47 protein-coding genes, 5 tRNA genes and 1 pseudogene (2 of these 53 cut by a window edge) are annotated in these 56,315 nt (G+C 65.6%); 35 read left to right on the forward strand and 18 right to left on the reverse strand.

The genetic code is table 11. From position 1 onward, the window contains the following. Positions 1 to 1,332, reverse strand: the 5' portion of a protein-coding gene (ppsA, locus tag ACCQ01_RS12025; protein ID WP_011037312.1) for a phosphoenolpyruvate synthase. 1,047 nt of this gene lie to the left of the window's left edge; the window shows 1,332 of its 2,379 coding nt (coding positions 1–1,332); the start codon lies at positions 1,330 to 1,332; the stop codon falls past the left edge of the window. Between the two features lie 142 nt (positions 1,333 to 1,474). On the opposite strand from ppsA, the gene ppsR reads away from it, so the two are divergent. The 3 genes from ppsR (at position 1,475) to ACCQ01_RS12040 (ending at position 3,558) form a co-directional block, all read left to right on the forward strand. Next, positions 1,475 to 2,296, forward strand: coding sequence for a posphoenolpyruvate synthetase regulatory kinase/phosphorylase PpsR (gene ppsR, locus ACCQ01_RS12030; protein WP_011269676.1), 822 nt, complete (start codon positions 1,475 to 1,477; stop codon positions 2,294 to 2,296). A 205-nt stretch (positions 2,297 to 2,501) separates the two neighbouring features. Next, positions 2,502 to 3,011: a DUF1249 domain-containing protein gene (locus tag ACCQ01_RS12035; protein WP_115530534.1), complete on the forward strand. Its 510-nt coding sequence runs from the start codon at positions 2,502 to 2,504 to the stop codon at positions 3,009 to 3,011. Positions 3,012 to 3,069: 58 nt separating this feature from the next. Next, complete coding sequence (locus ACCQ01_RS12040; protein WP_228432716.1) at positions 3,070 to 3,558, forward strand: NUDIX hydrolase; 489 nt, start codon at positions 3,070 to 3,072, stop codon at positions 3,556 to 3,558. A gap of 208 nt (positions 3,559 to 3,766) precedes the next feature. Here the strand turns inward: ACCQ01_RS12040 and ACCQ01_RS12045 are convergent, their stop codons facing one another. Next, positions 3,767 to 4,525 carry a 3-hydroxybutyrate dehydrogenase gene (locus tag ACCQ01_RS12045; protein WP_228432717.1) on the reverse strand — a complete coding sequence of 253 codons (759 nt, stop codon included), beginning with the start codon at positions 4,523 to 4,525 and terminating at the stop codon, positions 3,767 to 3,769. Between the two features lie 128 nt (positions 4,526 to 4,653). Between ACCQ01_RS12045 and ACCQ01_RS12050 the strand changes: the two genes are divergently transcribed. The 5 genes from ACCQ01_RS12050 to ACCQ01_RS12070 all read left to right on the forward strand — a co-directional run bounded on the left by ACCQ01_RS12050 (position 4,654) and on the right by ACCQ01_RS12070 (position 8,369). Continuing rightward, the gene (locus ACCQ01_RS12050; protein WP_014507867.1) at positions 4,654 to 5,268 is read left to right on the forward strand and encodes a CDP-alcohol phosphatidyltransferase family protein; all 615 of its coding nucleotides are present in this window, start codon (positions 4,654 to 4,656) and stop codon (positions 5,266 to 5,268) included. Positions 5,269 to 5,327: 59 nt separating this feature from the next. After that, positions 5,328 to 6,509, forward strand: coding sequence for a class III poly(R)-hydroxyalkanoic acid synthase subunit PhaE (gene phaE, locus ACCQ01_RS12055; RefSeq protein ID WP_228432718.1), 1,182 nt, complete (start codon positions 5,328 to 5,330; stop codon positions 6,507 to 6,509). Continuing rightward, positions 6,506 to 7,582 (forward strand): class III poly(R)-hydroxyalkanoic acid synthase subunit PhaC, encoded by a 1,077-nt coding sequence (locus ACCQ01_RS12060; RefSeq protein WP_228432719.1) that lies wholly within the window; start codon positions 6,506 to 6,508, stop codon positions 7,580 to 7,582. The genes phaE and ACCQ01_RS12060 overlap by 4 nt, the downstream gene beginning before the upstream one ends. Positions 7,583 to 7,683: 101 nt before the next feature. Next, positions 7,684 to 7,884, forward strand: a complete 201-nt coding sequence (locus ACCQ01_RS12065; protein ID WP_011037304.1) for a PspC domain-containing protein — start codon at positions 7,684 to 7,686, stop codon at positions 7,882 to 7,884. Then, positions 7,854 to 8,369, forward strand: coding sequence for a hypothetical protein (locus ACCQ01_RS12070; protein WP_228432720.1), 516 nt, complete (start codon positions 7,854 to 7,856; stop codon positions 8,367 to 8,369). The genes ACCQ01_RS12065 and ACCQ01_RS12070 overlap by 31 nt, the downstream gene beginning before the upstream one ends. Here the strand turns inward: ACCQ01_RS12070 and ACCQ01_RS12075 are convergent. After that, positions 8,327 to 9,538: an NAD(P)/FAD-dependent oxidoreductase gene (locus ACCQ01_RS12075; RefSeq protein ID WP_228432721.1), complete on the reverse strand. Its 1,212-nt coding sequence runs from the start codon at positions 9,536 to 9,538 to the stop codon at positions 8,327 to 8,329. The genes ACCQ01_RS12070 and ACCQ01_RS12075 overlap by 43 nt on opposite strands. A 192-nt stretch (positions 9,539 to 9,730) precedes the next feature. On the opposite strand from ACCQ01_RS12075, the gene ACCQ01_RS12080 reads away from it, so the two are divergent. Continuing rightward, the gene (locus tag ACCQ01_RS12080; RefSeq protein WP_042599220.1) at positions 9,731 to 9,958 is read left to right on the forward strand and encodes a hypothetical protein; all 228 of its coding nucleotides are present in this window, start codon (positions 9,731 to 9,733) and stop codon (positions 9,956 to 9,958) included. Between the two features lie 104 nt (positions 9,959 to 10,062). Beyond that, complete coding sequence (locus tag ACCQ01_RS12085) at positions 10,063 to 12,426, forward strand: Tex family protein (RefSeq protein ID WP_228432722.1); 2,364 nt, start codon at positions 10,063 to 10,065, stop codon at positions 12,424 to 12,426. A 36-nt stretch (positions 12,427 to 12,462) separates the two neighbouring features. Here ACCQ01_RS12085 and ACCQ01_RS12090 read toward each other — a convergent pair. Both ACCQ01_RS12090 and ACCQ01_RS12095 read right to left on the reverse strand, forming a co-directional pair. Then, positions 12,463 to 15,432, reverse strand: a pseudogene (locus tag ACCQ01_RS12090) (PAS domain S-box protein); the annotation flags it as partial. Between the two features lie 536 nt (positions 15,433 to 15,968). Further along, positions 15,969 to 16,349 carry a response regulator gene (locus tag ACCQ01_RS12095; RefSeq protein ID WP_029216977.1) on the reverse strand — a complete coding sequence of 127 codons (381 nt, stop codon included), beginning with the start codon at positions 16,347 to 16,349 and terminating at the stop codon, positions 15,969 to 15,971. A 139-nt stretch (positions 16,350 to 16,488) separates the two neighbouring features. Between ACCQ01_RS12095 and ACCQ01_RS12100 the strand changes: the two genes are divergently transcribed. Both ACCQ01_RS12100 and ACCQ01_RS12105 read left to right on the forward strand, forming a co-directional pair. Then, positions 16,489 to 16,575, forward strand: a tRNA-Leu gene (locus ACCQ01_RS12100). A gap of 268 nt (positions 16,576 to 16,843) precedes the next feature. Continuing rightward, positions 16,844 to 17,020 carry a hypothetical protein gene (locus ACCQ01_RS12105; protein WP_011037297.1) on the forward strand — a complete coding sequence of 59 codons (177 nt, stop codon included), beginning with the start codon at positions 16,844 to 16,846 and terminating at the stop codon, positions 17,018 to 17,020. A 286-nt stretch (positions 17,021 to 17,306) separates the two neighbouring features. Here the strand turns inward: ACCQ01_RS12105 and ACCQ01_RS12110 are convergent. The 6 genes from ACCQ01_RS12110 to ACCQ01_RS12135 form a co-directional block, all read right to left on the reverse strand. Beyond that, positions 17,307 to 17,382, reverse strand: a tRNA-Glu gene (locus ACCQ01_RS12110). 53 nt (positions 17,383 to 17,435) lie between these two features. Beyond that, positions 17,436 to 17,511 (reverse strand) — tRNA-Ala (locus tag ACCQ01_RS12115). Positions 17,512 to 18,254: 743 nt separating this feature from the next. Continuing rightward, positions 18,255 to 18,330: transfer RNA gene (locus ACCQ01_RS12120), tRNA-Glu, on the reverse strand. A gap of 47 nt (positions 18,331 to 18,377) precedes the next feature. Beyond that, positions 18,378 to 18,453: transfer RNA gene (locus tag ACCQ01_RS12125), tRNA-Ala, on the reverse strand. An 86-nt stretch (positions 18,454 to 18,539) separates the two neighbouring features. Next, complete coding sequence (locus ACCQ01_RS12130) at positions 18,540 to 19,001, reverse strand: c-type cytochrome (protein WP_043877747.1); 462 nt, start codon at positions 18,999 to 19,001, stop codon at positions 18,540 to 18,542. 8 nt (positions 19,002 to 19,009) lie between these two features. Next, positions 19,010 to 19,396, reverse strand: a complete 387-nt coding sequence (locus ACCQ01_RS12135; protein WP_011037295.1) for a c-type cytochrome — start codon at positions 19,394 to 19,396, stop codon at positions 19,010 to 19,012. A gap of 204 nt (positions 19,397 to 19,600) precedes the next feature. On the opposite strand from ACCQ01_RS12135, the gene ACCQ01_RS12140 reads away from it, so the two are divergent. From ACCQ01_RS12140 to ACCQ01_RS12150, 3 genes are read left to right on the forward strand one after another with little or no spacing between them, the layout of a single operon-like run. Further along, positions 19,601 to 20,734, forward strand: a complete 1,134-nt coding sequence (locus tag ACCQ01_RS12140; protein WP_161961950.1) for an efflux RND transporter periplasmic adaptor subunit — start codon at positions 19,601 to 19,603, stop codon at positions 20,732 to 20,734. Beyond that, on the forward strand, positions 20,731 to 24,231 hold the full coding sequence (locus tag ACCQ01_RS12145; protein ID WP_228432724.1) for an efflux RND transporter permease subunit: 3,501 nt from the start codon (positions 20,731 to 20,733) through the stop codon (positions 24,229 to 24,231). Before ACCQ01_RS12140 ends, ACCQ01_RS12145 begins: the two co-directional genes overlap by 4 nt. After that, positions 24,228 to 27,314, forward strand: coding sequence for an efflux RND transporter permease subunit (locus tag ACCQ01_RS12150; protein WP_228432725.1), 3,087 nt, complete (start codon positions 24,228 to 24,230; stop codon positions 27,312 to 27,314). Before ACCQ01_RS12145 ends, ACCQ01_RS12150 begins: the two co-directional genes overlap by 4 nt. Positions 27,315 to 28,650: 1,336 nt before the next feature. On the opposite strand, the gene ACCQ01_RS12155 is transcribed toward ACCQ01_RS12150, so the two are convergent. The 5 genes from ACCQ01_RS12155 to zwf all read right to left on the reverse strand — a co-directional run bounded on the left by ACCQ01_RS12155 (position 28,651) and on the right by zwf (position 34,575). After that, the gene (locus ACCQ01_RS12155; protein ID WP_228432726.1) at positions 28,651 to 29,310 is read right to left on the reverse strand and encodes a bifunctional 4-hydroxy-2-oxoglutarate aldolase/2-dehydro-3-deoxy-phosphogluconate aldolase; all 660 of its coding nucleotides are present in this window, start codon (positions 29,308 to 29,310) and stop codon (positions 28,651 to 28,653) included. 52 nt (positions 29,311 to 29,362) lie between these two features. Continuing rightward, positions 29,363 to 31,279 (reverse strand): phosphogluconate dehydratase, encoded by a 1,917-nt coding sequence (gene edd, locus ACCQ01_RS12160; protein ID WP_228432727.1) that lies wholly within the window; start codon positions 31,277 to 31,279, stop codon positions 29,363 to 29,365. 145 nt (positions 31,280 to 31,424) lie between these two features. Beyond that, positions 31,425 to 32,144 carry a 6-phosphogluconolactonase gene (pgl, locus tag ACCQ01_RS12165; RefSeq protein ID WP_011037289.1) on the reverse strand — a complete coding sequence of 240 codons (720 nt, stop codon included), beginning with the start codon at positions 32,142 to 32,144 and terminating at the stop codon, positions 31,425 to 31,427. Beyond that, a complete protein-coding gene (gene glk / locus ACCQ01_RS12170; RefSeq protein WP_014507850.1) occupies positions 32,141 to 33,148 on the reverse strand; it encodes a glucokinase in 1,008 nt (335 codons plus the stop codon). The genes pgl and glk overlap by 4 nt, the downstream gene beginning before the upstream one ends. Next, a complete protein-coding gene (gene zwf, locus ACCQ01_RS12175; RefSeq protein ID WP_228432728.1) occupies positions 33,145 to 34,575 on the reverse strand; it encodes a glucose-6-phosphate dehydrogenase in 1,431 nt (476 codons plus the stop codon). Before zwf ends, glk begins: the two co-directional genes overlap by 4 nt. A gap of 421 nt (positions 34,576 to 34,996) precedes the next feature. On the opposite strand from zwf, the gene ACCQ01_RS12180 reads away from it, so the two are divergent. Next, positions 34,997 to 36,091 (forward strand): ABC transporter ATP-binding protein, encoded by a 1,095-nt coding sequence (locus ACCQ01_RS12180; protein ID WP_103702368.1) that lies wholly within the window; start codon positions 34,997 to 34,999, stop codon positions 36,089 to 36,091. 153 nt (positions 36,092 to 36,244) lie between these two features. Here ACCQ01_RS12180 and ygfZ read toward each other — a convergent pair whose 3' ends face one another. Further along, on the reverse strand, positions 36,245 to 37,117 hold the full coding sequence (gene ygfZ, locus ACCQ01_RS12185; protein ID WP_115540374.1) for a CAF17-like 4Fe-4S cluster assembly/insertion protein YgfZ: 873 nt from the start codon (positions 37,115 to 37,117) through the stop codon (positions 36,245 to 36,247). Positions 37,118 to 37,156: 39 nt separating this feature from the next. Here ygfZ and ACCQ01_RS12190 point away from each other — a divergent pair, with 39 nt between their 5' ends. The 10 genes from ACCQ01_RS12190 (at position 37,157) to lolD (ending at position 43,757) form a co-directional block, all read left to right on the forward strand. Then, positions 37,157 to 37,327 carry a DUF1674 domain-containing protein gene (locus ACCQ01_RS12190; protein ID WP_228432729.1) on the forward strand — a complete coding sequence of 57 codons (171 nt, stop codon included), beginning with the start codon at positions 37,157 to 37,159 and terminating at the stop codon, positions 37,325 to 37,327. A 56-nt stretch (positions 37,328 to 37,383) separates the two neighbouring features. Beyond that, positions 37,384 to 37,779, forward strand: coding sequence for a succinate dehydrogenase, cytochrome b556 subunit (gene sdhC / locus ACCQ01_RS12195; RefSeq protein WP_011037283.1), 396 nt, complete (start codon positions 37,384 to 37,386; stop codon positions 37,777 to 37,779). Then, on the forward strand, positions 37,776 to 38,162 hold the full coding sequence (gene sdhD / locus ACCQ01_RS12200) for a succinate dehydrogenase, hydrophobic membrane anchor protein (protein WP_014507844.1): 387 nt from the start codon (positions 37,776 to 37,778) through the stop codon (positions 38,160 to 38,162). The genes sdhC and sdhD overlap by 4 nt, the downstream gene beginning before the upstream one ends. A 30-nt stretch (positions 38,163 to 38,192) precedes the next feature. After that, complete coding sequence (sdhA, locus tag ACCQ01_RS12205; RefSeq protein ID WP_012438231.1) at positions 38,193 to 39,983, forward strand: succinate dehydrogenase flavoprotein subunit; 1,791 nt, start codon at positions 38,193 to 38,195, stop codon at positions 39,981 to 39,983. Between the two features lie 6 nt (positions 39,984 to 39,989). Continuing rightward, positions 39,990 to 40,199, forward strand: coding sequence for a hypothetical protein (locus ACCQ01_RS12210; protein WP_372358794.1), 210 nt, complete (start codon positions 39,990 to 39,992; stop codon positions 40,197 to 40,199). Between the two features lie 16 nt (positions 40,200 to 40,215). Then, entirely contained in the window at positions 40,216 to 40,998 is a 783-nt protein-coding gene (locus tag ACCQ01_RS12215; protein ID WP_011037280.1) for a succinate dehydrogenase iron-sulfur subunit, read from the forward strand. Positions 40,999 to 41,107: 109 nt separating this feature from the next. After that, on the forward strand, positions 41,108 to 41,356 hold the full coding sequence (locus ACCQ01_RS12220) for an FAD assembly factor SdhE (protein WP_228432747.1): 249 nt from the start codon (positions 41,108 to 41,110) through the stop codon (positions 41,354 to 41,356). After that, positions 41,307 to 41,759, forward strand: coding sequence for a hypothetical protein (locus ACCQ01_RS12225; RefSeq protein ID WP_228432730.1), 453 nt, complete (start codon positions 41,307 to 41,309; stop codon positions 41,757 to 41,759). The genes ACCQ01_RS12220 and ACCQ01_RS12225 overlap by 50 nt, the downstream gene beginning before the upstream one ends. 23 nt (positions 41,760 to 41,782) lie before the next feature. Further along, positions 41,783 to 43,024, forward strand: coding sequence for a lipoprotein-releasing ABC transporter permease subunit (locus tag ACCQ01_RS12230; protein WP_014507840.1), 1,242 nt, complete (start codon positions 41,783 to 41,785; stop codon positions 43,022 to 43,024). Further along, positions 43,017 to 43,757 (forward strand): lipoprotein-releasing ABC transporter ATP-binding protein LolD, encoded by a 741-nt coding sequence (gene lolD, locus ACCQ01_RS12235; protein WP_161961949.1) that lies wholly within the window; start codon positions 43,017 to 43,019, stop codon positions 43,755 to 43,757. Before ACCQ01_RS12230 ends, lolD begins: the two co-directional genes overlap by 8 nt. Before the next feature lie 610 nt (positions 43,758 to 44,367). On the opposite strand, the gene ACCQ01_RS12240 is transcribed toward lolD, so the two are convergent. Beyond that, positions 44,368 to 45,432, reverse strand: coding sequence for an SDR family oxidoreductase (locus tag ACCQ01_RS12240; RefSeq protein ID WP_228432731.1), 1,065 nt, complete (start codon positions 45,430 to 45,432; stop codon positions 44,368 to 44,370). A 408-nt stretch (positions 45,433 to 45,840) separates the two neighbouring features. On the opposite strand from ACCQ01_RS12240, the gene ACCQ01_RS12245 reads away from it, so the two are divergent. From ACCQ01_RS12245 to uvrC, 9 genes are all read left to right on the forward strand, one after another. Then, a complete protein-coding gene (locus tag ACCQ01_RS12245) occupies positions 45,841 to 48,231 on the forward strand; it encodes a DNA internalization-related competence protein ComEC/Rec2 (RefSeq protein WP_228432732.1) in 2,391 nt (796 codons plus the stop codon). 28 nt (positions 48,232 to 48,259) lie between these two features. Beyond that, the gene (locus ACCQ01_RS12250; protein WP_042599154.1) at positions 48,260 to 48,928 is read left to right on the forward strand and encodes a MotA/TolQ/ExbB proton channel family protein; all 669 of its coding nucleotides are present in this window, start codon (positions 48,260 to 48,262) and stop codon (positions 48,926 to 48,928) included. Between the two features lie 3 nt (positions 48,929 to 48,931). Further along, positions 48,932 to 49,369 (forward strand): ExbD/TolR family protein, encoded by a 438-nt coding sequence (locus tag ACCQ01_RS12255; RefSeq protein WP_019237622.1) that lies wholly within the window; start codon positions 48,932 to 48,934, stop codon positions 49,367 to 49,369. Further along, positions 49,366 to 51,135, forward strand: coding sequence for a lipid A export permease/ATP-binding protein MsbA (gene msbA, locus ACCQ01_RS12260; RefSeq protein WP_228432733.1), 1,770 nt, complete (start codon positions 49,366 to 49,368; stop codon positions 51,133 to 51,135). The genes ACCQ01_RS12255 and msbA overlap by 4 nt, the downstream gene beginning before the upstream one ends. Then, complete coding sequence (gene lpxK, locus ACCQ01_RS12265) at positions 51,132 to 52,187, forward strand: tetraacyldisaccharide 4'-kinase (protein ID WP_076035714.1); 1,056 nt, start codon at positions 51,132 to 51,134, stop codon at positions 52,185 to 52,187. Before msbA ends, lpxK begins: the two co-directional genes overlap by 4 nt. A gap of 80 nt (positions 52,188 to 52,267) precedes the next feature. After that, entirely contained in the window at positions 52,268 to 53,077 is an 810-nt protein-coding gene (gene kdsB, locus ACCQ01_RS12270; protein WP_228432734.1) for a 3-deoxy-manno-octulosonate cytidylyltransferase, read from the forward strand. Then, positions 53,074 to 53,538, forward strand: a complete 465-nt coding sequence (locus tag ACCQ01_RS12275) for a low molecular weight protein-tyrosine-phosphatase (RefSeq protein ID WP_228432735.1) — start codon at positions 53,074 to 53,076, stop codon at positions 53,536 to 53,538. Before kdsB ends, ACCQ01_RS12275 begins: the two co-directional genes overlap by 4 nt. A gap of 23 nt (positions 53,539 to 53,561) precedes the next feature. After that, on the forward strand, positions 53,562 to 54,980 hold the full coding sequence (locus tag ACCQ01_RS12280; RefSeq protein ID WP_228432736.1) for a hypothetical protein: 1,419 nt from the start codon (positions 53,562 to 53,564) through the stop codon (positions 54,978 to 54,980). Next, positions 54,977 to 56,315, forward strand: the 5' portion of a protein-coding gene (gene uvrC / locus ACCQ01_RS12285) for an excinuclease ABC subunit UvrC (protein WP_011037266.1). It continues 518 nt past the right edge of the window; only the first 1,339 of its 1,857 coding nucleotides appear in the window; it begins with the start codon at positions 54,977 to 54,979; its stop codon lies beyond the right edge, outside the window. Before ACCQ01_RS12280 ends, uvrC begins: the two co-directional genes overlap by 4 nt.

Raw genomic sequence — 56,315 nt, forward strand, 5'->3', positions numbered from 1 at the left:
GTCGCTGATCACGTCGGTCGCATTGCCCGAACCCACCACCGCCGGCACGCCCAGTTCGCGCGCGATGATCGCCGCGTGGCAGGTGCGGCCACCGCGGTTGGTGACGATGGCCGAGGCACGCTTCATCACCGGCTCCCAATCGGGGTCGGTCATGTCGGCAATCAGCACGTCGCCCGCCTGCACGCGGTTCATGTCTTCCAGCGAGCGCACTACACGTGCCACGCCGCTGCCGATCTTGGCGCCCACTGCACGGCCTTCAACCAGGATCTTGGCGTCCTTGGCTTCCAGCGAGAAACGCTCGATCTGGGTGGCGTGGCTGCGCGACTTCACCGTTTCCGGGCGCGCCTGCACGATGAACAGCTTGCCGCTCACGCCGTCCTTGGCCCATTCGATATCCATCGGGCGGCCGTAATGCTTTTCGATCACCAGCGCCTGCTTGGAGAGCTCCTGCACATCTTCGTCGCTGATCGAGAAAGTGTTGCGCAACTCCACCGGCGTGTCTTCGATGCGCACGCGTTCACCGGGCACATCCGAATACACCATGCGGATTGCTTTGCTGCCGAGCGAGCGGCGCAGGATCGCCGGCTTGCCCGCAGTGAGCGTGGGCTTGTAGACGTAGAATTCGTCTGGATTGACCGCGCCTTGCACGACCATTTCGCCCAGGCCAAAGCTGGAGGTCACGAACACCACGTCACGGAAGCCGGACTCGGTGTCCAGGGTGAACAACACACCGGACGAACCCACGCCGGAGCGCACCATCAACTGCACACCGGCCGACAGGAACACATCTTCGTGCTTGAAGCCGTGATGCACGCGATAGGCAATCGCGCGGTCGTTGTAGAGGCTGGCGAACACTTCCTTGACCTTGTGCACCACGTCGTCGGCGCCGGTCACATTGAGGAAGGTTTCCTGCTGGCCGGCGAACGAGGCATCGGGCAGGTCTTCGGCGGTTGCCGACGAACGCACTGCCACGGCCACTTCGCCGCCGCCGTTCTCGGCGCAGAGTTTTTCGTAGGCGCTGCGGATGTCGCGGTCCAGCTCCGGCTGCAGCGGGGCGTCGATCACCCAGCCGCGGATCTCTTTGCCGGCGACCGTGAGCGCAGTGACGTCTTCAACGTCCAGCGTCTCCAGCTTGTCGAAAATGCGCTTTGACAGATCGTTGTGCGCGATGAAGTCCTTGAATGCTTCGGCAGTGGTCGCATATCCACCGGGAACCGAAACACCCAACCCGGCCAGGTTGCCGATCATCTCGCCGAGCGAGGAATTTTTACCGCCTACGCGGGCCAGATCGACCAGGCGTAGCTCATGCAACCACAGGATATTCTCGTTCAAGCGCGATGCTCCGTATGGCCATCGCCCGAGCGGGCTGGATGGCCGCGTCCGTAGGAAGAAGCCGCTATGATGCAGTGCACAGCGGAGCCTGCACAAGCATGAACCCGTAAGTTTTGGACACTAGTTCAAAGAGGTGGAGTCGATGTCAACAATCCGGCCGGTGTTTTACGTGTCCGATGGAACCGGTATCACCGCTGAAACGATTGGGCATAGCCTGCTCACGCAGTTCAGCGGGTTCAACTTTGTCACCGACCGTATGTCGTTCATCGATGATGCAGACAAAGCGCGCGATGCAGCACTGCGTGTGCGCGCGGCAGGCGAGCGTTACCAGGTGCGGCCGGTGGTGGTGAATTCGTGCGTGGATCCACAGTTGAGCATGATCCTGGCCGAGAGCGGCGCGTTGATGCTGGATGTGTTCGCCCCCTTCATTGAACCGCTGGAGCGCGAGCTCAACGCGCCGCGTCACTCGCGCGTGGGTCGCGCGCACGGCATGGTCGATTTCGAGACCTATCACCGCCGCATCAATGCGATGAACTTCGCACTCAGCCATGACGATGGCATCGCGCTCAATTACGACGAAGCCGATGTGATCCTGGTGGCGGTGTCGCGCGCGGGTAAAACACCTACCTGCATCTACCTGGCCTTGCATTACGGCATCCGCGCCGCCAACTATCCGTTGACCGAAGAAGACCTCGAGAGCGAACGCTTACCGCCGCGGCTACGCAACTACCGCAGCAAGTTGTTTGGGCTGACCATCGACCCGGAGCGTTTGCAACAGATTCGCCAGGAGCGGCGTGCCAATTCGCGCTACAGCGCAGCGGAAACGTGCCGCCGCGAGGTGGCCACGGCCGAGCGCATGTTCCAGATGGAACGGATTCCAACCCTCAGCACCACCAACACCTCGATCGAGGAAATCTCCAGCAAGGTGCTGTCCACGCTCGGCTTGCAGCGCGAGATGTTCTAGAGGCGGGGATTGGTGCGGCGGGATTCGGGATTGGCGAAGCGGGCAGACCTTCACTGTCTGCTTGCTGCAGTAGTGCGGCCTGGTATGGCCGGTCGGCACCCGGTGACCTATTGAAGCGGGCGGGGCAGTGCTCCGCCAAGAGTGGCCCGGCCTTCGGCCGCCGTCAATGCTGCCCGTGCGGCAGCCCAGCGTGTAGGATCGATGCATGGCGCAAGCAATGAGTAAACTCGAACGCATCCCCAAGTTGAGCCGGTTCGGCTGGCTGATGGGGCTGTATGCGGAAAACTTCCAGCACCTCACCCGGCTGTTCGCGCCGGCCGACCTCGCTCCGGGTTCGTATGTGTCCTCGATCGGCGACGGCCTGGACCTGCGGCTGGACGTGATCGAATGCCACCGCTACACGGTGGAACTGCGGCTGACCTACGACCTGTGTGACCCGGTCACCGGCGAGCCGGACCCGTCCGCCTACGTGCGCTTGTATCGGGACGCGCGCCAGGCCGAAACCACGCATTGCTACGTCGGCCGCCGCTGGCAGGACACCATGGGCATGTTCCCGCCGCCTGCCGAGCTCATCAGCCACCGCATGCGCATGAATACGTTCCTGGGCAAATGGCTGGACTATCTGGCCGAGCGCGGCCATGGCGTGGCCACGCTGCGCCTGGATACCGACTACGTCGCGCCGCCGCGTGCCAATGCGCAGCCCGCTATCAGCTGATCGCTGCGCGGCGCGCAGCTTCGGTCATACTGATGTGCTTCATGTCTGATCGTTCGCCATGCCGCATACCCCAATTGTCGCCACGCTCGGCTACCTGCTGTCGCCGGATGGCTCCCAGGTGCTGATGATCCATCGCAACGCCCGTCCCGGGGATCATCACCTGGGCAAGTACAACGGGCTCGGCGGCAAACTGGAAGCCGATGAAGATGTGCTGGCCTGCATGCGCCGCGAAATCCGCGAGGAAGCCGGTGTGGAATGCGGCCAGATGCAGCTGCGCGGCACCATCAGCTGGCCGGGCTTCGGCAAGCAGGGCGAGGACTGGCTGGGATTCGTGTTCCTGATCCACAGCTTCGACGGTACGCCGCAGACCTCCAACCCCGAAGGCACCCTGGAATGGGTCCCCATTGCGCAGATGGACCAGGTGCCGATGTGGGAGGGCGACCGCAACTTTCTGCCGCTGGTGTTCGATGGCGACCCGCGCCCGTTCCATGGCGTGATGCCTTATCGGGACGGGCGCATGCAGTCGTGGTCGTATTCGCGCGTGTGAGGGTGGCGCCCGGTCTACGGTGCAATCAGGCAACGTCGGTCACTGCGCTTAGCCGTCACTGACGGCCGAACTGTGAAGCCCACCGCACCGGCTTTGCCAACTTCTCCACATCCCCTGTGGATGAAAACTGCGCAAGTCTGTGGACAACCGTGCTCAGGCCTTGCCCCAGCTGGCTGTCAAGAGCCCTGGTGAAAATTTCGCCACCGCTTCATTGCGCGGTCCAGCCACCGTCGATGGCGATGGCCTGGCCGGTGAGATTGCGCGCCGCGTGCGACATCAGGAAGGCCACGGTGCCGGCCAGTTCGTCGTATTCGATGAAGGCGCCTTTGGGCATCGGCTTGAGCATCACTTCGCGGATCACCGCGTCTTCGGCAATGCCGCGCGTGCGTGCCTGGTCGGCGATCTGCCGCTCCAGCAGTGGCGTGCGCACGTAGCTGGGGCACAGCGTGTTGGCGGTGATGTCGCAGTCGGCGGTTTCCAGCGCGAGCACCTTGGACAGCCCGATCAGCCCATGCTTGGCAGCCACGTAGGCGCTCTTGTAAGGGCTGGCCACCAGCGAATGGATACTGCCGATGTTGACGATGCGCCCGTAGCCGCCCGCACGCATGCCCGGCAGCACCGCGCGGCTGAGACGTGCGGCTCCGGTCAGCATCACGTCCACCAGCAGCGCCCAGCGCTGCATCGGGAACTCCTCCAGCGGCGCAACGTGCTGCAGGCCGGCGTTGTTGATCAACACCTCGGGCGCGCGCGAGGCGGCCGCCAGTGCCTGGGCAATGCTGCGCTCGTCGGTGACGTCCAGTGCCAGGGCCTCGGCCGATCCGCCGGCCGCGCGCACCTGCTGGGTGGTCTGCTCGGCCGCGGCCAGGTCGGCGTCGCTCACCAGCAGGTGGTGGCCGTCGGCGGCAAGAACGGTGGCCAGGCCGGCGCCGATGCCGCTGCCGGCACCGGTGATCAGGATGCTGCGCATCGGGTGTCCTCGTGGAATGTGGCACTGAAACGGTGCCAGTGGCCGCCAGGGTAGCCGAGCACGTTGAAACGGTCGCCTGCGCGTCGCGCGCGCGTTACCCTTTGCGCCTCGATGCCCTCAGGTTCCGCATGAAACGCCATTTTTCGATGCTGCGCGACTTTCAACTCGCAGACTGGTTCACGCTGGCAAACGCCTTTTGCGGCACCGGGGCGGTGTTTGCGGCCATGCGGTTTCTGCAGGAAGGCCACCGCGGCGACCTGTTACTGGGCATGGCGCTGATTCCGCTGGCCTTCGTCTTCGATGCGCTGGACGGCCACGTGGCGCGCTGGCGCAAGGCGTCCTCGACGCTGGGCCGCGAGCTGGATTCGTTGGCCGACGTGATTTCGTTCGGCGTGGCGCCAGCCGCGCTCGGCTATGCCTGCGGCATGCGCGGCGGCTGGGACTGGCTGGTGCTCAGCTATTTCGTCTGCTGCGGCGTGAGCCGGCTGGCGCGCTACAACGTGACCGCCGAAGAGATCGCCGGCGAGGCCGACAAGGTGCCGTATTTCGAAGGCACACCGATCCCCACCAGCCTGGTGCTGGTGATCCTGCTGGCGGTGGCGGCCAGCACCGGGCATATCGGCCAGACGTTGTGGTGGGGGCAGTGGCAGCTCGGCCCCTGGCAATTCCACCCGCTGGTGCTGCTATTCGCGGTGTCCGGCTCGCTGATGATCAGCAAGACGCTGCGCATCCCCAAGCCCTGACCGGTGCGGCGGAACACACGCGGTAGGATGGCTGGGTGGACCAGCCACGGGAGTGGACGATGACAACCAGCGGTTCGGACAACGGCAACTTCGAAGACAAGGCGCGCCAATACTGGAGCGCCTGGGGAGATGCCATGCGCCACGGCCAGTCCGCTTCCGCCGCGCAACCGCCGCCGGGCCCGGCTGGCGAGACGCCGCAGGACTGGCGCAAGGCGGTCGACTGGTGGTCGCAGGTGTTGCCCACGCAGGCCGCGCCGCAGGCGCAGGATGCGATCAACCGCTTCCGCACCCAGGCCGGCGATTGGTACGGCACCATGCAGCAGGTGGCCGCGCAGTTCGCCGGTCGCGATACCTCCGCCAGCGCGGTCTCCGACGCCTGGCGGCACGCCGTGCAAGGGCAGGGCGAGCAGCTGATGCAATGGACGCTGGGCTCGCTGCGTGGCGGCAGCAAGGGCGGCTTCGATCCGTGGTTGCAGGAAGCCGCGCAGGCGTTGCAGCGCTGGCGCGAAGACAATGCCGCCTGGCTGGAGATGCCGGCCTTCGGCCTCAATCGCAATCATCAATCTCGCTGGCAGACCTTGGCCCGCGCGCAGCAGGATTACCAGGCGCAGTCGCAGGCCTATGCCGAGCAGCTCAAGGCGGCGATCGATCAGGCGTTTGCGCGCTTCGAACGCAAGTTGAGCGAACACGAAACCAGTGGCAGCCAGCTGACCAGCGCGCGCGCCTTGTTCGATCTGTGGATCGAAGCGGCTGAGGAGTCGTATGCGGACGTGGCGCTGTCGGATCAGTTCCGTGAGGTCTACGGCGGCTTTGCCAATGCGCACATGCGGCTACGCGCGGCCCTGCAACAGGAAGTGGAACAGGTGAGCGAGCGCTTCGGCATGCCAACCCGTTCCGAGATGGATGCCGCGCATCGGCGTATTGCCGAGCTGGAGCGCGCAGTGCGTCGCATGCTGCGTGGCGCGCCCACTGCGCAAGCCAAGCCGGCTGCGGCGTCGGCGTTCAAGCCTGATGCGGGCCCGGCGCCAGTCGCCGCTACCAGCGCACCGCCACGTGCGGCGGCCAAGCCAACAACCCCGCCTGAGGCCGCGCCAGCCAAACGCGCCAAGCGCGCTACGCGCAAGACAGCAGCTGCGCCGGAGACATCCAGACCGAAGGCATCCACCACGCCACCGGCTGCAAAGAAGGCCACCAAGACCACCAAGGCACCGGCGCGCGCACCGCGCAGAGGCAAGCCATGAAGGGCCCGTTGGGATTCAGTGCCGAGGACCTGATGCAGGAGACCTTGTCGATGCAGCGCAAGCTGCGCGAAGGGCTCAAGCTGCTGCCCGGCGTGGAGGACGTGGATTACGGCGTCACCGAGCGCCAGGAAGTCTGGCGCGACGGCAAGGTGGTGCTGTACCGGTTCGTCGGCGATGCCGCGCCGGTGGTGCGTACGCCCTTGCTGATCGTCTATGCGCTGGTCAACCGGCCGTACATGGTGGACCTGCAGGCCGATCGCTCGCTGGTCAAGGGCCTGCTCGGTCACGGCCAGGACGTCTACGTGCTGGATTGGGGGTATCCGGACCGCTCCGAACGCTATCTCACACTGGAGGACTATCTACTGCGCTACATCGATGGCGCGGTGGACCATCTGCGTGCGGCGTCGGGTCTGGAGGCCGTGGACGTGCTCGGCATCTGCCAGGGCGGCACGTTTGCGTTGTGCTACGCCGCGCTGGAGCGCGCCAAGATCCGCAATCTCATCACCATGGTCACGCCGGTGGATTTCCACACCCCCGACAACATGCTCTCCAACTGGGCGCGCATGGTCGATGTGGATCTATTCGTCGACACCATGGGTAACGTGCCGGCGGATCTGATGAATGCCAGTTACCTGATGCTCAAGCCGTTCCGGCTCAACCTGCAAAAGTACGTGGGGCTGCTCGACATCCTCGACGACAAGCAGGCGCTGGAGGACTTCCTGCGCATGGAAAAATGGATCTTCGATTCGCCCGACCTGGCCGGCGAAGCGTTCCGCGAATTCGTCACCCAGTTCTACCAGCGCAACGGCCTGGTCACCGGCGATGTGCGTATCGGCGGGCAGGTGGTGGATCTGCACGCTGTCGACATGCCGGTGCTCAACATCTATGCCGAGCACGATCACCTGGTGCCGCCCGATGCCTCGCGCGCCCTGCGTGGGTTGGTGGGCAGCAAGGACTACACCGAGCTGAGCTTTCGCGGTGGGCACATCGGCATCTACGTCTCCGGCCGTGCGCAGCGCGAGGTGCCGGTGGCGATCCATCGTTGGTTGCAGGCACGTGGCGGCAACGGCTGACGCAGTGAATGCAGTGGGTGGGCTGCGCCACGCACGCGTGCCCTCACGATCCGCTGTAGCTGGCCTGCCTACACTGTGAGACACGTTCCAGGAGGCTGCTCATGTCCACCACCACTGCACTGTCCCGTTCCCTCAATGACCGCATGATCGCCGGCGTCGTCGGCGGCATTGCGCGCCGCTTCGGCTGGAGCTCGACCCTGCTGCGCATCCTGTTCGTAATCGTGTCGATCGCCTCGGCTGCATTTCCCGGCATCCTGGTTTACCTGATCCTGTGGCTGCTGATCCCGAATCAGGCCGACTGAGCCGCATCCCGCGCTGGCTGGGCGCGCTGCAGGTGCTGGGTGCGCTGTGGACGTTGCCGAACACGCTGATCGGGCTGGCGATCGGTGGGTTGGGCGCCTGTTTTGGCGCGCGGCCGAGCTGGTCAGCCACTGAGCGCGCAGTGGTTTTCCATGCCTGGCCATGGGGGGCGGGCGGGGCGATGACGCTGGGCAACGTCATCTTGTTGAAGGGCGCATCGCTGGAGTTGCAATGCGCCACCTATGCGCATGCCGCCGGTCGCTGCGTGCACCCGGCGGTGCGGCTCGGCGATCACGAGCGCGCGCACGTGTATCAATACATGCTGCTCGGCCCGCTATTTCTTCCGGTGTACCTGCTGTGCGGCGGCATCCACGTGCGCAACCCGCTCGAGCGCGCCGCAGATGCCTACGCAATGCACGGCCACGGGTGGTGGCCGTGGTGGTCTCAGCCCAGTCGCGAGAAGCCGAACAAGTCCGACAACGGGTGAGCGCGGCCTTCCAGTTGCGCACGTAGCAGGCCGGCGCCGATCGCGCTGTAGGTGATGCCATTGCCGCCATATGCCATGGCAAAGGCCACACGCGGGCCGTGCTCGGAATGCGTGCCGAAGAACGGCAGCCCATCGGCGGTTTCGGCAAACGTGCCGCCCCAGGCGAACACCGGCCGCAGCCGCACGTCCGGCATCACCTTGGCGATCTTCTTCAGCAGCGTGTCCATCTTGCTGAGCACGCGTGCGTCGCGGCGCGCGGGAATGTCAATGCTGTCGTCTTCGCCGCCGGCCACCACGCGGCCATCGGCGGTGGTGCGCACGTAGAGGTAGGGGCGCGCGGTCTCCCACATCATGGTGTGCTTGAGCGCGCCCACGTCGGTGTCGTGCAGCGGGTCGGTGACGAAGGCATAGCTGCTGCGGTTGCGTGCGACCCGCTGCGACAGCCACTGCTGGTTGCCATAGCCGGCGGCCATGATCACGTGCCGCGCGCGCACGCTGACCCCGTCCTGGGTGCGCAGATCGACATGCTGGTCATGCGCCTGGAGGGTGGCGATGGGGCTGCGGTCGTAGATGCGGCCGCCGTACTGCTCGCATTCTGCGAACAAGCGGTAACACAGGCGGTAGGGGTCCACGCTGGCGGCGAGCCGGCTGAGAATGGCGCCTTCCGAACGCACGCCGTAGTCGTGCCACAGCGTGTCACCGGCGATCCACTCCACCGGCAGCGCATGTGTCTTGCGTGCGTCCAGTTCGCGCTGCAGATCCTTGAGATCCCGCGCACGGCTGGCGTAGTACAGGCTGTCCTGGCGCGTGAAGTCGCAGCCGCCCAAGCCATCGCAAAGCTCCTGCAGATCCAGGATCGCTTTTGCGCACGCACCATAGGCCAGCGCGGCGGCGGGCATACCGTACTGCGCTGCCAGATCCACCATCGGCGTGTCGATCTCGTATTGCAGCAACGCAGTGCTGGCCGAGGTGCTGCCCCAGCCGATCTCACGTTGTTCGATCACCACCACCTCATGGCCGTGACGCAGCAGCTCGTGCGCGATCAATGCAGCGGTCACACCGCCGCCAATGATCGCCACCTCGCAGTGGGTGTCCTGCTCCAGGCGCGGATAGGGACGCATCAATCCGTTGCGGATCGACCAGAACGGATAACCACTTTTAAGGTTCATGCGGTGTCGGTGAGCGGGCGGAACTGGATTGGACGATCAAGCGGGGTGAAGCGGCCGTGACGCATGCAGCCGCCATCGCGCGGTCACCAAATCGCAAACAGCCGGCGTTAACGTGCGTGGAAAAGCTCCTCACGGCGTGCTCGCTATGCTCGCGCCGTCAACGCAGCAACAGCAGCAGAAGAAGGTGAGGGTATGTCGATTGTCCTGTACGTCGGTGGCAGCAAGGATGGCGATAAAGGCGTGGTGCCGTACGGCTTCAGCAAGTCGCGCACCATGACCGAGGCCGGTCCGGAGGTGTATGTGGAGCGTATGGTGCCGCTCAAGGACGTGGGCAAGATCCGCGTCATGGCGCTGGAATCGCTGCACGAAAGCATTCTGGTCGAGCGCGCCGCCACCCATTACGCACGCCGCGTCAGCTGAGCACGTCGGCATAGGTTTACGGTGGTCCTGTCAACGGGTTTCCGCGGCGCCCCGGCACTGCGAAAATGCATTTTTGACAGTGAAGCGGTTCCAACCGCGCCGCCATGCACGACACCCAGCTTGCCCAGCAGATCGCCCGCACCATCGCCGATGAGATCGGTGCCCAACCCGCCCAGGCGCGCGCCGCCATTGCCCTTCTCGATGAAGGCGCCAGCGTTCCGTTCATCGCGCGCTACCGCAAGGAAGTCACCGGCGGTCTGGACGACACCCAGCTGCGCAACCTTGAAACGCGCCTGACCTACCTGCGCGAACTGGAAGACCGCCGCGCCGCGATCCTGTCCAGCATCGGCGAGCAGGGCAAACTCAGCGACGAACTGCGCAGCGAAATCGTCGCCGCCGACACCAAGTCGCGCCTGGAGGACCTGTATCTGCCGTACAAGCCCAAGCGCCGCACGCGTGCGCAGATTGCGCGCGAGGCCGGGCTAGAACCGCTGGCCGACACCTTGTTGGCCGACCCCACCCAAGCGCCGGAAGCCACCGCAACGGCCTACGTGGATGCCGACAAGGGCGTGGCCGACGTCAAGGCCGCACTGGAAGGCGCCCGCGCGATCCTGATGGAGCGCTGGGGCGAAGACGCCGCGCTGGTCGGCGAACTGCGTAGTTGGTTGAACGACAACGGCGTGATCCGTGCGCGTGTGGCTGAGGGCAAGGAAGAGGCCGGTGCCAAGTACCGCGACTACTTCGACCACGCCGAATCGCTGGCCAGGATTCCCTCGCATCGCCTGCTGGCCTTGTTCCGGGCACGCCGCGAAGAATTTCTGTACCTGGATCTGGACCCGGGCACCGATGCCGACGCCGGTCATCAGTACGCCGAAGGCCGCGTGGCGCGCAGTGCCGGCATTGCCGATCAGGGCCGCCCGGCCGACCGCTGGTTGCTCGATGCCTGCCGGCTCACCTGGCGCGCCAAGCTGCACATGCACCTGCTGCTGGACCTGTTCAACCAGGCGCGCGAAAAGGCCGAGGCCGAGGCGATTGCGGTGTTCGGCGACAACCTCAAGGACCTGATGCTGGCGGCGCCCGCCGGCCCGCGCGTGGTGCTGGGCCTGGACCCGGGCATCCGCACGGGCTGCAAGATCGCCGTGGTCGACGCCACCGGCAAGCTGGTGGCTACCGAGACGATCTACCCGCACGAACCCAAGCGGCAGTGGGACCAGTCGTTGCAGACGATCAAGAAGCTGTGCCTGCAGCACAACGTTGAGCTGATCGCGATCGGCAACGGTACTGCCAGCCGCGAGACCGACAAGCTCGCCGGCGAGGCAATCGCCTTGTGCGACGGCGCCAAGCTGCAGAAGATCGTGGTCAGCGAAGCCGGCGCATCGGTGTACTCCGCATCTGAATTCGCTGCCAAGGAATTCCCGAACCTGGATGTCTCGCTGCGCGGTGCGGTGTCGATCGCGCGGCGCCTGCAGGACCCGCTGGCCGAGTTGGTCAAGATCGAGCCCAAGGCAATCGGTGTGGGCCAGTACCAGCACGACGTGGACCAATATCGCCTGGCCAAGGCGCTGGACGCGCGCGTGGAAGACTGCGTCAACGCCGTGGGCGTGTACGTCAATACCGCCTCGGCGGCCTTGCTGTCGCGCGTGTCGGGCCTGTCCAGCACGGTGGCGGAAAACATCGTGCGGCATCGCGACGACAACGGCCCGTTCAAGCGCCGCAAGGACCTGCTCAAGGTCCCGCGCCTGGGCGACAAGACCTTCGAACAATGCGCCGGCTTCCTGCGCATTGCCGACGGCGATGAGCCGCTGGATGTGTCGGCGGTGCACCCGGAGGCCTATCCGGTGGTGGAGCGCATCGTCAGCAGCACCGGCAAGCCGATCAAGGCCTTGCTGGGCGACGGCAGCTTCCTGCGCGCGCTCAAGCCGGAGCAGTTCACCGACGAACAATTCGGTGTGCCCACCGTGCGCGACATCCTCAAGGAAATGGAAAAGCCCGGCCGCGACCCGCGCCCGGAATTCAAGGCGGCGCAGTTCGCCGAGGGCATCGAGGACATCAAGCACCTCAAGCCCGGCATGATCCTGGAAGGTGTGGTCAGCAACGTCGCGGCCTTTGGCGCGTTCGTCGACATCGGCGTGCACCAGGACGGCCTGGTCCACATCTCGGCGCTGTCGGACACCTTCGTCAAGGACCCGCGCGACGTGGTCAAGGCCGGCGACATCGTCAAGGTCAAGGTGCTGGAAGTGGACGTGGCGCGTAAACGCATTGCGCTGACCCGGCGGTTGTCGGATACGCCGCCACCGGCCGACGCGGCCGCGCAGTCACGCGACACACGGGGCGCGGGGCAGGGCAGGCGCGATGGAGGCGGTGGTGGCGGGCGTGGCCCGGCATCGGGCACTGCCAAGCCGCGGACCAGTGCGCCGCCCGCCAACAACGCACTGGCCGACGCCTTCGCGCGCGCCAAACGCAGCTGATCACAGCGCACTCTGGCCCGCGCCAGGGTGCGTTGTTCAGGCGGATGGGTCGGTGCGTACGGTCCCGGCTGGCTGCACCAGGCGTTCGATCAGGTCGATCAAGCCCGGTGGCTCCACCGGCTTGCCCATGTGCGCGTCGAAGCCGGCCACAATGGCGCGGTCGCGGTCCTCTTCGCGCACGTAGGCGGTGAGGGCAATCGCGCGGATGTGCCGCGGCAGTTCCGGCCGGCCCGAGCGCACGCTGCGGATCAGGTCGTAGCCATCGCGCAGCGGCATGGCGATATCGCTCACCAGCACGTCGTAATGCGCCGCGGCCAAGTGCGCTTCCGCTGCATCCACCGAGCCGGCGGCCTGCACCTGCGCGCCGGCCAGCATCAGGAAATGCATCACCGCCTCGCGTGAGTCCTGGTCGTCGTCCACCAGCAGCAGGCGCACGCCATCGAGCCGGCCATGTGCGGTGGCGGGCAGCGGGCCGGTGTGGGCAGGCTCTGGTGCGGGACGCTGGTCGCTGACGCCGTGCTGGAACGGCAGCACCACGGTGAACGTTGCGCCATGGCCTTCGCCGGCGCTGGACGCGCCCAGGCTGCCGCCGTGCAGATCGATCAGCTGGCGCGAAATCGACAGCCCCAGCCCCAATCCGCCCACGCGGCGGGTGGTGCCGGCATCGGCCTGACGGAAGCGGTCGAACACATGCGGCAGGAAGTCGGCGGCGATGCCGATCCCGGTGTCGCGTACGCACAGACGCAAACGCTGCTCTTCCACCTCCAGGCTCACGCGCACATCGCCATCGGGTGCGGTGAACTTGAGCGCGTTGCTGATCAGGTTGGTCAGCACCTGCTGGAGGCGTCCGGCATCGCCGAAGAACCACAGGCTGCCTTGCAGCGGCGCATCCAGTTCCAGCCGGATCTGACGCGCCTGCGCGGTGGGCTGCATCAATTCCACGGTACTGCGCGCCAGCCCGGCGATGTCGAAGTGTTCGGGCTGCAGGCGGATCTTGCCGGACAGGATCGCACTCATATCCAGCAAGTCGTCGATGATCTGCGTTTGCGCGCGCGCACTGCGCTCGATCACCACCAGTCCCTTGCCCAGCTTGGCTGGCTCGAAGGCATCGGCCTGCATCAGGCGCGACCATCCCAGGATCGCATTGAGCGGCGTGCGCAGTTCGTGGCTGAGCGTGGCCAGGAATTCATCCTTGACCCGGCTGGCGTGTTCGGCCTGATTGCGTGCAGCGGTTTCAGCCTGCAGCGAGGCCTTGAGTTTGGCATCCACGCGCGTGCGCTCGATCACGATGCCGGCCAGGTGCGATGCCGAGCGTGCCATGGCCTGTTCGCGCAGCGAAGCCAGGTGCGGTTGCGCGTAATAGATGTTGAGCGTGCCCAACACGGCGCCATTGCTGCCCAGAATCGGCGTGACGCAGCAGGCGGCAATCCCCATCGCTGCCGAGAGCGCGCGGTGGTCTTCAAAGCGCGGATCGTTGGCGATTTCCTCGCAGATCACCTGCAGGCCGCTATGGGCCGAGCGCGCGCACGGCGGGCCAGACGGCCCGATCGGCGCATTCTCGAAATCGCCGCTGTAATCGCGCGGCAGATGCGGGGCCGCCGCGAACTGCAGGGTCTGGTGCTCCTCATCCAGCACCATCACTGCGCAATACAGCGGTGTTTCGCCGCGCGCTTCCACGCTCAGCGCGATGGCATCGAGCACCACCGTCAATGGCGCACCGGTCGTGATCAGGCTCAGGATCGCGCGGTCGGATGCGGTGGCATCTTCGATCCGCTTGCGGTCGGAAATATCGGTCAGCGAACCGATGTGGCCCAGAAAGCGCCCGTCGCTGCCGAAGTGCGGCGACGCGGTGTCGATACACCAGCGGTACTGCCCATCGTGGCGGCGGATGCGGTATTCGGCGATGAACGCGCCGCGCGCATCGAGCGCCTGCTCGAAGGCATGCCGCACACGCGCCGCATCATCGGGATGCATCGCATTCCACCAGCCCTGGTCCAGGGCCTGTTCCTCGCCCTGGCCGGTGAACTCATACCACTGCGGGTTCCAGTAGACGCAATTGCCGTCCACATCCGCCATCCAGATCATCGCCGGCACCGTCTCGCACAATGCGCGGAAGCGCGCCTCGCTTTCGCGCAGCTTGTGCTCGAACCCGCGGCGGTCGTGGATATCGGTGTAGGTGCCGATCCACTCGCTGATGCGTCCATGTTCGTCGCGGACGGGCAGGGCGCGCGCCAGGTGCCAGCGAGTCTGCCCATCGTGGCGGCGCAGCTCGCATTCGATCTCGTAGGCGCGCTCGCCATTGAGCGCCAGCGCCCACGCCTGGCCGGACATGCGCAAGCCTGCGGCCGAATGTGCCTGCTGCCACGCGGCGCTGGCCTCCGTGTCTGGATTCAGGCCGGTGTATTCGTACCAGCGTTGATTGAAATAGTCCGGCTGGCCCGCTGGATCGGCGATGAAGATGATCTGCGGCACCGTGTCGGCCAGCCGCCGCAGCCGCGCCTCGCTGGCCGCCAACTGGCGCTGCGCCTTGGCCCGCTGCATCGATTCCCAGCACCGTGCCACCACCAGCCGCACCAGTTCGATGTCGGTGGAGGCCCACTGCCGCGGTGCACGTTGATGCACGCCGATTGCCGCGACCAGTTGGCCATGCTTGTGCAACGGAATCGCCAGCGACGCGCGCAGGCCGGAATGCCGGTATTGCTCGACCACGTAGTCCGGCGCGCCGGGGGCCATCGCGTCGGTGGTGAACCAGGTGCGGTTTTCCAGCAGCGCATCGCGCAGCCCCTGCGCGGCTTCCAACGGAAAATCTCCCTTGAGACTGGGCATGTCCTGCACGTAGTCGCTGATCACGTGCATCACACTGTGGTCCTCCGCCGCCAGGCCGAATGCGCAGCGGTTGACCCGCAGATGCTCGCCGAGCAGGCGCACGCTGGTGTCCACGATCGCGCGCGGGTCGGAGACATGCTGCAGGGCATCTTCCAGATGCAATAGAAAGCTGTCGTGGCTGCGTTCGTCTGTGGGCGACGGCAGAGCCAGGGTTGTTGCCGCAAGCGTATTGCCGTGCCACTGCGACGGCTGTCCGTGCGGATGGGCGGCGATATACAGCTGGCCCAACGGCCTGCCGCTTTCGAGCACCGGGCTGCGCGACCATGACGATGACTCAGGGGGCTGCTGTCTGTCTGTCGCTCCCGCCAGCCCCAGGCGTTGGGCGGTAACTGCAGCGAGCGGCTGGCCGAACACGTGTGGATGCAGCGCACCGAGGAGCGTGATGCAGGCATCGTTGTACAGGCAGTGCGAGGCCTCGCCACACACCAGCACCATCGGCACCTGCGCATGCAGGCAAAGCGAAAGCGCGGTCGACAGCGCAGGACTCTCGCTCAGCAGGGCGAGGACGCGATCGTCCGCATGCGGCAAGAGCGCCGCGGTTTCGCGATGCTCTGGCAGCAACTCAACAATGGCCGGCGCGGCGATGGCCATGGTGCATCCCACCTGTCAGCCCTGGATGCAGTGATTCTAGTGACAACGTCGCCGCTGACAACGCGTCAGCTGCTGGCACCGCTGCGCTGGCGCGCCTTGGCCAGGGCATCGACGAGCTCGTCGGACATGTACGGCTTGGTCAGGATGACCCCGCGTTCAAACCCGTGCGGGATGCTGGCACTGGCCACGCCGGTGGCCAGCACAAAGGGAATGCCGCGTTCGGTGAGTCGCCGCGCAACCGGTTCGCTGGTCTGGCCGTTGCCCAGGCGATAGTCCAGCACGGCGGTATCCGGCGCATCGGCCTCGATCAGCTGCAGCGCGTCGTCGACCTCACCCACCGGCCCGACCACTGCCGCACCCGCCTGGATCAGCTGCATTTCGAGCAGCATGGCATTCATGTCATCGTTTTCGACCACGAGTACCCGAACTCCACGCAACGCCGACATTGCTTACTCCTTCACGGTAGCCGGTGAGTATATCGGCCCAGGCTGAGCGCCGCGTTGCTGACGCTGCTTGCAGATGAATTCGTCAGGCAATTCCTGACACTGTTCGTTTCGTTGACAACTCGCTATACTGCGCGGCCACGCCGAAGTGGCGGAATCGGTAGACGCAGCGGACTCAAAATCCGCCGCCCTTAAAAGCGTGTGGGTTCGAGTCCCACCTTCGGCACCAAGTTCTTGCGGTACATCTAAAAGCCCGCCTGGAGTCATCCAGGCGGGCTTTTACGTTTCCGCTGTGCGCCGGTGCGCTTTGCGGCCGGGTGCAGGCGGGCTGCTGCGATATGTGGGGATGCTTCGCCATGGATGCTTGGCGCTCGCATGGAGTTGTTGTTGCGGTTGCTGCCCGAGCAATTCTGGAGGGGCAGTGGTGTTCGCACAGGCACGCAGCCATCACGCCTGGTCCGTACCTTTGAGGCTTCCCTCAAGATCAGGTGCCCATCATGGCGATCGACTCAGAACAGAAGCTGCGCATTCTTCGCGACATCCACGCCACCACGCCGGTGAGCGAAGAAGAGGCCGATTGGGCGGTACGCGCCGGCTATGCGACGCATGCGGAAGACGCAGATATCGATCTGACGCACGAGGGGCGCAAGGCGCTTGATGACGGGCAGGTGTGACGCGGTGTAGGCCGGCACCATGTCGTGGCGCGGCGACACTAAACGAAAGTCCTGGCGCTTGGCTGCGATATTCGATTCGTTTGCCGCAGAGGCGGAGCTACTGGTTTTAAGTAGCCCAGTGGCGCCGGTGCGCAGCAACGTCTGAATCGGGTGCGTGCTAGTCCCGAGCTCGGAAACCTGGAGCACAGTCTGCGTGCGCGCCACGCGCCGCCCGGCGCGGTCAGCGCATCCGCAATGCTCAACAACGCCCAACAAAAAAGCCCCGCAGTGCGGAGCTTCTTGTCGTTGGCGTCCCCACGGGGATTCGAACCCCGGTGTCCACCGTGAAAGGGTGGTGTCCTAGGCCTCTAGACGATGGGGACGCATAAACGAACAACCCGGTTGTCAGCTTGCGGACGGCCTATTGTCCGAAAGTTGGTGGAGCCAGGCGGGATCGAACCGCCGACCTCCTGCATGCCATGCAGGCGCTCTCCCAGCTGAGCTATGGCCCCACGATGCTGCGAGCCGGCAATGATAGCGATCTGAAACAGGATTGGGAAGAGGCGCGGATACATCTTTTTCATGCGGTAACCCGCCAGCGTTCTGATCGGCCTACGCGCTGTGTCGTGTCGGGCACTGGGTGCGGCGCTTCCCGTTGTCGCTGATCTCGTCAGCAAGCAACACGCGTCAGGTGTGTCCTGCGTTGTGCATCGCGTTAGCCAAGCGTGTTGCGATGCGCAGCTGACCTCGAGACTTTTCGTGTACGGGTTGCCGTTCGCGAAGTTGCATCGGTTAGTGGCGCACTAGTGAGTGCGTGGCAGCTTGAAGCCGCAAGGGTGCAGGTCATGCCCGAACGCTAGTGCAAAGCGGGGAAAGGCAATTTCGTGCGCTGCGTCCCAAGTGCTGTTCTCGTCGCTGCGTCGCTGCAGCGGTGACAAGCGAGGTGACGTGTGCAGCAGCGTGCATATCGTCTGCTCTGCTTGAAAGGCGAGGGCGCACGCAAATGCGCAGGTGGTGAAGTCTTACTCCGGCGCGGCGCGGCTCGGCGCGTCGTGGTCGCAGCGCCAGGTCATGCACACGCAATCGGAATCACGCACTTCGACCGATCTTGCAACTCCGGCCAGCTTCGAAGACGCTTCAACACGCAATCGCACAAAGAGTGTCGCCAGTGAGGCATCACCACACTGCTCTCGCACATCTGGCAAAAATCGCACACAAGAAAAAAGCCCCGGCAATGCCGAGGCTTTTTGATGATTGGCGTCCCCACGGGGATTCGAACCCCGGTGTCCACCGTGAAAGGGTGGTGTCCTAGGCCTCTAGACGATGGGGACGCGTATCAAACCTGGTTGTCGATTCCAGACGGCCTATGTCCGGAACTTGGTGGAGCCAGGCGGGATCGAACCGCCGACCTCCTGCATGCCATGCAGGCGCTCTCCCAGCTGAGCTATGGCCCCACGAAACTGAGAACGAAATGATAGCGATGCGTTAACGTTCGCGCAAGCGCTTTTTCATGCCGAATGAGACGCGACGTGCGCCGTGCTCAGTTGACGCCGTGCAGATCGCGCAGCTGCGTCGGGCGCGCGCCAAAGTACGCGGCGAGATCGGCGATGTCCTGGTCGCTCAGCGCGGTGGCCTGCGCGGTCATCAACGGATGCTGGCGATCGCCGCTGCGATAGGCCTGCAATGCATGTGCAAGGTAGTCGCCGTACTGGCCGCCGAGTTTGGGATAGGTCGGGTCGAGCGGCACATTGCCATCGGCGCCGTGGCAATCGACACAGCTCTGGCCGGTAGCCTTACCTTTGGTATGGGCGAGTTTGTCGCCGGCTGCGGCGCGGCCGGTCGGCAGGCCGGCCGACGAACCCGAGCCGTGCTCGCCGCTGGCATGACCGGCATCGCCGGCAGAGTGATCGGTGGATTCCACCTGGGACTGGGAACAGGCCGCCAACGACAGGGCAGCGACCAAGGCGATGGCTAGACGCGGAGCGTACAGGGCGTTCGGCATGTGGGCGCTTATTTGAGGGTGGACAGGTAGGTGGCGATGTCGGCGATGTCCTGCTCGGAAAAGCTTTGCGCCTGTGCCTGCATGGTCGGGTGTTTGCGCTTGCCCTGGCGGTATTCGGTCAGTGCCTGGGTCAGGTACTGCGCGGACTGGCCGCCGATCTTGGGCACGCGGTAGCTTGGGTAGGCGTTCTTGTAGCCGGTCACGCCGTGGCAGCCCTGGCAGGTGTACGCCAGCTGGCGGCCATTCCCGGCATTGCCCGAGGACGCGGGTGTGGCAGGCGTCGGCGCCGCGGCTGCAGGCGCAGGCGGTGTCGGAACCGATGGTGTTGCTGATGCGCCCCCAAACGGCAGGAAGACGACCAGAGCGAGACAAGCGGCGAGCGGCTGCGGGCGCATGGTTTCGTATCCGGAAGACTGGTATGAGCGTCCGCACGTGGGGGCGTTGCGGGCCGAACCGAGTATGCCTGCGATTTGGCCGCACGCAAACCGGGTGAATAGGCAATCTTGAACAGACCATGACCTTTGGCGCATTGGCGACATGATGGCTTGGGTGGTTTACTTGCCTACAACACCTGTTCACGCATCCACTAGGACACGACGATGTCGCCACTCTCCTTTTTGCCCGGCCGCAGCGGACCTTGCGCCGCCGCGCTGTTGATCACCACGAGCCTGTTGCTGGGCGGTTGCAAGGCCGGCGACAGTGCTGCCAAGCCGGCAGACAGCCAGAAGGCCGCAGATGCCGTACCGGTGGAAACCGCCAAGGCAGCCCGTCGTGCGGTGGCCGCCAGCTACACCGGCACTGCGGCATTGGAGCCACGTGCCGAAGCGCAGGTGGTGGCCAAGACCTCCGGCGTGGCGCTGGCGGTGATGGTCGAGGAAGGGCAGAAGGTGTCGGCAGGCCAGGCGCTGGTGCGGCTGGATCCGGACCGCGCGCATCTGGCGGTGGCGCAAAGCGAAGCGCAGCTGCGCAAGCTGGAAAACAGTTATCGCCGCGCCACGCAACTGGTCGGCCAGCAATTGGTCAGCGCTGCGGATGTGGACCAGCTCAAGTTCGATGTGGAAAACAGCCGCGCGCAGCATCGTCTGGCGTCGCTGGAGCTGTCGTATACCACCGTGCAGGCGCCGATTTCCGGGGTGATTGCCTCGCGCTCGATCAAGACCGGCAACTTCGTGCAGATCAATACGCCGATCTTCCGCATCGTCGACGACTCGCAACTGGAAGCCACGCTCAACGTGCCCGAGCGCGAGCTGGCCACGCTCAAGTCCGGCCAGCCGGTGACGTTGCTGGCCGACGCATTACCGGGGCAGCAGTTCTTGGGCAAGGTGGACCGCATCGCGCCGGTGGTGGATTCAGGCAGCGGTACCTTCCGCGTGGTGTGCGCGTTCGGCGCTGGCGCAGAGGCGTTGCAGCCCGGCATGTTCGGGCGCATCCGCATCGACTACGACCAGCGCAAGGATGCCCTGGTGATTCCGCGGCTGGCGCTGCTGGACGACGGTGAACCGGCGGTGTTCGTGGTGCGCAATGGCAAGGCCAGTCGGGTGCCAGTGAAGCTGGGCTATGCCGAAGGCCCATGGCTGGAAGTGCGCCAGGGGCTGAAGGAAGGCGACCAGGTCGTGACGGCCGGCAAGGTGGCGCTGCGCGATGGCACCGCGGTGCAGATCATCGGCCAGCCCGATCGCAAGCCGGTTGCAGCTGCCGCACCGGCAACGGCCGGCGACGAGAAGCGCTCATGACCGACCATCCCACCGGCCCGGTCCACGACCCGCACCTATCCGTAGCGCCGGGCGGCGGCCTGGTGGCGTTTGCCACACGCCGCCGCGTCACCATCGCGATGATCACGGTGACCATGCTGCTGTTCGGCCTGATCGCGCTGCGTAGCCTCAAGGTCAATTTGCTGCCGGACCTGAGCTATCCCACGCTCACCGTGCGCACCGAATACACCGGTGCGGCACCGGCGGAGATCGAGACCCTGGTGACCGAGCCGGTGGAAGAAGCGGTCGGCGTGGTCAAGAACCTGCGTAAGCTCAAGTCGATCTCGCGCACCGGGCAAAGCGATGTGGTGCTGGAGTTTGCCTGGGGCACCAACATGGACCAGGCCGGCCTGGAAGTGCGCGACAAGATGGAAGCCTTGTCGCTGCCGCTGGAAGCCAAGCCGCCGGTGCTGCTGCGCTTCAATCCATCGACCGAGCCGATCATGCGCCTGGTGCTGTCGCCCAAGCAGGCGCCGGCCTCGGACACCGACGCCATCCGTCAGCTCACCGGCCTGCGTCGCTATGCCGACGAGGATCTGAAAAAGAAACTCGAACCGGTGGCCGGCGTGGCGGCGGTGAAGGTAGGCGGTGGTCTGGAAGACGAGATCCAGGTGGATATCGACCAGCAGAAGCTGGCCCAGCTCAGCTTGCCGATCGACAACGTCATCACCCGGTTGAAGGAAGAGAACGTCAACATCTCCGGCGGCCGGTTGGAAGAAGGCTCGCAGCGCTACCTGGTGCGCACGGTCAACCAGTTCGTGGATCTGGACGAGATCCGCAACATGCTGGTGACCACGCAGAGCAGCAGCAGCAGCGCAGCCGATGCAGCGATGCAGCAGATGTATGCCATTGCGGCGTCCACCGGTTCGCAGGCGGCATTGGCGGCCGCGGCCGAAGTGCAGAGCACCTCGGCCTCGTCCACCAGCAGCATCGCCGGCGGCATGCCGGTGCGCTTGAAGGACGTGGCGCAGGTGCGCCAGGGCTACAAGGAACGCGAGGCGATCATTCGCCTGGGCGGCAAGGAAGCGGTGGAATTGGCGATTTACAAGGAGGGCGATGCCAATACGGTGTCGACCGCCGCGTCGCTGCGCAAGCGCCTGGAGCAGATCAAGGCGACGGTGCCCGGCGATGTGGAAATCACCACAATCGAAGACCAGTCGCACTTCATCGAGCACGCGATCAGCGACGTCAAGAAAGATGCGGTGATCGGCGGCGTGCTGGCGATCCTGATCATCTTCTTGTTCCTGCGCGATGGCTGGAGCACCTTCGTGATCAGCCTGTCGCTGCCGGTGTCGATCATCACCACGTTCTTCTTCATGGGCCAGCTGGGCCTGAGCTTGAACGTGATGTCGCTGGGTGGGCTGGCCTTGGCCACCGGCCTGGTGGTGGACGATTCCATCGTGGTGCTGGAGAGCATCGCCAAGGCGCGCGAGCGTGGCCTGAGCGTGCTGGATGCGGCCATGGTGGGCACCCGCGAGGTGAGCATGGCGGTGATGGCCTCGACCCTGACCACCATCGCGGTGTTCCTGCCGCTGGTGTTTGTCGAAGGCATTGCCGGGCAGTTGTTCCGTGACCAGGCGTTGACCGTGGCGATCGCCATTGCGATCTCGCTGGTGGTGTCGATGACGCTGATCCCGATGCTGAGCTCGCTGAAAGGCGCGCCGCCCATGGCCTTCCCGGACGAACCCAGCCACCCGCAGTGGCAGCCGCAGCAGCGCTGGCTCAAGCCGGTGGCCGCTGGCCGCCGCGGCGCGGGTGCCAGCGTGCGCTATGCGTTTTTCGGCGCCGCCTGGGCGGTGGTGAAGGTCTGGCGCGGCGCCACGCGAGTGGTGGCACCGGTGATGCGCAAGGCCAGCGATATCGCGATGGCGCCGTATGGCCGTGCCGAACGTGGGTACCTGACCATGCTGCCGGCGGCATTGCGGCGGCCCTGGCTGGTGCTCGGGCTGGCAGGCGCCGCATTCGTCGGCACGGTGCTGCTGGTGCCGATGCTCGGCGCGGACCTGATCCCGCAGCTGGCGCAGGACCGCTTCGAAATGACCGTGAAGCTGCCCTCCGGTACGCCGCTGGCGCAGACCGACGCTCTGGTGCGCGAGCTGCAACTGGCGCACGACAAGGACCCAGGCATCGCCTCGCTGTATGGCGTGAGCGGTGCCGGCACACGGCTGGATGCCAACCCCACCGAAAGTGGCGAGAACATCGGCAAGCTCACGGTGGTGATGGCCGGTGGCGGCAGCCCCGCGGTGGAGGCAGCGGCCACCGAGCGCCTGCGCAGCAGCATGAAGGCGCATCCGGGCGCGCAGGTGGATTTTGCACGGCCGGCCCTGTTTAGTTTTTCCACGCCGCTGGAAGTGGAGTTGCGCGGGCAGGATCTGGGCGAGCTGGAGCAGGCTGGCCAGAAACTGGCGCAAATGCTGCGTGCCAACGGCCACTACGCGGACGTGAAGTCGACCGTGGAAGAGGGATTCCCGGAAATCCAGATCCGCTTCGACCAGGAGCGCGCCGGTGCGCTCGGGTTGACCACGCGGCAGATCGCCGATGTGATCGTCAAGAAGGTGCGCGGCGATGTGGCCACCCGCTACAGCTTCCGTGATCGCAAGATCGACGTGCTGGTGCGTGCGCAGCACAGCGACCGTGCCAGCGTGGACGCGATCCGCCAGTTGATCGTCAACCCGGGCAGCAGCCGACCGGTGCGCCTGGCCGCGGTCGCCGAGGTGGTGGCGACCACCGGGCCGAGCGAGATCCATCGCGCCGACCAGACCCGCGTGGCGATCGTGTCGGCGAGCCTGCGCGACATCGACCTGGGCGGTGCGGTGCGCGAAGTGGAAACGTTGGTGCGTAACGACCCGCTGGCCGCTGGTGTGGGCATGCACATTGGCGGGCAGGGCGAGGAACTGGCGCAGTCGGTGAAGTCGCTGCTGTTCGCGTTCGGTCTGGCGATCTTCCTGGTCTACCTGGTGATGGCCTCGCAGTTCGAATCGCTGCTGCACCCGTTCGTCATCTTGTTCACCATTCCGCTGGCGATGGTCGGCGCGGTACTGGCACTGCTGATGACCGGCAAGCCGGTATCGGTGGTGGTGTTCATTGGCCTGATTTTGCTGGTGGGCCTGGTGACCAAGAACGCGATCATCCTGATCGACAAGGTCAACCAGCTGCGCGAGGAAGGCGTGGCCAAGCGTGAGGCGCTGATCGAAGGGGCGCGTTCGCGCCTGCGGCCGATCATCATGACCACGCTGTGTACCTTGTTCGGCTTTTTGCCGCTGGCGGTGGCGATGGGCGAGGGGGCGGAGGTGCGGGCACCGATGGCCATCACCGTGATCGGCGGGCTGCTGGTGTCCACGCTGCTCACCTTGCTGGTGATTCCGGTGGTCTACGACCTGCTGGATCGCCGTGCCGATGCGTATTACCTGGAGCGCGGCCGGCGCATGGCGCGTCAGCGCGCACCGGCCAGCCACAGCGACGGGCTGGAGGCGGTATGAGCGTTGCCGCCTTCAGCATCCGTCGCCCGGTCACCACCATCATGTGCTTCGTGTCGCTGGTGGTGGTGGGGCTGATCGCCGCGTTTCGCCTGCCGCTGGAGGCGCTGCCGGATATTTCCGCGCCGTTCCTGTTCGTGCAGTTGCCGTACACCGGCTCCACGCCGGACGAGGTGGAGCGCAACCTGGTGCGGCCGGCCGAAGAAGCGTTGGCGACGATGACCGGCATCAAGCGCATGCGCTCGACCGCCACCGCCGACGGCGCCAACATCTTCATCGAGTTCTCCGATTGGGACCGCGATATCGCCATTGCCGCCTCCGACGCGCGCGAGCGGCTGGATGCGATTCGCGACGATTTCCCCGAGGATCTGCAGCGCTTCCATATCTTCAAGTGGTCCAGCAGCGATGAGCCGGTGCTCAAGGTGCGGCTGGCCAGCCAGGCCGATCTGACCGGTGCATACGACATGCTCGACCGCGAGTTCAAGCGGCGCATCGAGCGGATTCCGGGCGTGGCCAAGGTGGAAATCTCCGGCGCGCCGCCGAACGAGGTGGAGATCGCGATCGCGCCGGACCGGCTGACTGCGCATGACCTGAGCCTCAACGATCTGAGTGAGCGGCTGGGCAAGCTCAATTTCTCGGTTTCGGCCGGGCAGATCGACGACAACGGCCAGCGCATCCGCGTGCAACCGGTAGGCGAATTGCGCGACCTGCAAGAGCTGCGCGACCTAGTGCTCAACGCCAAGGGCCTGCGCCTGGGCGACATTGCGCAGGTGCGGCTCAAGCCCACGCGCATGAACTACGGCCGGCGCCTGGATGGGCGCCCGGCGATTGGCCTGGACATCTACAAGGAGCGCAGCGCCAACCTGGTGGAAGTGTCCAAGGCGGCATTGAAGGAAGTCGAAGACATCCGCGCCGAACCGGCCATGCGCGACGTGCAGGTCAAGGTGATCGACAACCAGGGCAAGGCGGTGACCTCGTCATTGGCAGAATTGGCCGAGGCCGGTGCGGTTGGCCTGTTGCTGTCGATCACGGTGCTGTTCTTCTTCCTGCGCCACTGGCCGTCCACGCTGATGGTCACGCTGGCGATCCCGATCTGCTTTGCGATCACGCTGGGTTTCATGTACTTCGTCGGCGTCACGCTCAACATCCTGACCATGATGGGCTTGCTGCTGGCCGTGGGCATGTTGGTGGACAACGCGGTGGTGGTGGTGGAAAGCATCTACCAGGAGCGCGAGCGCATGCCGGGCCAGCCGCAATTGGCAGCGTTGTTGGGAACGCGCAGCGTGGCGATCGCACTCAGCGCCGGCACGCTGTGCCACTGCATCGTGTTCGTGCCGAACCTGTTTGGCGAAACCAACAACATCAGCATTTTCATGGCGCAGATTGCGATCACCATTTCGGTGTCGTTGCTGGCCTCGTGGTTGGTGGCGATCAGCCTGATCCCGATGCTGTCGGCGCGCATGAAAACGCCGCCGCTGGTGACCTCCGAGCGCGGCGTGATCGCACGTCTGCAGCGGCGCTATGCCAAGGTTCTGGCCTGGACGCTGGCGCACCGCGGCTGGAGCGTGGCCGGCATCCTGCTGGTCAGTGCGATCAGCCTGGTGCCGATGAAGCTCACCAAGGTGGACATGTTCGGTGGCGACGGCGGCAACGAGGGCTACATCCAGTATCAGTGGAAGGGCTCCTATACGCGCGAGCAGCTGGGCGATGAGATCGCGCGGGTGGAAAACCACCTGGAAGCCAACCGCGCCAAATACCACATCACCCAGATCTATTCGTGGTTTAGCGAGGTGGAAGGCAGCAACACCGTGGTGACCTTCGACGCGACCAAGGTCAAGGACCTACCACCGCTGCTGGAGCAGATTCGCAAGGAGTTGCCACGTTCCGCGCGCGCCGATTACAGCATCGGCAACCAGGGCGATGGCGGGAGCGGCAATCAGGGTGTGCAGGTGCAACTGGTGGGTGATTCCACCCAGGCACTGCAGGAGTTGGCCGACGAGGTGGTACCGCTGCTGGCGCAGCGCAAGGAATTGCGCGACGTACGCGTGGATACCGGTGATCGCACCAGCGAGCTGGCGATCCGCGTGGATCGCGAGCGCGCGGCCGCGTTCGGCTTCAGTGCGGAGCAGGTGGCGAGTTTTGTCGGGCTGGCTTTGCGTGGCACGCCGCTGCGCGAGTTTCGCCGCGGCGACAACGAAGTGCCCGTGTGGGTGCGGTTTGCCGGCGCCGAGCAGAGCAAACCCGAAGATCTGGCAGGCTTCACCGTGCGTACCAAGGATGGCCGCAGCGTGCCGTTGCTGTCGCTGGTGGATGTAAAAATCCGCCCGGCCGCCACCCAGATCGGCCGCACCAATCGGCAGACAACCCTGACCATCAAAGCCAATCTCGGCGCGAAAGTCACCGTGCCGGAAGCGCGCGCTGCGATGGAGCAACCGCTCAAGGCGATGCAGTTTCCGGCCGGTTACAGCTACACCTTCGACGGCGGCGATTACCAGGACGACGGCGAGGCGATGGGCCAGATGGTGTTCAATCTGGTGATTGCGTTGGTGATGATCTACGTGGTGATGGCGGCGGTGTTCGAGTCGCTGCTGTTCCCGGCGGCGATCATGAGCGGCGTGCTGTTCTCGATCTTCGGGGTGTTCTGGCTGTTCTGGATCACCGGGACCTCGTTCGGCATCATGTCCTTCATCGGCATCCTGGTGCTGATGGGCGTGGTAGTGAACAACGGCATCGTGATGATCGAGCACATCAACAATCTGCGCCGCCGCGGCATGGGGCGCACGCAGGCGCTGATCGAAGGCTCACGTGAGCGTTTGCGGCCGATCATGATGACCATGGGCACCGCGATCCTGGCGATGGTGCCGATCTCGCTGACCAGCACCACCATGTTCAGCGACGGCCCGCCGTACTTCCCGATGGCGCGCGCCATCGCCGGCGGCCTGGCATTTTCGACAGTGGTGAGCTTGCTGTTCCTGCCGACCATCTACGCCATCCTGGATGACATGAGCAGCGGCGCGGCGGCATTGGTGCAGCGCGCGCGTGGTGTATGGAAGGCGATGCCGCCGGAGGCTGCGTTGGAGTCTTGAGTCACCAAAGACGGCTGACGGTTGGCAATCGCTGCACGCCGAATGGCAACAAGGGTGCTTCAAGCTCCTCTCCCGTCGGGAGAGGGGTTGGGGTGAGGGTAAGGTTCCCCGAATACGGTCGGGCAACCTGCCTGTGATTTGCTGGCTTCGGTGAGGGCGGCAGCGCGACCGGGGATCGGCTCTTCGGCTCGGCAGACATCCTGTCTGACTCGCCGCCGCGGCACATCCCTGTGCCGCTCTCCGCCAATCCCCGGCCACGCTGCCGCTTCGGCGGCGTCGTTGCCGTGAGTTATTTGATCTTGAGGACAGTCAGGACGGGCGGTTTCAAGCCCCTCTCCCGTCGGGAGAGGGGTTGGGGTGAGGGTACGGTTTCCCGAATACGGTCGGGCACCTGCCTGTGATTTGCTGGCTTCGGTGAGGGCGGCAGCGTGGCCGGAAATCGGCTCTTCGGCTCGGCAGACATCCTGTCTGACTCGCCGCCGCGGCACATCCCTGTGCCGCTCCGCCAATCCCCCGGCCACGCTGCCGCTTCGGCGGCGTCGTTGCCGTGAGTTAGCTGATCTTGAGGACAGTCAGGACGGGCGGCTTCAAGCCCCTCTTCTGTCGGGAGAGGGGTGGGGGTGAGGCTACGGATTTCCCGAATACGACCAGGCAGCGTGCCTGCTGGTGGTTTGCTGGCTTCGGTAGGGGCGGCAGCGCGGCCGGGGATCAGCTCTTCGGCTCGGCAGACATCCTGTCTGACTCGCCGCCGCGGCACATCCCTGTGCCGCTCTCCGCCAATCCCCGGCCACGCTGGCGCTTCGGCGCGTCGTTGCCCTGAGCTAGCTGATCGTTAGGGAAGACGGCAGGGCCGAAAGTGCTCGGATTTTTGGCCGGCAGGCAAATAGATATCTGCCTCCGCCTCAGGCAGCAAGGCAGCAAGGCAGCAAGGCAGCAAGGCAACGAGGCAACGAGGCAACGAGGCAACCATCAAAGGCTAGTTCGAGCAGGCCTCGCGGAAATCGCTGCTCTCCGTTCCGCCAATACAGGAACATTCGAAGAGTGGTCCGCGGGCGCCGGGGCAGGACCTTACACGACAAGGACGTCGTGTAAGAGCCCCCATGGATGGGTTCACGGCGTGTCCTGCCCCGGCGCCCGTGGGCCGCTCCACCCAAAAATCGAGGCGCCAGCCAACCAGCTTTCCTCAACCAAAATCAACGCGCCAGCAAACCGGGCTTTCCTCAATCAAAACTAAAGCGCCAGCTGATGAGCTTTTCTCAGCTAATCAACTTTCGTCAGCCAACCAGCTTTCCCAAGCCACTCGGCTTTCCCAGCACACTGGATGCAGCCCAGAACATCAGCCCGCACGCACCTGCCGCACGATCGCCGCGGCCTTCGCCGAGCTTTCCTTGACCTTGTCCCACTGGCCTTGCGCCAGCCAGTCCTTTGGCACCATCCACGAGCCGCCGATGCACAGCACGTTCGGCTGCGACAGGAATTCGGCCGCATTGCCTTCGCTGATGCCGCCGGTGGGGCAAAGCTTGAGTTCGGACAGCGGGCCGGCCAGGCCCTTGAGCATCTGCAGGCCGCCCACGGCGGTGGCCGGGAACAGCTTGCACACGCGGAAGCCCAGCCCCATCAGGGTGAGCAGTTCGGTCGGGGTGGCAGCGCCGGGCACGGCCGGGATCGGCGCGTCGGCCAGCAGGCGTGCCAGCGGCGCCGGAGTGCCGGGCGTGACCAGGAAGTCTGCACCGGCATCCACCGACTGGCGCAGCTGCAGTTCGCTCAGCACCGTGCCGGCACCGATCACGATGTTGGGCAGTTCGCGCTTGAGCATCGCCAGCGCTTCGATCGCGACCGGGGTGCGCAGGGTCAGTTCGATGGCAGGCAGGCCGCCTTCGAGCAGCGCGTCGGCCACGCGACGCGCCTGGTCCAGCGTGTCGACGGTCACCACCGGCAGGATGCCGGCGTCGCGCAGCAGCTGTTCAGCGGTGTTTTGGGTCTGGGCAATCGTCATTGCAACTCCTGGAGACGGCGACCGCCTGGGCGGTCGCAGAGAGGGAAGGGGATCAGGCGTCCTTGGACTCGTGCGGCGCGGCGGCAGCGGCCGCATCGGCGCCCAGTTCGTACTCGGCGTCGTAGCTCCACAGCGCACCGTCCGGATGGGTTGGGCCGCAGGAAATCGAGATCGCGCCCTGGTCGGCCGGGCCGACGACCTGGCGGTTGATCGCAAACAGGTTCCGGCCCAGGTCGTTGCCGGCCACGGCGGTGTTGGGTGCAACCTCGCGCGATGCCCATTCTTCGGCCGAGACCAGCACTTCCAGCGTGCCGGCTTCGCCGTCCAGGCGCACCATGTCGCCTTCGCGGACACGCCCGATCGGGCCGCCACGCGCCGCTTCCGGCGTCATGTGGATCGCGGCCGGAAACTTGCCCGAGGCACCGGACAAACGGCCGTCGGTGACCAGCGCCACGCGGCGGCCCTGGTTCTGCAACAGGCCGAGCAGCGGGGCCATCGAATGCAGCTCCGGCATGCCGTTGGCACGCGGGCCCTGGTAACGCAGCACCACCACGAAGTCGTGCGGCAACACGCCGGCCGCATGCAGCTTGTTGAGCACCTGCGGTGTGTCGATCACCACGGCAGGCGCTTCGATCTTGCGGTGCTGGGGTTTGACCGCCGACAGCTTGATCAGCGAGCGGCCCAGGTTGCCGCGCAGCAGGCGCAGGCCACCTTGCGATTCGAATGCATTGCTGACCGGGCGTGCCACGCTGTCATCGGCGGTGGTCGCCGTGCCGGGCACATAGATGACCTTGCCGTCCTGCAAACGCGGCTCGTTGGCATAGGCACGCATGCCGCCTTCGACCACGGTGGGCAGGTCGTCGTGCATGTAGCCGGCGTCCATCAATTCGCGGAACACGAACGCCGTGCCGCCAGCAGCCTGGAAGCGGTTCACGTCGGCTTCGCCGTTCGGGTAGACGCGGGTCAGCAGCGGCACGGTCTGCGAGATCAGATCCATGTCGTCCCAGGTCAGCACGATGCCCGCCGCACGGGCCACAGCGATCCAGTGAATGGTGTGGTTGGTGGAGCCGCCGGTGGCCATCAGCGCGACCACGGCGTTGACGATCGCGCGTTCGTCGATCAAACGACCGAACGGGCGGAAGTCCTGGCCTAGCGCGGAGATCGCCAGCGCCCGCTCGGTGCCCTCACGGGTCAGCGCATCACGCAACGGCTGTTCGGGATTGACGAACGAGGCGCCGGGCAATTGCACGCCCATCGCTTCCAGCAGCACTTGGTTGGAGTTGGCGGTGCCGTAGAAGGTGCAGGTGCCGGGCGAGTGGTAGGAGGCGGACTCGGCTTCCAGCAACTCGGCACGGGTGGCTTCGCCCGCGGCATAGCGCTCGCGGACCTCGGCCTTCTGCTTGTTGGGAATGCCCGGGCTCATCGGGCCGGCCGGCATGAACAGCGCCGGCAGGTGGCCGAACGCCAATGCGCCAATCAACAGGCCAGGCACGATCTTGTCGCACACGCCCAGATAGACCACCGCATCGAACATGTCGTGGCTGAGGCCGATGGCCGCGGCCTGGGCGATGTTGTCGCGCGAAAACAGCGACAGCTCCATGCCGGCGCGGCCCTGGGTCACGCCGTCGCACATTGCCGGCACGCCGCCGGCGACCTGCGCGGTGGCGCCGAGCGCACGGGCGGTGTCGCGGATCATCTGCGGGTAATGCTCGAACGGCTGATGCGCCGAGAGCATGTCGTTGTAGGCGGTGATGATGCCCAGGTTCGGCGTGGCCGCGCCGCGCAAGCGCGACTTGTCGGTCGGCTCGGAGGCCGCAAAACCGTGTGCGAGATTGCCGCAACTCAGGCGGCTACGGAACGGGCCTTCACGCAGGGCGGCATCAAGGCCGGCCAGGTACGCCGCGCGCGAGGGCGCGCTGCGCTTGCGGATACGGTCGGTGACAGCTTGGATATTCGGATGCAGGCTCATTGGCTACCGGCTATGAGAAACAGGGGAAAGGTCTTCGATGGCAGCCCGGCACCAGGCGATGCGGGCTGCCGCGGTGTCGCAACGTGGGCGAGTGCATGCACGTCATCAGCATGACCAAGCCACCCACTCGAGGTCCCGACATCCACTAACTGCACCAATGCACCCGCAGGCGCGGGCCAGGCTGCTGCAGCGCGACCCGGATCGGGTATTCGCTGATGTCCTCGCCTGCCAGCGCCGCCTGCAGCACATCGAGCTTCTGCTTGCCGCGCAGCAACAGCAGGCGCGTGGGAATTGGCGCCAGCCCGGCCGGGGTCAAGGTGATGCGCAGCGGCCACTGGTTGGCACCGGGGCAGCCGGTGGCGTCCAGCGACGCGTACGGCTGCGGGCTGGCCAGGGCCTTGGGTAGATCGGTCGAGCCGGGGAATAGCGAGGCGGTATGCCCGTCGCCGCCCATGCCCATCACCGCCAGGCAGGCCGGTTCGGCATGCGTGGCCTGCAGGTTGGCGGTATGCACGCACTCGGGCAACTGCTTGCCCGGGCGCACCAACGGAATGAAGGTGGCCGCCGGTGCATGGTCCAGGAAGCTCTGCTTGACCAGCCAGGCATTGCTGTCCTGGTCCTGTGGCGAGAGCCAGCGCTCATCGACCAGGCCCACTTCGACCCGCGACCAATCCAGCGGGCGATGCGCCAGCGATTCGTACACCGGTGCCGGGGTGGTGCCGCCGGACAACAGCATGCGCGCCTGGCCGCGGCGCGAGATTTCCTGTTCCAGCAGGTCGGCCATTTCGCTGGCCACCGCTTCGGTCCATTCGTCGAGGTCGTCGTAGCGCACCAGGCTGATGCGGTCGTTGTCCTGCAAACTCATCGCTGCTCTCCCGGCAATGCGCGTTCGGCGTCCACCGCGTAGGCGGCCGCGCCCAGTAGGCCGGCATGCGGATGCATCACCGCCAGCGAGGGCACCCGCGACATGATCGCGGAGAAACGGCCCTTGTGTTCGAAGCGCTGGCGGAAGCCGGAATGCTGCAGCGAATCCAGCACCTTGGGCACCAGCCCGCCGGTGAGGAAGACGCCATCCCAGGCACCCTGCATCAGCACCATGTCACCGGCGATCGCGCCGAAGATGGCGCAGAACAGATCGATGGTGCGCGAGGCACGCGGGTCGCCGGCGGCGGCACGTGCAGTGATGTCCTTGGGCTCCAGCGGGCCGGGGTCGATGCCGGCAATCTCGCTCAGCGCGCGGTGGATGTTGACCAGGCCCGGGCCGCAGATCAGGCGCTCGTTGGAGACGCGGCCGAACTGCTCGGACAGGATCTCCAGCACGCGAATCTCTTCCGGCGTGCCGGGCGGAAAGCTGACATGGCCGCCTTCGGTTTCCAGCGGAAAACAGCGCCCATTACGGATGATCAGGCCACCTACGCCCAGCCCGGTGCCCGGGCCGATGACGCCGTAGTTGCGCGGCTGCTCGATCGGTGCCGGGCGCCAGCTGGCGCCGCCCACCTGCACCACGTCCTGCGGGCGCAGCAGGCTGATCGCCATTGCTTGCGCGGCGAAGTCGTTGATCAGGTGTAGCGTGCTGAAGCCCAGCATGGTGGCGGTACGCGAGCGCGAGATCACCCACGGGTGGTTGGTGATGCGGGCTTCGTCACCATCCACGCGGCCGGCCACCGCGAACACGCCCTTGGTGGCCTGCACGCCGATCTGGTCCAGGTAATAGCGCGCGGCCTCGCCCAGCGAGCCGAACTCGACCACCGCGAACTCACGGCAGGTGTCCTCCAGCAGCGGTACCGAGGCATCGATGTCAGCCAGCGCGAAGCGCGCATTGGTGCCACCGATGTCGGCAACCAGCACCGGCTTGGAAGGAGCGGTCATGCGTTGTTTCCCTGTGCGTCGGTGGCCGGGGGCAGGAACGGTGCGGCGGTCTCGGGGCCCCAGCTACCGGCCGGATACGGCTGCAGCGGCAGCTGTGCGTCCGACCAGGCATCGCTGACGCTGTCGATCCAGGCCCAGGCGGCCTTGACCTCGTCATCGCGCACGAATAGCGCCGGGTTGCCATTGAAGGCATCCACGAACAGGCGTTCGTAGGCGATGCGGCGGTGCAGGCCGGTGGGCACGGACAGCTCCAGTTCCAGCGGCTGGAGTTCGATCGCACCCCATTCCGGGCCGGCCAGGCTGCTCATCAGGCCCAGCTCGATGTTTTCCTGCGGTTGCAGCTGGAAGGTCAGGCGGTTGGGCACCGCGTTCTGGCGGTCCGGGCGCTCGAACAACCAATGGGTCACCGGCTTGAGCGTGACCACGATGCGCGTGGAGCGTTCGGCCAGGCGCTTGCCGGTGCACAGGTGGAACGGCACGCCGGCCCAGCGCCAGTTGTCGATGTGCGCGGTGACCGCGACGAAGGTTTCCACATCGCTGCCTTCCGGCGGGTGGTAGGCCTGCGCCGGCTCGCCGTTGATGCTGCCGGCGGTGTAGCGGCCACGCACGCTGTCGTGCGCGGCGTGCTCGGCGGTCATCGGGCGCAAGGCGCGTAGCACCTTGACCTTCTCGTCGCGGATGCGGTCGGCTTCCAGCGAGGCCGGCGGCTCCATGGCCACCAGGCACAGCAACTGCAGGATATGGCTCTGCACCATGTCGCGCAGCGCGCCGGAGCGGGCGTAGTAGGCATCGCGCCCGTCCACGCCTTCGCTTTCGGCCACCAGGATCTGCACCGATTCAATGTAGGTCCGGTTCCACACCGCTTCCAGCAAGGTGTTGCCGAAGCGCAGCGCCACCAGGTTCTGCACCGCAGCCTTGCCCAGGTAGTGGTCAAGGCGGAACACGCGGTCTTCGTCGATCAGTGCGCCGATCGACTGCAGGATCTCGCGGGCGCTGTCCGAATCGTGGCCGATCGGTTTTTCGAGCATCAACCGGTGCGGTGCAGCCAGCGCGCCGCCCAGGGCCAGGCCCTGGCAGGTGCTGATGTACAGGCCCGGTGGAATCGCCAGATAGCTCACGCATTGGCGGCTGGCCAGTTCGCGCACGGCCTCGGCCACCGATTCGGCATTGCGCAGGTCCACCGAGCGGTAGTCGATGCGCTGCAGCAGCGCATCGATCTGCGCGGCGGTGGCAATCGGCAGCGCCTGGGTCAGGCGCGGGCGCAGGACCTCGCGGAAGGCGTCGGTGTCGTGCGGCGACAGGGCCAGCGCACGGATGCGGAAGTCTTCCGGCAACAGGCCGTCGACATACAGGCGCAGCAGGGATGGGAAGAGATAGCGCTGGGCGAGATCGCCGGTGGCGCCGAACAGGATCAGGGTGTTGTGCATGGACCGAGTTTCAGATTCTGGAGACATCGTTATCAGCGGCTTGGCGGGAAGGCGCCGGAGATGCCGGCGGTCGGTACGTCTGTTCCTGGCGACACTTGCGTGCGCGCAGCGGGGGATGGACGCTGACGCCCAATCCCGGATTGTTGCAGCAAGTGACGGTCAGCGGTTAGCGCAGGAGCGGTATACCTGCACCTGCGCGGCGGCATGATCGGCCTGGCGCAGGTAGAAACGCTGTCCAGATGGACGGCGTGAGTTAGTGGCGGCATGGTCCCTCCCGAGATCGATGTTGCCATGTGAAAACGATTACATGTCAGAATAAACCAATGCATTCGTTTGCAGGAGATTTCCTTGCAAGCGCTATGGCGTCACTACCATCGGGAGGGCCGAGGGTGGGGCGCACCACTCCTGTTGAGGCCGAAAGATGGCGAAAGTGCAGTTGGAAGGTGTCCGCAAGGTCTACGAGAACGGGCAGGTTGCCGTGCAAGGGGCCAGCTTCGAAGTCGCCGATGGCGAGCTGATGGTGCTGGTCGGGCCGTCCGGCTGCGGCAAGTCCACCTTGCTGCGCATGATCGCCGGGCTGGAGGACATCAGTGCGGGCACGCTGCGCATCGGCGACCGCGTGGTCAACGATGTGGCGCCGAAGGATCGCGACATCGCCATGGTGTTCCAGAGCTACGCGTTGTACCCGCACATGACCGTGGCCGAAAACCTGGCGTTCGGGCTCAAGCTGCGCGGCCATCCCAAGCAGGTGATTGCCGAGCGGGTGAACAATGCGGCTGAGTTGCTGGGCTTGACGCCCATGCTCGACAAGCTGCCCAAGGCGATGTCCGGCGGCCAGCGCCAGCGCGTGGCGCTGGGGCGCGCGATGGTGCGCGAGTCGGCAGTGTTCCTGCTCGATGAGCCGTTGTCGAACCTGGATGCAAAGCTGCGCCACAGCGTACGCACCGAGATCGCGCAGCTGCATCGCAAGCTCGGCACCACCATGATCTACGTCACCCACGACCAGGTCGAAGCGATGACCCTGGGCCAGCGCATCGTGGTGCTCAAGGATGGCGTGATCCAGCAGATCGACAGCCCGATGGCGCTATACGACCGCCCGGCCAACCTGTTCGTGGCCGGCTTCCTCGGCAGTCCGGCCATGAACGTGCTGCAGGGGCGGTTGGATGCGCAGGATGGCCTACATCTGGTAATGGCCGATGGCTGGCGCGTGCCGCTGGGCGCGGCGCAGATCGATCAGCGCTGGCTGGGCCAGGAGGTCGTGGTGGGCGTGCGCCCCGAGCATCTGCAGCCGTCAGCCGACGCGCAGTTGGGATTCGATGCACGTATCGATGTCATCGAACCGGTAGGCAACGAGATCTTCCTCAATCTCGACCGCGGCGGGCAGTCGCTGGTGATCCGCGTCACCCCGCAGGCGTTGCCGGCGGTGGGCGAGTCGCTGCGTCTGGCCTTGCGCAGCGAAGCTCTGCATTTCTTCGACCCGGCCAGCGGCGAACGCCTGACGACCTCTGCCTCCTGACATTGCGCGAGTGCGCTGCCGGCCTCGTGCAGAGGTCGGCAGACGCTGCGCATGCACTGAATTGCTCGATTCCGGGCGCACGGTAGTCTGCCGCGTACACGGCAGTGTCTGCGGCGAAATGTCGCACCAGCCTGTGGAGCAGAATCGCTGCCCTCAGCGCGCCAGCCCGGGCAGGATCTGCAGCGGTCGGGCAGGGGAGGTGCCGGCGCTCAGCGTCATGCCTTCCCCAATTGCCAGCTCCAGCGGCAGCACCGCTAGCGCCACGTTCTCGGCGCAACTGACCACACTGCCCACCTCAGCGCCGTCCAGGCGCACCGCATCGCCCGGCGCAACCGCAGCGTCGGCTTCCAGCAAATGCACCGCGCGTTTGGCCTTGCCCAGAAAATGCGTGCGCGCCACGATTTCCTGGCCCGGGTAACAGCCCTTTTTGACGCTGAACGCATGCAGCTGGTCCAACGCCAGCTGTTGCGGCGTCCACTGTTCGCGCTGCGCATCAGGCAGCCGCACCAGTCCCAGCTGCAGGTCTGCGCGACGCCATGCGGCATCCATGTTCGGTAGATCGATAGGCGCTGCCAATGTGTCCGGCGCGCGCAACACCAGCGTGCGCGGCAAGGCAGGGCTGCCCATGTCCAGTTCGATCGCATCCACACCCACGTCGGCATGTGCCGCCTGCGCGCGTGCGGGTGTGGCGAACGCGCCTTGTGCGGCCAGCGCAATGGCGGTGATGCGCAGCTTGCGCCGGAACACGAAACGGCCGAGCTGCGCGGCGATCTCGGCCGCGTTGCCATCGGGCAACAGCATCAACAATTGCGCATCCTCATCACGCAAGAGTGCGAAGATGGCAATCACGCGCCCCTTCGCTGTCAGCCACGCATTCCATTGCCACTGCCCAATCGCCAGCGCTTGCACGTCATTGGTAAATTGGGCATGCGCGAACGCCACTGCATCCGAACCGCTCAAGCGGACGTATTGCATGTCGTGCAGGGAGCCAAAACCCTGTGGAATAAGATTCAGGTTGTCAGCCATGGAAGGGGAGGACTAAAATCGCAATGTTGTGAGACCACTATGATAGGCCATCCAACCCCCACCCCAGCGCAGGATTCCGAGACGCAGCCTTCTCCTCAGGAGCAGATTCCCGAGAAGAAACCCCTGCTCAAGGAGATTGGTGGGCGCGACGGCCCTGAGCCAACGCGCTACGGCGACTGGGAAAAAAATGGACGCTGCATCGATTTTTGAGCAGCTTTTAGCCACAGCGGCCTAGTGCCGCCCAGCCGAGAAAACGAGCCCAGCGAATGGCGACCCGCGAACGTCCACTTTCCCCGCATCTTCAGGTGTATCGCTGGCAGATACAGATGGTGACCTCGATCCTGAATCGAGCCACCGGCATTGTTCTGTCCATCGGCGCCCTGGTGATTGCCGCCGCCTTGCTGACCCTCATGCTTGGCCCCGACCACTGGAATTGCTTCCGCGACATGGCGGCAGCCTGGTATGGACAGGTGTTCCTGTTCGGCTGGACCTGGTGCTTTGCCTTCCACCTGTTTGGTGGTCTGCGCCACATCCTGCAGGACTTCGGCCAGGGCTATGCCGTGCGCTCGTTCGTCAGCATCGGCTGGTTGTCGGTGATTTTGAGCTTCGTGCTGACCGCCGCCATCTGGGCGTACGTGCTGCTGTCCGGAGGTGCCGTATGAGCCGCTATAGAACCCCGTTGAAAAACGTGCGCGGCCTGGGCGCCGCCAAGACCGGCACCGAGCATTTCGTGGTGCAGCGTTTGACCGCCACCGCGCTGGTGCCGCTGTCGATCTGGTTCCTGATCTTCGTGTTGAGCCTGATCGGTGCCGACCACGCAGCGGCGAGCGCCGCGGTTGCCAAGCCGTGGAACGCGATCCTGCTGGTGGGCTTCCTCATTGCCTCGTTCTGGCATGCGCAGCTCGGCATGCAGGTGGTGCTGGAGGATTACGTGCACAACTCGCTGCTCGCCCTTGCGGCGCAGACCCTAGTGCGCTTTGTCGCCGTTCTCGGTGCCATCGTCAGCGTGTTTGCCGTGGCGCGTATCGCGCTAGGCATCGCCTGAGCCAGCGACCCAACAGGAATCCATAATTCGATGTCCGCTTACAAGATTACAGAACACAAGTACGACATGGTCGTGGTGGGCGCCGGCGGCGCCGGCTTGCGCGCGACCTTCGGCCTGGCCCAGAAGGGCCTGCAGACCGTCTGCCTGACCAAGGTCTTCCCGACCCGTTCGCACACCGTGGCCGCGCAGGGTGGTATTTCCGCCGCGCTGGGCAACATGGGTGAAGACGACTGGCGGTATCACTTCTACGACACCATCAAGGGCTCCGATTGGCTGGGCGACCAGGACGCGATCGAGTACATGTGCCGTGAGGCGATCCCGGCCATCATCGAGCTCGAGCACTACGGTGTGCCGTTCTCGCGCACCGAAGAGGGCAAGATCTACCAGCGCCCGTTCGGCGGCATGACCACCAAATACGGCGAAGGTCCGTCTGCGCAGCGCACTTGCGCCGCCGCCGACCGCACCGGTCACGCAATGCTGCATACGCTGTACCAGCAGTCGCTGGCGCACAACGCGCGCTTCATGATCGAGTACTTCGCGCTCGACCTGATTTTCGACGAAGAAGGCGTGTGCCGCGGCGTGCTCGCGCTGGACATGGCCGAAGGTTCGCTGCACCTGTTCCGCGCCCACGGCGTGGTGCTGGCCACCGGCGGCTACGGCCGTGCCTACTTCAGCGCCACCTCTGCCCACACCTGTACCGGTGACGGCGGCGGCCTGGTGATGCGTGCCGGCTTGCCGATGCAGGACATGGAGTTCGTGCAATTCCATCCCACCGGTATCTACGGTGCGGGCTGCCTGATCACCGAAGGCGTGCGTGGCGAAGGCGGCATCCTGCGCAACAGCAACGGCGAGCGCTTCATGGAGCGCTATGCACCGCACTACAAGGATCTGGCCTCGCGCGACGTGGTGTCGCGTTCGATGACCATCGAGATCCGCGAAGGCCGTGGCGTTGGCGAGCACAAGGACCACATCCTGCTCGACCTGACTCACCTTGGCCCGGAAGTGATCAACGACAAGCTCCCCGGCATTGCCGAGAGCGCGCACATCTTCGCCGGTGTGGACGTGGCCAAGCAGCCGATCCCGGTGCTGCCGACGGTGCACTACAACATGGGCGGCATCCCAACCAACTACCACGGTGAAGTCGTGCGCAAGCAGGGCGACAACCCGGATGCGGTAGTGCCCGGTTTGTATGCGATCGGCGAAGCGGCTTGCGTGTCGGTGCATGGCGCCAACCGTCTGGGCTCCAACTCGCTGCTGGATCTGGTGGTGTTCGGGCGTGCGGTGGCCAACCGGTGCGCGGAGACCGTCAAGACCAACCAGCCGCACAAGCCGCTGCCGTCCGATGCCTGCGACAAGGCGCTGGGCCTGCTGGACAAGTTGCGTCATGCCAATGGCTCCACGCCGACCTCGGTGATCCGCGACAACATGCAGCGCACCATGCAGTCGGACGCAGCGGTGTTCCGGACCAGCAAGACGCTAAAGGAAGGCGTCGACAAGATGGCCGAGATCTTCGCCACCTTCGAGGACGTCAAGGTATCGGACCGCTCGCTGGTCTGGAATTCGGACCTGATCGAGACCTACGAGTTGAACAATCTGCTGCTCAATGCAGTGGCGACGATCAACTCGGCCGAGCAGCGCAAGGAAAGCCGTGGCGCGCACGCGCACGAGGATTTCCCGGACCGCGACGACGTCAACTGGCAGAAGCACACGCTGGTCACCGTGGACGACAAGGGCCAGTGCGACTTCGAATACCGCCCGGTCCACATGTACACGCTGAGCAAGGAAGTGGACGTGGTTCCGCCGAAGCCGCGCGTCTACTGAGTGCCGATGCAGATGCCGCATTTCGTTCCTGCATCGCACCTGCCGTCCGGCCCTGAAGGGCAGGGCGGCAGCGTGGCGCCACAGTGCGAACGCGGCATGACACACGCGCAGCGCCGGCAGTCCGCCGGTCGCTGCACTCCCGCATCGGTGGTGGCATCCATCGTCTTCAATTTCATGCGCACGCTGCGGTCTACCATCGCACCGCGCATCGCCTGAGCCAACGAGAGCAGCTATGGCAGAGTTCACCCTCCCCAAGAATTCAAAGATCGGCAAGGGCAAGCATTACCCTGCACAAGGCGCCAAGAACAAGCGCACCTTCAAGGTCTACCGCTGGGATCCGGATGGCGACGCCAATCCGCGCACCGACAGCTACGAAATCGATCTGGACAAGTGCGGGCCGATGGTCCTGGACGCGCTGATCAAGATCAAGAACGAGATCGACCCGACCCTGACCTTCCGCCGTTCGTGCCGCGAAGGCATCTGCGGTTCGTGCGCGATGAACATCGACGGCACCAATACGCTGGCTTGCACCAAGGCGATCGCCGCGTGTGGCAAGGCCGAGGTGCCGATCTATCCGCTGCCGCACATGAGCGTGATCAAGGATCTGGTGCCGGACCTGACGCATTTCTACGCGCAGTACGCTTCGATCAAGCCGTGGATCCGTACCCAGACCCCGCCGCCGCCGGACCGCGAGCGTCTGCAGTCGCCGGAAGACCGCAAGAAGCTCGACGGCCTGTACGAGTGCATCCTGTGCGCATGCTGCTCCACCAGCTGCCCGAGCTACTGGTGGAATGGCGAGCGTTACCTGGGCCCGGCGATCCTGCTGCAGGCGTACCGTTGGATCATCGACTCGCGCGATGAAGACACCGGTGCACGCCTGGACGATCTGGAAGACCCGTTCAAGCTGTATCGCTGCCACACCATCATGAATTGCGCCCGGACCTGCCCGAAGGGCCTGAACCCGGCGCTGGCCATTGCCGAGATCAAGAAGTTGATGATGGCGCGCCGCGCCTGATCCTGGCGCTGATGTCCTGCTCAGGCAGGACGTCACCACAGCGGCACCGGCCCTCAGGCCTGGTGCCGCTGTCGTTTTCGGCCCGCTACAACGCGGGGTGGAGAAAGAGATGGATAAAGACACACTGCTGAAAAAACTGCGCTGGCGTTGCCGGCGTGGCATGCGCGAGCTGGACCAATTGTTCGGCCGGTATCTGGACCGCCGATGGGCGCAGGCCCCTGCGGCTGAGCGCGCGGTTTTCCTACAGCTGCTGGATTGCGAAGACGATAAGTTGTGGCGCTGGTTCATGGGATACGAGGCTTGCCCCGATGCCGACAACGCCGCCCTCATCGCCGATATTCGCGCCATGCCGGCTTGACTGGCGCCCCTCGCGCGGGCTGGCCTGCGCGTTGAGCCTGATCACCGTTGCCGCACTGTGGGCCATTTGGCGGTCCGGCGTGCCGGTCTGGCTGGCCGTGGGCTTGTCTGCGTATGTTGGAGTGTTCGGCATGCGTGCGGTGCGGTTGCTGTTGCGCTCGCCAGTGCGGCAACTCGTTGTGCCGTGGACAGATGCGGCCGCCAGCGTGGATGGAGAACGCGTGGATGCGCTGGAGGTGACGTGGCGCGGGCCGATGGCGGTGGTGTCGTGGGCGCATCCGGGAGGCCGCCGCATGCGGCTGCATTTTTGGCCGGACACGCTGCCAACCGCGCAGCGACGTGAACTGCGTCTGGCCGCTCAGGCCCGTGCCATTTCGTCCCGGCGGTCGCTAGTGGCACCATAGCGTCCCTTTCCTGGTTGAACCGCATGTTCAAACCTATCCCGGTTGCCATCGGCTTGCGCTATCTCCGCGCCAAGCGACGCAATGGCTTCATCTCGTTTATCTCGATGGCATCGATCCTCGGCATCGCCCTGGGCGTGACGGTGCTGATCACCACGCTGGCGGTGATGAGCGGTTTCCAGAAGGAAATCCGCGACCGCCTGCTGCAGATGGCCGCCCATGCCACGGTCAGCGCCGAAGGCGCGCCGATGCAGGACTGGCGTCACGCGGTCGAAGTGGCCAGCGCGGACCCGCGCATTGCCGGTGCCGCGCCCTATATCGAAACCGAATCGCTGCTGCAGGGCCCGCGCAAGCAACCGGCAATCGTGCGCGGCGTGATTCCGTCCGAAGAAGCCAAGGTCTCGGTGCTGGCCAAGAAGATGCAGCAAGGCTCGGTCGACAGCCTGACGCCGGGCTCCTACAACATCGTCATCGGCAAGGAGCTGGCGCTGTGGCTGGGTGTGGATGTCGGCGACAGCATCGTGGTGCTGCTCAGCGATACCCAGGCCACCCCGTTGGGCGCGATGCCGCGGCTCAAGCGCTTCACCGTCAGCGGCATCTTCGAGGCCGGCTACAACGAGATCGATCGTGGCCTGGCCGTGGTGAACATGGAAGATCTGGCACGCGTGTTGCGCATGGATGGCGTCACCGGCGTGCGTCTACGCCTGCACGACATGGATCAGGCGTTTACGGTGGCACGCGATCTGGCCTTGAAATTACGTGGGCCATATCGCGTGAGCGACTGGACCCAGGAGAACGCCAACCTCTATCACTCGTTGAAGATGGAAAAGACGGTGATGGGCATCCTGCTGTCGCTGATTGTGGCGATGGGCGCCTTCAACCTGGTGTCTTCGCAGGTGATGCTGGTGACCGACAAGCAGGCCGATATCGCGATCCTGCGCACGCTCGGGCTCTCGCCTGGCGGGGTGATGCAGGTGTTCATGGTGCAGGGTTCGTTGATCGGCTTCATGGGTACGATCATGGGGGTGATCGGCGGCATCGTGCTGACGCTCAACCTGGAGCGCATCCTGGGTGCGATCGAAGCGGTGTTCAGCGTCAAATTGCTGCCCGAAGACGTGTATTACATCACCGGCTTGCCGACCGACATGCAGACGCAGGATGTAGTGGTGATCACCGTGGTCGCTCTGGTCATGAGCTTCTTGGCCACCTTGTATCCGGCATGGCGCGCCTCGCGCACCCAGCCCGCGGAGGCGCTGCGTTATGAGTAATGTTCCAGAGTCGGTGCTTGGAAAGACGCAGGCAGACCAGAGCGCGGCGGTGATTCGCGCCGAACGGCTGGGCAAGACCTACGCCGAAGGCAAGATGCGTACGCCGGTGTTCGATGGCCTGGATCTGTCGGTGGCGACCGGCGAAACCGTGGCGATCGTCGGCGCGTCGGGTGCAGGCAAGAGCACCTTGTTGCACTTGCTCGGTGGGCTCGACATCCCGACCTCCGGCGAGGTGTATGTCGCGGGCCGGCGCATGTCTGCGCTGTCCGATGGCGAGCGCGGCAAGCTGCGTAACCGCTCGCTCGGTTTCGTGTATCAGTTCCATCATCTGTTGCCGGAATTCACTGCGCTGGAAAACGTCATGATGCCGGTGCTGTTGTCCGGGCAGGACGTGGCGATCGCGCGCGGGCAGGCACTGCAGTTGCTGGAATCGGTCGGCCTGGGGCACCGGGTGGAGCACAAGCCCAGCGAATTGTCGGGTGGCGAGCGTCAGCGCTGCGCAGTGGCGCGGGCATTGGTGAACAAACCGGGTTGTGTTCTGGGCGATGAGCCCACCGGCAATCTCGACGACAAGACGGCTGGCACCGTGTTCGAGCTGATGCTGGAACTCAACCGCGCCCAGCGCACGAGTCTGGTGCTGGTGACGCACGATCGCAGTCTGGCGCGACGTCTGGACCGCGTTCTTGAATTGCACCAAGGCAAGTTGCGCGAACTGGCGCCTTCGGCGGTGTAAGGCCTCTTGCCGTGTTCGGTGCAGAGAGGGTGCCGAACAATGTGGTGGTAAGCAGGCTGGCAAGATGGGGCGCAGGCATTCTTGCAGTCATTGCAAGGAAACGCGACCCACTTGCACCGTAGGAGCGCGCTTGCGCGCGATGTGGATTTCCCGGTAACGCCTCATCGCGCGCAAGCGCGCTCCTACAAAATCGGAGCGATTACAGTACCGGCGTATTGCGCGGGTCGGCTCCGCTTTGCGCTTGAGCTCGAAGTTGAGTGCATCGAACGATGCGCCTGCGTTGCTGGACTACTCCCACGACAACGCGATTGAGATAGACATCATTGCCGCCAGAATGGGAATGGGTTGCGCGGTTGGTGATGTCTGTTGTGCTGCATCGTGAGCTGCCTGATCGCACTGTAAGTCGGCAGGCATTGTGCGGGTTACGTTGCTGGAACACTTAGCACTTAGCCACCCAAAACCCACAACCCAGCGCCAAGCACTCAGCACCAACCAACAATCGCCAAGCACGTGCGACGCTGTCGTCGCCACGCAGGTCCGGCCACAAGCGTGTAACCGGACGTCTAGCCTTCCAATGCCTCCCGGCCTCTAAGCAGCCAGGACCTGTTCGTCAGGGAATGATCCGCTGCGCACGCAGCCGGGTGAACAGTTCCAGGAACGCGGCACGGCTGTCGTAGAAGTCCAGAAAGCCCAATTCGCGGCTCTTGGTCATGTCGTTGACGCATTCGATCTCGCGGCCGAGGTCGGCATCGGTATGCCACCACGAGGCGAGACGGTTGACGTCCGGCTCCACCAGGCCATGCTTTGCGGCCAATTCCGTCCATTGCGCCGGGGCGGTGTCGCTTAAGCGCGCTTCCAGCGGTTCGGGCGTCTGCGGGCAGGGCGCCGCTTCCAGGTCGAAGAAGTTCGCAATCTCGCCCCACATCCAGCGCCAGCGAAAGACATCGCCGTTGACGGTGTTGAAGGCCTGGTTACGCGCTGCCGGGCTCAGGCCGGCCCACGCCAACTGCCGACCGAGCAGGCCGGCATCGGTCACATCGGTGAGGCTGTTCCATTGCGCCTGCGAGCCGGGGAACACGAACGCTTGCCCGGTGTGTTTGCACAGCGAGGCGTACACCGCCAGGGTCACGCCCATGTTCATCGCGTTGCTGCCGTTGGCAATGCCAACCATGGTGTGCGAGCGGTGCACGCTCCAGCCGAAACCGTGCTGTTCGGCATGCTGGAACAGTAGATCTTCGAGGGTGTAGTAGAAGTTCTCGCCAGGCTGGCGCGGTTCGCTTTCGCGGAACGGGGTTTCCGCCTTGCCACTGCCGTAGTTCTCGAAAGCACCCAGGTAGTGCTTGGTGCCGGTGACCAGCGCCATGTGCTGAAGCGGCGCCTCGCTCAAGCCATCGCACAGGTGTCGCATCATCGAGCCGTTGGCTTCGACGTTCTCGCGCTCGGTATCGCGGCGCGTCCAGGTGCAGAAGAACACGTGCGTGATCGGTAGCCCCTGCAGTGCGTTCTTGGTTGCCTCCGCATCGAGCAAATCCGCTGCCACCGGGATCACGCCTTCGTGCAACAGCGGGCGGCGCGCCAGGCCGTAGACGGTCCAGCCGTCGGCGAGCAACACATTGGCGAGGTTGTAGCCGGAGATGCCGGTCACGCCGACGATCAGTGCAGTACCTTTACGCATGGGGGAACTCCTAGAAAACAGCGTCCACCATAGCGATGCGGCCATGAAATCAGGGCGAACGCAGGCCTGATTTCACTGCGAAATGAAGCGCGTTTGTAGAACGGATCATTGCTGTGCCGCGTTTGTGCGCGGCGTGCCGCGTGGCGGGTTTCGGCGCGTGTGGACGGTCGAGGCGCCAGCGGCGGCAGCGTGAGGCGGGTCGCTGGAAGCATCCGCGGTCCTGCTCACCTGCGCTTGGCCGCGTGCATCGGCTCAAATGCGGAAGCGAAGGCTGTGATGCAACGCTTCGAGCGGTTGCTTTGCCTGCAAGCTCTCGCGCCATCTTCCTACCCGGCAACACGCTGAACTCTGCTGCCCGTCGTGGCAGACGATCGTTACGTTGAGCGATGGATCGGCAACGCGCGGGCAATGGACATGGACGATGCAACGCATGCGGTGAGGCCACTCGCTGGCGCCACCGTGGCGGTCGCAGCCGCGTTGCTGCTGGGCGTGGTGGCATGTGCCTGGTCACCGGCGGCACTGTCGCACACGGTCTACGGTAGTTGCCTGCTCATTGGCGCAGTCGGCCTTGCCGCGCTGCGCGGGTGGCCGCGGCGCTGGTTGTTGCTTAGCGCGGTGTGCGTGGCAGGATTTGGGCTGATGGGCTGGCAAGCGGCTGGAGTGCTGCGGGCGCAGCTACTGCCGGCCGATGAAGCGCGCGAATGGGTGGTGCAGGGCAGAGTGGTGGGCCTGCCCATCGCCGAGCCACGCCGCACGCGTTTCCAGCTGCGCCTGGCTGATGACCCGGCGCAGCCGCAAGCGCTGCGTGGCGCACTCCTGCAGGTGAGCTGGTACGAAGACTTTGGTGCAGACACCATCGGCCCACGCGCCGCGTTGACGGCCGGCGCCACCTGGCAGCTGCGCCTGAAGCTGCGTGCCCCGCGCGGTCTGCGCAATCCGGGTGGGTTCGACGCCGAGCGACAGGCGCTGGCGCAACGCATTGCTGCAACCGGCTATGTGCGCATGCCCGCTGCGGCCAGACAGGTGGCGCCGGCCAGTGGCGTGGATGCATGGCGCGAGCGCATGTCGGCGCGCATCGCGCACACCATCTCCGGGCCGGCGTCGCCTTACTTGCGTGCCTTGGCCTTGGGCGACACCCGCGGGCTCGACGATGCCGCGTGGGCGACCTTGCGTGCGACCGGGCTGAGTCACCTGATTGCGATCTCCGGCTTCCATGTTGGCCTGGTCGCCGCGTTCTGCGCGCTGCTGATCACTGGGGTGTGGCGCCTCTTGCCTGGCCTGGGAACGCGCGTGCCACGGCTGCATGCCGCTGCGGTGGCGGCGTTGCTTGGCGCCTCCTGCTATGCAGTGCTCGCCGGCCTTGCGCTACCAACGGTGCGCACGGTGTTGATGATCGCGGTGGTGGCGCTGGCCCGTGGGCTGCGTCGCCGCGCCAGCACTGCGCATATCCTGGCGCTGGCAATGTTGGCGGTGCTGCTGTGGGACCCGTTGAGCGTGTTGGTGGCCGGCTTCTGGCTCAGCTTCGCCGGGGTTGCGTGGCTGGTGTGGTGCCTGCCGGTTGACGATCGTTCGATGCTGCGCGGATTTCTGTCGGCGCAGGCGGTGGCGACCATTGGCCTGTTGCCGTTGACGGTCAGCTTGTTCGGGCAGGCGTCGCTGGTGGGGCCGCTGGCCAATCTGGTTGCGATCCCGTGGTGGACCTTCGTGGTGGTGCCTCTGGCCTTGCTTGGCACCGCGCTGGAAGCGGCCTGGACCGGTGCGGGCGTCTGGGCCTGGCAACTGGCCGGCTGGTGTTTCGAGCTGACCTGGCCCGCATTCGTCTGGCTTGGGCGCACCCAGGTGGCGTTGTGGTGGGTGCCCGAATCCGACGCCATTGCGCTCGTCGCCGCGCTGATCGGCGCATTCTGGCTGCTGATGCCTCGGGGAACGCCGGCCAAGTCAGTGGCGTTGCTGTTGTGGCTGCCGCTGCTGTGGCCGGACCGTGCCCTGCCCGAAGCCGGTGAGGCCGATCTGCAGGTGCTCGATGTCGGGCAGGGTCTGGCAGTGCTGGTGCGGACCCAGCGGCACGCCTTGCTGTTCGATACCGGCCCGGCGGTCCGCGATGGATTCGACGCCGGCGAGCGGGTGGTGCTGCCGGCATTGCGGGCGTTGGGGCTCCGGCGGCTGGACGCCATCGTGCTCAGCCACGCCGATGCCGATCACGCCGGCGGCTACGCTGCGGTGCGCGCCGGATTGCCGGTGGCCGATACCCTTGCGCCACCTGGCGCGCCGCTGGATGTGCGCCGCCGCTGCCAGGCCGGGCAGCGCTGGGAGTGGGAGGGCGTCCGGTTCCGTTTCCTGCATCCCACTGCGGGCTTTCCCTACCTGCGCAACCAGTCCAGCTGCGTGCTGCTGGTGGAGACGCGCTACGGGCGTGCGCTGCTGCCAGGCGACATCGACAGCATCGTCGAACACCGCCTGCTGCATGCAGGGCAATCGCAGCTGCGCGCCGATGTGGTGGTGGTGCCGCATCACGGCAGCGCCGATGGCTCGCATGCCGGCTTCGTGGCGGCCACCGCGGCGCGGCTTGCGCTGGTGTCCTCCGGGCATGGCAATCGTTTCGGCCACCCACGCGCAGACACCGTGCAGCGCTGGCAGGGCGCCGGTGCCGAGGTGCTGGATACCGCCGAGACCGGTGCGGTGCGGGTCTGGCTGGGCCGCGGGGGGCTGCAGGTCCGCGAGCGTCGCCGCTGGCAGCCACGGCTCTGGGATGCTGCGGAACGGCGGCGGTCGGCTGCTATCCTATCGGCCAGCGAATAGGCGGCCGCGTTGCCGGAGGAATCGAATCGTGTTGGAGCTGGTCAAGGCAGGCGGTTGGCCGATGGTGCCGTTGCTGTTGTTGGGCGTGATCGCGCTGGCGATCGTGCTGGAACGTCTGTGGACCCTGCGCCGCAACGAGGTGAGTCCGCCGGGTCTGGGCGAGGAAGTCCGCAACTGGGCCGCGCGGGGCAAGCTGGACCCCACCCATATCGAGTCGCTGCGCCGCAATTCGCCGCTGGGCGCCTTGCTGGCAGCCGCGCTGGATGTGCGTGGGCGTAGCCGTGACCTGATTCGTGAGCGCATCGAAGACACCGGCCGCCATGTGGTGCATCGCATGGAGCGCTATCTGAATGCATTGGGCACGATCGCCTCGGCGGGGCCGCTGCTCGGCCTGCTGGGCACCGTGGTCGGCATGATCCAGATGTTTCTGGGCATTCTCGATCACGGCGTGGGTGACGTGAACCAGCTGGCCGGCGGTATCGGCAAGGCGCTGGTGTGCACGGCGACCGGTATGATCATCGCGGTGCCATCGTTGATGGCGCACCGGTTTTTCAAGGGGCGTATTGCTGGCTACATCATCGAGATGGAGCAGGAAGCGACCTTGCTGCTGGACACGATGGAAGGCCGCCCCGTGCCAGGCGGCACCGCAGCTGCGGCGCCCGTGCCGGCCGGCAACCCCGCCATGGCGAAGGGCTGACGGATGCGCATCGGCAGTGACCGAAGCCAGGACGAGCCACAGATCGACCTGGTGCCATTGATTGACGTCATCCTCGTCCTCATCATTTTCTTCGTGGTAACAACGACCTTCGACGCCCGCTCCACCCTGCAACTGCAGTTGCCCACTGCCAGCGACCAGAACACCAGCGCGCCGCCGCGTTCGCTGAGCGTGCTGGTCAATGCCGATGGACGCTATTTCATCAACGACCAGGAAGTGCTGCGGTCGGATGTGGATTCGCTCAAGCAGACCATCGCCCAGGTTGCCGGCGATGACCGCGAGCAGACCGTGCTGATGCGTGCCGACGCGCGCACGCCGTATCAAGCGGTGGTGACAGCGCAGGACGCGCTGGGCCAACTCGGTTTCCGCCGCATCGCGATTGCTACGGCGCCGGAAGCGGGCAAGAACGGAACGCGGCAGTGAAGACCATCAACGAGAACGTGCCGCAGGTGTCGTCCTGGCAGACCTATCGGCGTCTGCTGGCATTCGCAAAACCGTACCGGCTGCTGTTGGTGGCCGCGTTGATCGCCGCATTGATCGAGGCCGCCGGGACCACCGGCTTTCTGGCCTTGATGAAGCCGATCACCGACGAGACCTTCATTTACAAGAACGCCGAAGTCAGCCGCTGGCTGCCGGTGCAGATCATCCTGCTGTTCGTGATCCGCGGTGCGGCTGGTTACATCACCGACATGGCGATGGGCAAGTCGGCGCGCAGCATCGCGCGCGATCTGCGCGTCAAGGTCATGTCCAAGTATCTGCGCCTGCCGGGCTCGCGCTTCGACTCCGAACCGGTGCCCTCGATGCTGATCCGCCTCGGCTCGGACTCGGATCAGGTCGCGCAGGCCGCTGTGGACGCCGTCAAGGTGATGATCCAGCAGTCGCTGCAGGTGATCGGCGCGTTGGCGCTGATGCTGTGGCACAGCTGGCAGGTCACGCTCACCATTCTGGTGCTGGCGCCGGTGCTGGCCTGGGTGATGGACAAGGTGGCGCGCCGTTATCGGCGGATCAGTCACAGCATCCAGGAGAGTGGCGCGCATCTGTTGCAGGCCGCCGACCAGACCTTGTCCAGCCATCAGGAGGTCAAGATCTACGGCGCGCAGCAGAGCGAGATGGAGCGCTACTCGGGTCTGGCCGACCGCAATCTCAGGCTGGCCATGAAGGTCGAATCCACGCGCGGCATTTCCACCGCCACCGTGCAGATGATCGGTGCCATCGGTCTGTCCGCGCTGCTGTTCGTGGCGGGCGCGCAGGCATTGGCCGGGCGCCTGACGGCCGGCGATTTCGTGGTGTTGATGACCTCGATGCTGACGATCATTCCGGGACTCAAGCAGCTCACCAATGTGCAGAACATGGTGCAGCGCGGCCTGGCGTCTGCCGAACGCCTGTTTTCGGTGCTAGATAGTCCTGGCGAGCCCGACCAGGGCCAGGTGCCGTTGACGCGCGCCAAGGGTTTGATCGAATTCCGCGATGTCACCGCGCGCTATCCGGGGCAGGCCAATCCTGCGTTGGCCGATGTCAGCTTCGTTGCACAGCCGGGCACCGTCACGGCGATCGTCGGCCGCTCCGGCAGCGGCAAATCCAGCCTGATCAAGCTGATTCCACGCTTTTACGAGGCCGAGTCCGGGCAGATCCTGCTCGACGGTCACCCAGTGCAGGCCTATGCATTGGCCGATCTGCGCCGCCAGATTGCCCTGGTTGGCCAACAGGTGATGCTGTTCGATGGCAGCATCGCCGAGAACGTGGCGTACGGCGAAATGCGCCAGTGCGATGCCCGGCAACTGGAGCGCGCCATCCAGGGTGCGAATGCGATGGAGTTTGTCGCGCAGCTGCCGGAGGGCCTGCAGTCGCACGTGGGTACCAAGGGCGGGCGCCTGTCCGGCGGCCAGCGCCAGCGTCTGGCGATCGCACGCGCAATGCTCAAGGACGCGCCCATCCTGATCCTGGACGAGGCGACCGCCGCACTCGACAACGAATCCGAGCGTCTGGTGCAGGATGCCTTGCACAAGTTGATGCCGGACCGCACCACCTTGGTGATCGCGCATCGGTTGTCGACGATCGAGCATGCCGACCAGGTGCTGGTGATGGACCAGGGCCGCATCGTCGAGCGCGGTACGCATCAGGAACTGCTCGCGCTGGGCGGGCTGTACTCGCACCTGCATGGCATGCAGTTTCGCGAACGTCAGGCATGAGCAAGCGCGGCGCCCGCACGCCGGGCTACTGGTACGACAACACGCCCATCCCGCTGCCGGCCCGCATGCTTGCGCCGGTGTATGGCGCGGTCACCGCAGTGCGCCGCAGCCTGTATCGGCGCGGCTGGTTGAAGCGCCATGGCGTGCCGGTCCCGGTGGTGGTGATCGGCAATGTCACCGCCGGCGGCACCGGCAAGACGCCACTCACCATTACCCTGGTCAGCCGGCTGCAGCAGGCCGGCTGGACCCCGGGTGTCGCCAGCCGTGGTTATGGCCGCGATGACGCCGGGACTGCGCGCTGGGTCGATGCGGACACGCCAGTAGCGCTCGGCGGCGACGAACCGGTGCTGATCGCCTGGAAAACCGGCGCGCGCGTGCGCGTGGATACCGATCGGCTTGCCGCGGCGCGCGCCCTGGTCGAGGCCGGCTGCGACATCATCGTGTGCGACGACGGGCTGCAGCATTACCGGCTGGCCCGCGATGTCGAAATTGAAGTCGTCGACGGCCAGCGTCGTTATGGCAACGGACGCATGTTGCCCGCCGGGCCATTGCGCGAACCCGCAGCGCGTGCGCGCGAGTGCGATTTCCGCGTGGTGAATCTGGGCCAGGGCAGCGATGCAGTAGTACCGGCGGTCGCCACGCCAGTGGCCGATACCGATGCCGGGTTCGGCGAATGGCAGATGCGTCTGAGCATCGACAGCGTGCAGCCCATGGATGGCAAACGTGCACGGCCACTTGCCTCGCTGGCTGGGCAACGCGTGCATGCCGTGGCCGGGATTGCGCACCCGGAGCGGTTCTTCGCGATGCTGCGTGCACGCGGCATCGGCGTGGTGCCGCATGCGTTTCCCGATCATCATGTCTACCGTGCGCAGGACTTCAGCTTCGGCAGCCGCCTGCCGGTGCTGATGACCGAAAAGGACGCGGTGAAGTGCCGGCCCTTCGCCGACGAGTGGCTGTACAGCGTGCCGCTGAAGGCGGAGCTGCCGGCGGCCTTCTGGGTGAGTCTGCTCGATCGCCTGGACAAACTGGCCAGCCGCCATTCCGATGCCTGACGGCGTCGGCCGCGCCTCTGCGGCAGCGAGATAACGGCCGGTCGATGCAGCCTCCATCCTTTCCAACCAGCGAGGACACCGTGCAATCAGTTTCTGCAGCGTCTCCCATCGCGTCGGACGACGCGTCCAGCGCCTTCGTGGTGGCCGTCCCGGCGCGCTATGCCTCCACCCGGTTGCCCGGCAAGCCGCTGCAGCTGATCGGCGATCGCCCCATGATCCAGCACGTGGCCGAGCGTGCGCTGGCAGCCGGTGCTCGCGAGGTGTGGGTGGCCACCGACGACGCGCGCATTGCCGAGGCCATCCAGGGCCTGGCCGGCGTGCGCGTGGCGATGACCAGCAGCGTGCATCTGTCCGGCACCGACCGGCTGGCCGAGTGCGCGCGGATTGCCGGCTGGGATGCGGCCACCTGCGTGGTGAACCTGCAGGGCGACGAACCGTTCGCACCGGCTGCCGGCATTCGTGCAGTGGCCCAGGTGCTGCAGCGCACCGGCGCGGAGATGGCCACGCTCGCCGCGCCGGTGGACAGCGCGCACGACCTGTTTGATCCCAACGTCGTGAAGCTGGTGCGCAATACCCATGGCGATGCGTTGTACTTCAGCCGTGCGCCGATTCCGTGGCATCGCGACAGTTTTGCTAGCCAGCGCGATGCGGTACCGGCCGGCAATCACTGGCTGCGGCATATCGGCATCTACGCCTACCGCGCCGGGTTTCTGCAGCAGTTCGCGGCCATGCCGCCGGGCACGCTGGAGCGCATCGAATCGCTGGAGCAGTTGCGTGTGCTGGAAGCCGGCTACCGCATCGCGGTGGCGCTGACGCCTGAGCAGTTCCCACCCGGCATCGATACGCCGGAAGACCTGCAGCGCGCGCAAGCGCAATTGGCGTCTGCATGAGGCTGTTGGTCGTCTGCCTGGGCAATATCTGTCGCTCGCCGATGGGCGAGGGCGCCTTGCGCGCGCGTCTGGACGCCTCGCCGCTGGCACGCCGCGTGGAAGTGGATTCGGCCGGCACCGGCGATTGGCATGCCGGTGAACCACCGGATGCGCGTGCCATCCGCTGCGTACGCGGTCACGATGTGGACATCTCCGGATTGCGCGCGCGTCAGGTGCAGCTGGCCGATTTCGAACGCTTCGATTGGCTGCTGTGTGCGGACGCCAGCAATCTGCGCGATCTGCAGCGGCTTGCACCCGCATCGCTGCGCGACAAGGTTGCGCTGTGGTTGCCGTGGGCCGGCGTGGACGAGCGCAGCGATATCCCCGACCCGTACACCGGCGGCAAGCAGGAGTTCGAACTGGCCTGGCGGCTGGTCGATACCGCCGCACGCCAGACCGTGGCCAGACTCACCCGCGGCTGACCGGGCTTGGGCATAATCACGGCATGACTGCCCAGCTCACCCAGGAACTGCCGGAATTTCCCACATGGCTCAACGCCAGGCCCTCCACCTTGCAGGAGCATCGCGGCCGCGCGCTCGTGCTGGCGTTCGTCAATGCCAGCTCGGTGTGGTGCGCCGAGCGGCTGGCCGAGCTTGCGCACTGGCAGGCGCGCAGCCCCGGCCGGCTGCAGGTGATCGTGGTGCAGGTGCCGCGCTTCGATAGCGAACGCATGCCGCAGCGCTCGCTCAAGCAGTTGCGTGGGCATGGCGTCAGTGCGCCGATCCTGCTCGACAAGGACTGGGAAACCTGGCGCCGTTTCGGGATCGAATCCTGGCCCACCCTGGTGTTGCTCGACGCCTATGGCCGCGAGCGGCAGCGGCTGGTCGGTGTCACCGGCGATCTCGACAAGGCACTGGCCGCGTTGTGCGAAGGCCAGCAGCCGCCGTCCGATGCCGATCTGCATGGCTTGGCTGAGCGCAATCCTGAGCCGCGCCTGGCGTTGCGCTTCCCCACCGGCCTGGCAGCGACCGAAGACCGGCTGTATATCGCCGACACCGGGCACCACCGCATTCTCGAATGCACCCACAGCGGCCGCGTGCTGCGTCAGTTCGGCCACGGCAATGCCGACCTCATCGATGGCGGCGTGGGCGAAGCGGCATTTCGACGCCCGCAGGGCCTGGCGCTCGAGCGCGAAGAACTCTATGTGGCGGATACGGGCAACCATGCCTTGCGGCGGATCAACCTGCGCAGCGGCCAGGTCGACACCTTGTGCGGCACCGGGCGCAGCGGCGAGCCGATCGAAGGCCCGCTCGCCAGTACGGGCGCGTCGCCGCTGAACTACCCGCAAGGGCTTGCGGTTGCCGATAACCAGCTGTTGATCGCGATGGCCGGCGACAACCGCATCTGGAGCTATCACCTGGGCCGCGCCGCGCTGAGCGCGCGCGCCGGCACCGGCTCCCTTGAAATCCGCGACGGCAGCGGCCATCTCGCTGCTTTCGCACAGCCGGCAGGCCTGGCCGCGGTCCAGCAGGTGGCTTACGTCTGCGATGGGCTGGGGTCGTCGATCCGCACCATGCAATTGCGTGGCGACCTGGTGCAGACCCTGGTTGGTGGGCAGGGCACCTGGCAGTTCGGTGAAGACGATGGCCCACGCAGTACCGCACGCCTGCAGTTTCCGCAGGCAATCGCGCTGGCCGCCGATTCGCCGATGCTGTGGGTGGCCGACACCGGCAATGGTCGGCTGCGCTGCCTGCGCCTGGGCGGCGGCGAGCTGACCACGGTCGCCCTGCCGCGGCGCCTACATGGCCCGGCCGGGCTGGCCGTTGCCGGCGGCGCGGTGTGGATCGCCGAAACCGACGCGCACGCCGTGCTGCGTTACGACCTGGCAACAGGCGCATTGAGTGATGTTTCGATAGACGAATGAGCGCAAGGCCACAAGCTGATTTCGACGGGAAGGCCTTCGCCGCCCGCTTGAGCACCGCACCCGGTGTCTACCGCATGTACGCGGCCGACGACAGCCTGCTGTATGTCGGCAAGGCCGGCGCGTTGCGCAAGCGCGTGGGCAGCTATTTCAACGGCACGCCCAAGAACGCACGCCTGACTTCGATGCTGTCGCAGGTCGCGCGCATGGACGTGACCGTCACCCGCAGCGAGGCCGAAGCGCTGCTGCTGGAAAACCAGCTGATCAAGTCGTTGTCGCCGCGCTACAACGTGTCTCTGCGCGACGACAAAAGCTATCCCTACGTGTTGCTGACCCGCGAAGACTGGCCGCGCATTGCGCTGCACCGTGGTCCGCGCGCGGTGAATGGGCGCTACTTCGGCCCGTATGCCGGCGTCACCGCCGTACGCGAAACGCTCAACCTGATGCACAAGTTGTTCAAGCTGCGCAGCTGCGAGGACAGCGTGTTCCGCAATCGCTCGCGGCCGTGCCTGCAGTACCAGATCGGGCGCTGCAGTGCGCCGTGTGTGGATCTGGTGGCGGCGCAGGATTACCAAGAAGCGGTGCGTCGCGCCACCATGTTCCTGGAAGGCAAGAGCGACCAGCTCGGCGAAGAAATCATGCATTCAATGCAGCAGGCCAGCGAGGCGCTCGAATTCGAGCGTGCCGCCCGTCTGCGCGATCTGCTTTCCTCGCTGCGCAGCATGCAGAACCGCCAGTACGTGGACGGGCGCGCCGCCGATCTGGACGTGCTGGCGTGCGCCACACAGTCCAGCCAGGCCTGCGTGCTGCTGCTCAGTTTCCGCGACGGGCGCAACCTGGGCACGCGTTCGTTCTTTCCCAAGACCAACGGCGAAGACAGCGCCGAGGAGATCCTGGCCGCGTTCGTGTCGCAGTACTACGCCGAACATGCACCGCCGCGCGAAATCCTGCTGGACCGCGAGATCCCCGACGCCGAGCTGATCGAGGCAGCATTGAGTGCCGCAGCCGAACACAAGGTTGCGCTGAAGTGGAACGTGCGTGGCGAACGCGCCGGCTACCTGTTGCTGGCCAGCCGCAACGCACAGCTGACCCTGGTCACCGAACTCACCAGCCAGAGCGCGCAGCACGCGCGCAGCGAAGCCTTGCGCGAAATGCTTGGCCTGGCCGAGCAGGTCAAGCGTGTGGAATGCTTCGACATCAGCCACACCATGGGCGAAGCCACGGTGGCCTCGTGCGTGGTCTTCGATGCCAGCGGCCCGGTGCGCGGGCAGTACCGGCGCTTCAACATTTCCGGCATCACCCCCGGCGACGACTACGCCGCCATGCGCCAGGCGATCG

The organism is Xanthomonas sp. NCPPB 4037 (genome assembly GCF_041475695.2).
Lineage (GTDB): Bacteria > Pseudomonadota > Gammaproteobacteria > Xanthomonadales > Xanthomonadaceae > Xanthomonas > Xanthomonas campestris.

Excerpts from the sequence above, each read along its gene's own strand:
- ppsR (WP_011269676.1), top strand. The coding sequence starts at position 1,475 with ATGTCAACAATCCGGCCGGTGTTTTACGTGTCCGATGGAACCGGTATC.
- ACCQ01_RS12035 (WP_115530534.1), top strand. The coding sequence starts at position 2,502 with ATGGCGCAAGCAATGAGTAAACTCGAACGCATCCCCAAGTTGAGCCGG.
- ACCQ01_RS12040 (WP_228432716.1), top strand. The coding sequence starts at position 3,070 with ATGCCGCATACCCCAATTGTCGCCACGCTCGGCTACCTGCTGTCGCCG.
- ACCQ01_RS12045 (WP_228432717.1), bottom strand. The coding sequence starts at position 4,525 with ATGCGCAGCATCCTGATCACCGGTGCCGGCAGCGGCATCGGCGCCGGC.
- ACCQ01_RS12050 (WP_014507867.1), top strand. The coding sequence starts at position 4,654 with ATGAAACGCCATTTTTCGATGCTGCGCGACTTTCAACTCGCAGACTGG.
- phaE (WP_228432718.1), top strand. The coding sequence starts at position 5,328 with ATGACAACCAGCGGTTCGGACAACGGCAACTTCGAAGACAAGGCGCGC.
- ACCQ01_RS12060 (WP_228432719.1), top strand. The coding sequence starts at position 6,506 with ATGAAGGGCCCGTTGGGATTCAGTGCCGAGGACCTGATGCAGGAGACC.
- ACCQ01_RS12065 (WP_011037304.1), top strand. The coding sequence starts at position 7,684 with ATGTCCACCACCACTGCACTGTCCCGTTCCCTCAATGACCGCATGATC.
- ACCQ01_RS12075 (WP_228432721.1), bottom strand. The coding sequence starts at position 9,538 with ATGAACCTTAAAAGTGGTTATCCGTTCTGGTCGATCCGCAACGGATTG.
- ACCQ01_RS12080 (WP_042599220.1), top strand. The coding sequence starts at position 9,731 with ATGTCGATTGTCCTGTACGTCGGTGGCAGCAAGGATGGCGATAAAGGC.
- ACCQ01_RS12085 (WP_228432722.1), top strand. The coding sequence starts at position 10,063 with ATGCACGACACCCAGCTTGCCCAGCAGATCGCCCGCACCATCGCCGAT.
- ACCQ01_RS12095 (WP_029216977.1), bottom strand. The coding sequence starts at position 16,349 with ATGTCGGCGTTGCGTGGAGTTCGGGTACTCGTGGTCGAAAACGATGAC.
- ACCQ01_RS12105 (WP_011037297.1), top strand. The coding sequence starts at position 16,844 with ATGGCGATCGACTCAGAACAGAAGCTGCGCATTCTTCGCGACATCCAC.
- ACCQ01_RS12130 (WP_043877747.1), bottom strand. The coding sequence starts at position 19,001 with ATGCCGAACGCCCTGTACGCTCCGCGTCTAGCCATCGCCTTGGTCGCT.
- ACCQ01_RS12135 (WP_011037295.1), bottom strand. The coding sequence starts at position 19,396 with ATGCGCCCGCAGCCGCTCGCCGCTTGTCTCGCTCTGGTCGTCTTCCTG.
- ACCQ01_RS12140 (WP_161961950.1), top strand. The coding sequence starts at position 19,601 with ATGTCGCCACTCTCCTTTTTGCCCGGCCGCAGCGGACCTTGCGCCGCC.
- ACCQ01_RS12145 (WP_228432724.1), top strand. The coding sequence starts at position 20,731 with ATGACCGACCATCCCACCGGCCCGGTCCACGACCCGCACCTATCCGTA.
- ACCQ01_RS12150 (WP_228432725.1), top strand. The coding sequence starts at position 24,228 with ATGAGCGTTGCCGCCTTCAGCATCCGTCGCCCGGTCACCACCATCATG.
- ACCQ01_RS12155 (WP_228432726.1), bottom strand. The coding sequence starts at position 29,310 with ATGACGATTGCCCAGACCCAAAACACCGCTGAACAGCTGCTGCGCGAC.
- edd (WP_228432727.1), bottom strand. The coding sequence starts at position 31,279 with ATGAGCCTGCATCCGAATATCCAAGCTGTCACCGACCGTATCCGCAAG.
- pgl (WP_011037289.1), bottom strand. The coding sequence starts at position 32,144 with ATGAGTTTGCAGGACAACGACCGCATCAGCCTGGTGCGCTACGACGAC.
- glk (WP_014507850.1), bottom strand. The coding sequence starts at position 33,148 with ATGACCGCTCCTTCCAAGCCGGTGCTGGTTGCCGACATCGGTGGCACC.
- zwf (WP_228432728.1), bottom strand. The coding sequence starts at position 34,575 with ATGCACAACACCCTGATCCTGTTCGGCGCCACCGGCGATCTCGCCCAG.
- ACCQ01_RS12180 (WP_103702368.1), top strand. The coding sequence starts at position 34,997 with ATGGCGAAAGTGCAGTTGGAAGGTGTCCGCAAGGTCTACGAGAACGGG.
- ygfZ (WP_115540374.1), bottom strand. The coding sequence starts at position 37,117 with ATGGCTGACAACCTGAATCTTATTCCACAGGGTTTTGGCTCCCTGCAC.
- ACCQ01_RS12190 (WP_228432729.1), top strand. The coding sequence starts at position 37,157 with ATGATAGGCCATCCAACCCCCACCCCAGCGCAGGATTCCGAGACGCAG.
- sdhC (WP_011037283.1), top strand. The coding sequence starts at position 37,384 with ATGGCGACCCGCGAACGTCCACTTTCCCCGCATCTTCAGGTGTATCGC.
- sdhD (WP_014507844.1), top strand. The coding sequence starts at position 37,776 with ATGAGCCGCTATAGAACCCCGTTGAAAAACGTGCGCGGCCTGGGCGCC.
- sdhA (WP_012438231.1), top strand. The coding sequence starts at position 38,193 with ATGTCCGCTTACAAGATTACAGAACACAAGTACGACATGGTCGTGGTG.
- ACCQ01_RS12210 (WP_372358794.1), top strand. The coding sequence starts at position 39,990 with ATGCAGATGCCGCATTTCGTTCCTGCATCGCACCTGCCGTCCGGCCCT.
- ACCQ01_RS12215 (WP_011037280.1), top strand. The coding sequence starts at position 40,216 with ATGGCAGAGTTCACCCTCCCCAAGAATTCAAAGATCGGCAAGGGCAAG.
- ACCQ01_RS12220 (WP_228432747.1), top strand. The coding sequence starts at position 41,108 with ATGGATAAAGACACACTGCTGAAAAAACTGCGCTGGCGTTGCCGGCGT.
- ACCQ01_RS12225 (WP_228432730.1), top strand. The coding sequence starts at position 41,307 with ATGCCGACAACGCCGCCCTCATCGCCGATATTCGCGCCATGCCGGCTT.
- ACCQ01_RS12230 (WP_014507840.1), top strand. The coding sequence starts at position 41,783 with ATGTTCAAACCTATCCCGGTTGCCATCGGCTTGCGCTATCTCCGCGCC.
- lolD (WP_161961949.1), top strand. The coding sequence starts at position 43,017 with ATGAGTAATGTTCCAGAGTCGGTGCTTGGAAAGACGCAGGCAGACCAG.
- ACCQ01_RS12240 (WP_228432731.1), bottom strand. The coding sequence starts at position 45,432 with ATGCGTAAAGGTACTGCACTGATCGTCGGCGTGACCGGCATCTCCGGC.
- ACCQ01_RS12245 (WP_228432732.1), top strand. The coding sequence starts at position 45,841 with ATGGACATGGACGATGCAACGCATGCGGTGAGGCCACTCGCTGGCGCC.
- ACCQ01_RS12255 (WP_019237622.1), top strand. The coding sequence starts at position 48,932 with ATGCGCATCGGCAGTGACCGAAGCCAGGACGAGCCACAGATCGACCTG.
- lpxK (WP_076035714.1), top strand. The coding sequence starts at position 51,132 with ATGAGCAAGCGCGGCGCCCGCACGCCGGGCTACTGGTACGACAACACG.
- ACCQ01_RS12275 (WP_228432735.1), top strand. The coding sequence starts at position 53,074 with ATGAGGCTGTTGGTCGTCTGCCTGGGCAATATCTGTCGCTCGCCGATG.
- ACCQ01_RS12280 (WP_228432736.1), top strand. The coding sequence starts at position 53,562 with ATGACTGCCCAGCTCACCCAGGAACTGCCGGAATTTCCCACATGGCTC.